Consider the following 57,671-nt stretch of genomic DNA (forward strand, 5'->3'; position numbering starts at 1 on the left):
GCAACTGCGCCGGGACCTCGACACTGACCTGCAACGGCGCCAGCACCGCACGCAGGCGATTGAGCGAACTGCCGACGATGTCGGCCGGCGACACCCAGTCCCGCGCCAGCTTCAAGGCGCCGTGACCGAGGCGCGTCATGTCCAGGAGGTTTTGAATATAGCGGTCAAGGCGTTCGGCTTCATCGCGGGTGCCTTCGAGCAATTCGCGGCGATCCTCCAGCGGGATCGCCTCACCGAGAGCCAACAAGCTGTCGATGCTGCCGCGCATGGAGGTCAGCGGCGTGCGCAAATCGTGGGACACCGAGGCCAGCAAGGCGCTGCGCAGTTGCTCGGTCTCGCCGTGCAGACGTGCGGCTTCCAGATCATCGGCCAGTTGCGCGCGAGCCAGGGCCTGGGCCAACGGTTGACTCAGCGCGGTCAACAAGCGCCGGCGCTGGCCGCTCAAGGTCTGGCCTTCCTTGGCGCAGACACCGAGCAGCGCCAGCGGACCATCCTCCACCGACAGCGGCCACCACCACCAGCGCCCGAATGGCAGCGTCCCGGTGCCGGCGCCGGCCGGTTGATCGTGTTGCCAGGCCCAATCGGCGGCAGCGCGCTCGGCTTCAGTAAACGCCAGCGGCCCACCGGTTTCGACTTTCCAGCCGCTTTGACCGTCCCGATTGAGCAGGCACAGTTGCAAGTCGCTCCAGCCATTGAGGTGCTGGGCGGCGGCGCTGATCACCGCCTGACGGTCCGTGGCGGCGGTGAGTTTGCGCGACAGGTCGAGCAGTTCGGTGGTTTCTTCCTGGGTATCGCGCAAGGCCTCCAGTTGCCGGCGCTGGCGTGCCGCGAGGTTGCCGGTGAGGGCCGCCATCAGCAGGAAGAACAACAAGGTGAGCACGTCTTCTTCGCGCTGGATGCTGAAGGAAAAATTCGGCGGAATGAACAGGAAGTCATACGTCAGAAACGACAACGCGGCACAGGCCAGCGCCGGCCCGAGACTGCTGCGCACCGCCACCAGTAACACTGCGGCGAGGAACACCAGCGAGATGTTCGGCAACGGCAAAATACTGGCCACTCCCCAGGCCAGGGCGCTGGCCAGAATCGTCGCCACCACCGCCAGCGCATAATCGAACCAGACCAGCGAGTGCGCCGGTCGTTGGCGGGGCGGATATTGTTCTTCGTCACTGGCAAGGACGTTGATTTCCAACCCGTGCGCATCGCGCAACAAGCGTGAGGCCAGCCCTCCCCCGAACAACCGTCGACGCCATCGCGCCCGGGACTGGCCGACCAGTACCAGGCTGGCACGGCGCTCGGCAGCGTGCTGGATCAAGGTCTTCGCCACCTCGCCGGCGCGCAGGTGCACCACCTCGCCCCCCAGGCGTTCAGCCAGTTGCTGGGCGCTTTGCAGACGCAGGCGCGACTGCTCGTCTCGCACACTGCCGTTTTCCACATGCACCAGGCTCCAGGGCAAGTGCCGGCGCTGGGCGACACGGCTGGCATGTCGCACCAGACGCTCTGCCTGGGCATCGCCGTCGACCCCGACCAACAAGCGTCCCCTCACGGCCGGCGCGGCTTGACCCAGTTGGCGATACCCCTGGGCCAGATCGTTATCGACCTGGGCCGCTGCGGTTTGCATCGCCAGTTCGCGCAGGGCGGTGAGGTTGGTCTGGGTGAAAAATGCATCGATGGCGGCTCGCGCCTGCTCCGGCACGTAGACCTTGCCGTCGCGCAGACGCTCGAGCAGTTCGCGCGGCGGCAGGTCAATCAGCAGCAGTTCGTAGGCCTCTTGCAGCACCCAGTCCGGTAATGTCTCGCGGACCTGCACGCCGGTAATGCCACGGACCTGATCGTTGAGGCTTTCCAGGTGCTGGACGTTGACGGTGGTGAACACGTCGATGCCGGCAGCGAGCAATTCCTGAATGTCTTGCCAGCGTTTGGCGTGGCGACTGCCAGGGGCGTTGCTGTGGGCGAGTTCGTCTACCAGCACCAGTTTCGGTTTGGCCGCGAGCAGGCCGTCAAGGTCCATCTCTTCGAGCATCACGCCACGGTATTCCGAGCGCACCAAGGGTTGCTGTGGCAAGCCGCCGAGCAACGCTTCGGTTTCAGCGCGACCGTGGGTTTCCACCACACCGGCGATGACTTTCACCCCCTGGCGCAGTTGCGTGTGCGCCGCCTGCAGCATGGCGTAGGTCTTGCCGACACCGGGTGCCGCACCGAGGAAAACCTTGAGTCGGCCCCGGCCGTCCCGGGGCAGGTCTGCTAACAGCGCGTCGGCGCGGCCGGAGTCGCTCATGCTTGAAGCTCACTTTTTCAGATGTTGATGGGGCGATTGTTCTATCGCCATCGCGGGCAAGCCCGCTCCCACAAGGTTCTCAAAAATCTGAAATCCCTGTGGGAGCGGGCTTGCCCGCGATTGGCGGCGCCATTCACTTACAGTTTTTCGAGGGCCAGATTCAACTCCAGCACGTTCACCACCGGCGGCCCCACCAACGGTTGCTCGACGTGCGCGTCCAGCAAGTTCTGCAGGGTCGCCACCGGCAGATTGCGCGCCGCCGCGACACGTGCCAGTTGATAGGCAATCGCCGCCGGTGGCAAGTGTGGATCGAGGCCGCTGCCGGAGGTGGTAATCAGCGCCAACGGCACCGGGCCCTGACCGGGCACCAGCAGTTTATTGGCATCGTCGATCACCCGGGTCGCCAGCGCCGGATTGCTCGGCGACAGGTTGCTGGCACTGCTGGACACGGTGGCAAATGCACCGGCCGATGGCCGTGGATGGAACCAGGCGTCACCCACGAAATCCTGGGCAATCAGCGAGGAGCCACGAACCTTGCCCTCGGCATCGCGCACCAGGCTGCCATTGGCTTGATCCGGGAACGCAACCTGGGCCACGCCAGTGACCACCAGGGGATAAGCGACGCCGGTGATCAGGGTCATCAAGACCAAGAGGCTCAAGGCCGGACGTATCATTGTGGACATTTCAAAATCCTCGAATTCGGTGAAAACAAACTCATTACCTGTGGCGAGGGAGCTTGCTCCCGCTCGACTGCGCAGCAGTCGTAAACCTGGTAAATGTGATGCGCCTGAACAAATGCGGTGTCTGGGTTGGGGCTGCTTCGCAGCCCGGCGGGAGCAATCTCCCTCGCCACAAAAAGCCCCTCTCCAGCCACCCGCTACCAGCTAAACCAGATGCAATGCCGTCAACAGCATGTCGATCGCCTTGATGCCCACGAACGGCACCAGGATCCCGCCCAGCCCGTAGATCAGCAGATTGCGTCGCAGCAAGGCCGCGGCACTGGCCGCCTGGACTCGTACACCGCGCAACGCCAGCGGAATCAGCACCACGATGATCAAGGCGTTGAACACGATCGCCGAGAGAATCGCGCTCTGCGGACTGCTCAAGTGCATCACGTTCAACACGCCCAGTTGCGGGTAGATCGCGGCAAACAGCGCCGGCAGAATCGCGAAGTACTTGGCCACGTCGTTGGCGATGGAGAACGTCGTCAGCGCGCCACGGGTCACCAACAGCTCTTTACCGATCTGCACCACGTCCAGCAGTTTGGTCGGGTCGCTGTCGAGGTCGACCATGTTCGCCGCCTCACGCGCGGCTTGCGTGCCGTCGTTCATCGCCATGCCGACGTCTGCCTGGGCCAGGGCCGGGGCGTCGTTGGCGCCGTCGCCGCACATGGCAACCAGGCGACCGTCGTTCTGCTCGTGACGGATGCGCGCCAGTTTTTTCTCCGGCGTGGCTTCGGCGAGGACGTCATCCACACCCGCTTCGGCCGCGATCGCCGCAGCGGTCAGCGGGTTGTCGCCGGTCACCATGACCGTGCGAATCCCCAGTTTGCGCAGCTCGGCGAAACGCTCGCGGATGCCGGGCTTGACCACGTCCTTGAGGTGGATCGCACCGAGCAGTTTGCCGTCGGCACAGACCAGCAACGGAGTGCCGCCACTCTGGGCGATCTTGTCGATTTCCCGCGACAGGGCCGGGGCCAGATCAGCGCGCTTGAGACCGACGAAGGTCAGCAACGAATCCACCGCACCTTTGCGGTACACGCGACCTTGATAATCGACACCCGACAGCCGCGTTTCAGCGCTGAACGGCACGCCGGTCAACAACTCAGGCTCCGGTTCCGGTTGCGGGTACAGGGCACGCAGGTACTCGACGATGGACTTGCCTTCAGCCGTGTCATCGGCCAGCGAGGCGAACAACGCGCCTTCGGCCAGCTCTTTGGAGGTGACGCCCGGGGCCGCGTAAACCGCACTGCAACGACGGTTACCGAAAGTGATGGTGCCGGTCTTGTCCAGCAACAGGACGTGCACGTCCCCCGCCGCTTCCACGGCGCGACCGGACTTGGCGATCACGTTCAGACGCACCAGGCGATCCATCCCGGCAATACCGATGGCCGACAGCAAGCCGCCGATGGTGGTCGGAATCAGCGTGACCAACAACGCCACCAGGAACACCAACGGCAAGCTGCCATTGGCGAAGTGGGCGAACGGTTGCAGGGTGACGACCACCAGCAGGAAGATCAGGGTCAGGCCGATCAGCAAGATGTCGAGGGCCACTTCGTTCGGGGTTTTCTGGCGTTTGGCGCCTTCGACCAGAGCGATCATGCGGTCCAGGGTCGACTCACCGGGGTTGGCGGTGATCTTCACCAACAGCCAGTCGGACACCAGCCGCGTGTTGCCGGTGACGGCCGAGCGGTCGCCGCCGGACTCGCGGATCACTGGTGCGGACTCGCCGGTAATCGCCGCTTCGTTAACCGCAGCGATACCCTCGATCACCTCGCCGTCACCGGGAATCATCTCCCCCGCTTCAACACGCACCACATCGCCCTTGCGCAGGCTGGCGGCCGGCACCACTTGAAAGGTGCCGTTGCTGGTTTTGCGGCGAGCGCTGAGGCCTTCACTGCCGGCCTTGAGGCTGTCGGCGCGCGCCTTGCCACGACCTTCGGCCAGGGCTTCGGCAAAGTTGGCGAACAGTACGGTGAACCACAGCCACACGGCGATTTGCGCGGCGACGAAGGTCGGCACCGCCGTGTCTGGAATGAAGCACAGCACGGTGGTCAGGATCGCGGTCAGTTCGACCACCAGCATCACTGGCGCACGCTGTAACTGGCGTGGGTCGAGCTTGACGAAGGCTTGCACCAGCGCCGGACGCCAGAGGGCCGAGATCGCGGTTTTCGGTTGCTCCGGCGCTTTCGCGGCGACGGTCTTGGTGACGGGCATATTCATCAAATAGTCCTCAGAAACCCATGCTCAAGTGTTCAGCGATTGGACCCAGCGCCAGGGTCGGCAGGAAGGTCAAACCACCCACCAGCAAAATGGTCACGGTCAGCAGGGTCACGAACAGCGGGCCGTGGGTAGGGAAGCTGTTCTGGCCGATCGGTGCGGTTTTCTTCATCGCCAGGCTGCCGGCCAGGGCCAGTACCGGGAGGATGTAGCCGAAGCGACCGATCAACATGCCCAGGCCCAGCATCAGGTTGTGAAATGGCGTGTTGGCGCTAAAGCCACCGAACGCGGAACCGTTGTTGGCGCTGGCCGAGGTGTAGGCATAAAGCAACTGACTGAAACCGTGGGCACCCGGGTTGCTCACCGCCGCCACCGGACCTGGCAGGCTGGCAGCAATCGCGCCGAGCACCAACACGCCGATCGGCATGACCATCAAAGTCACCACCAACAGCTGGACTTCCCTGGCCTGCAGTTTCTTGCCGAGGTATTCCGGGGTGCGGCCGATCATCAGGCCCGCCAGGAACACGGCGATCAACACGTTGAGCAACATGCCATAGAGCCCGGCACCGACGCCGCCGAAGATCACTTCGCCGACCATCATGTTGACCAGCGCGACCATGCCACTCAGCGGGTTAAGGCTGTCGTGCATACCGTTGACCGAGCCGTTGGAGGCGGCAGTGGTGGTCACCGACCACAGCACAGTGGCGGTGGTGCCGAAGCGCGCTTCCTTGCCTTCCAGCGGTGCGGTCTGTTCGACAGCAGCGTTGTTCAGGGTCGGGTTCGGTTGGTATTCAGCCCACAGCGAGGTGGCACCGCCGATCAGGAACAGCGCCAACATGCAGGCGATGATCGCGCGGCTCTGACGCAGGTCTTTCACGTAGTGGCCGAAGGTGAACACCAGGGCTACCGGGATCAGAATGATCGACGCCAGTTCGAACAGGTTGCTCCACGCCGTCGGGTTCTCGAACGGATGCGCCGAGTTGACGCCGAAGAAGCCACCACCGTTGGTGCCCAATTGCTTGATCGCAATCTGGCTGGCAGCAGGACCGAGCGGGATCACCTGATCGACGCCTTGCATCGTCACGGCGTTCACATACTGCGCGAAGGTTTGCGGCACACCCTGCCAGACCAGGTACAGCGCCAGCAACAGGCACATCGGCAACAAGCCGTAGAGGGTGGCGCGGGTCATGTCGACCCAGAAGTTACCAAGGCTTTTGGTCGATTTGCGGCCAATGCCACGGCATAGCGCCACCAGCACGGCCAGGCCGGTGGCGGCGCTGACGAAGTTCTGCACGGTGAGACCGACCATCTGGCTCAGGTAGCTCAACGACGCTTCGCCGCTGTAGGACTGCCAGTTGGTGTTGGTCATGAAGCTGACGGCGGTGTTGAACGCCAGCGTCCACTCCTGCCCCGGCAGGTTCTGCGGGTTGAGCGGCAGATGGTCCTGGAACAGCAGGATCGAGAACAGCAGCAAGAAGCCCGCGAGGTTGAAGGCGAGCAAGGCCAGCGCGTACTTCTGCCAGCTCTGTTCGGCGTGCGGATCGACCCCGGACAGTCGATAACAGCCACGCTCGACCGGGCCGAGGATCGGCGTCAACCAGGTGCGCTGCCCTTCCATGACCTTGTAGTAGAAACGCCCGAGAAACGGTGCCGGGACCAATACCAACGCAAAAAACGCCAGGATCAGCCAATAGTCATAACTGTGCATAGCCGCTCCTAGTTCCGGTCCGCGCGCAACAGCGCAACCAACAGATAAATGAACAGCCCCACTGCCAGTAGCAGTGACACCCCGTCCAGAACGCTCATGGAAATTCTCCGTGTTACGGCGCATTGCCGCGTGTGGAGTCATTGTCGGCAGGGAGGCTGTAAAGGAACGAGATCGAGGGGTGTGGCAGGGCATAAAGAAAGTGTAAAGAGTGGGTTTATGCGGGCGTTACAGCGGGATCTGGACGGGCAAGCCCGTGTGTCATGGCTCGCTGAACTCACATCGCCGATAAACTGCTCGTCATCGCCCCTCGCGCCTCAGCGTGCTTTGAGCAAGAATGTCGACCATTACGTCTATTGCCGGAGAAACAACATGAATGTAATCACCACCGATCTACCCGGTGTTCTGATAATCGAACCGAAGGTATTTGGTGATGAGAGAGGCTTCTTTTATGAGAGCTTCAATGCCAAGGCTTTCGAAGAAGCGACGGGGCTCGACACACAATTCGTTCAGGACAATCATTCGCGCTCTCAAAAAGGCGTATTGCGTGGCTTGCATTACCAGCTGGAAAACACCCAAGGTAAATTGGTTCGCGTGACCGTCGGTGAAGTACTCGACGTTGCCGTGGACATTCGTCGCAGCTCGTCGCATTTTGGTAAATGGGTTGCTGTGCGCCTGTCCGCCGAGAACCATCGCCAGCTCTGGGTTCCGGAAGGTTTCGCCCACGGGTTCGTGGTACTGAGTGAGTTCGCTGAATTTCTCTACAAAACCACCGACTACTACACCCCATCTGCTGAACGCAGCATCCGTTGGGATGACCCGGACCTGGCCATCGACTGGCAACTCGATGAAGTACCGCAGCTGTCGGCAAAGGATCAGGCGGCGGCGTTGTTCAAGGATGCTGACGTCTTTTCATAACCCAGACACTCGATAGTCTCGCCTCATTACCACCTTCGTCCTGGTCAGACCGCTGGTCCCCTTGAGTTTTAGGAGGGATCTGACCAGGTTTCCTTGCACTGCTTGCCCCTTCTCAAAAGCGGCCTCGTAGACCGCAGTGATCTGCGATCTGCCAAATCGTGAAGCGACTTGCCCACGAAGACGGCAAGCTAAAAAGCAATGCTCTCAAGTAGCGCACCAAAAATCACCCATCCAGGCGCCTGATATCCCCGATACGACAGCTTTCCATGCTTTACGACCCAAATTCGCCAAATGGCACGCCCACTGCACACGCCCTCCCCGAGCTGTCCAAACCGTTCAGGGAGCAAACGCATGAACACACAACTCAAACCCACGCTGGGCACCCTGCACCTGTGGGGCATTGCGGTCGGGCTGGTGATTTCCGGTGAGTATTTCGGCTGGAGTTATGGCTGGGGCGTGGCCGGGACGTTGGGTTTTCTGGTGACCTCATTCATGGTCGCCACCATGTACACCTGCTTCATTTTCAGTTTCACCGAGTTGACCACGGCGATTCCCCATGCCGGTGGCCCGTTTGCCTACAGTCGCCGAGCCTTTGGCGAAAAAGGCGGATTGATCGCCGGGCTGGCGACGCTGATCGAGTTCGTCTTCGCCCCGCCGGCCATCGCACTGGCCATTGGCGCCTACCTCAACGTGCAATTTCCCGCCCTCGACCCGAAACACGCGGCCGTCGGCGCGTACATCGTGTTCATGGGCCTGAACATCCTCGGGGTGAAACTCGCGGCGACCTTCGAACTGGTGGTCTGTGTATTGGCGGTCGTCGAGTTACTGGTGTTCATGGGTGTGGTCGCGCCGGCGTTCAGCTTCAGCAACTTCGCCCTCAATGGCTGGGCCGGTTCCGATCTGTTCGGCACACCGGCGATTGCCGGGATGTTCGCAGCGATTCCATTCGCAATCTGGTTCTTCCTGGCCATCGAAGGGGCGGCCATGGCTGCCGAAGAAGCCAAAGATCCGAAACGGACGATCCCCAAGGCTTATATCAGCGGCATCCTGACCCTGGTGCTGCTGGCAATGGGCGTGATGTTCTTTGCTGGTGGCGTCGGCGACTGGCGCACCCTGTCAAACATCAATGACCCGTTGCCACAGGCGATGAAAACCGTAGTGGGCGAAAGCTCGGGCTGGTTGCACATGCTGGTCTGGATTGGCCTGTTCGGGCTGGTGGCGAGTTTCCACGGGATTATCCTTGGCTACTCGCGGCAATTTTTCGCATTGGCCCGCGCCGGTTACCTGCCGGCCTCGCTGGCTAAACTGTCGCGCTTTCAGACGCCACACCGGGCGATCATTGCCGGCGGCGTGATCGGCATTGCGGCGATCTACAGCGATGGTTTGATCAACCTTGGCGGCATGACCCTGACTGCTGCGATGATCACCATGGCCGTGTTCGGCGCCATCGTGATGTACATCATGAGCATGCTCAGCCTGTTCAAACTGCGCAAAACCGAGCCGAACCTGGAGCGCAGTTTCCGCGCGCCCTGCTATCCACTGGTGCCCTTCATTGCATTAGTGCTCGCCGTGGTTTGCCTGGTGGCGATGGCCTGGTTCAACACACTGATCGGCCTGATTTTCCTGGCCTTCATGGTGGCCGGTTTCGTGTACTTCATGCTCACCGCGCAATCGCGTGCCGATGCGCCGGCAGATGCCATGCTGACCGGGCTTTAAACAGTAGGCGTGCTGATGTCATATCAGGCATAGAATGGAACCAGTGCGAAAACAAATCGCTCAAAGTGGTATGCACGATCGATTGACGAAACCCGCCGATCGGCGTGCCCTTAAGGAGAGCCTTATGCCCTGGTATGCCTGGTTGATTCTGATCGTAGCCATCGGCTCCATCGTTGGCGGTTTGATGATGTTGCGTGACACCGCCACCAAGGTTGATCTGACCGAAGAGCAACGTCGACGCGTAGCCGAACGTAACGCGGAAGCGGACGCCAAGGATGCGCAGGACCGCTGAGCAAAAAAACGCCTTTATCAGCGTAATGCTGTTCATTTAGGAGATAGTCCGGGTAATCAGTAAGCTGTGGCGAGCGAGCTTGCTCGCGCTGGACTGCGCAGCAGTCCTATTTGGGGGCCGCTTCGCGCCCCAGCGGGAGCAAGCTCCCTCGCCACAGGTACAATGTTCGTCCTTAACTGAACAGTATTACGCCCTTATCAGCGAGGTTTGTTTTTCGCTCCTACAGGGACCCCGGGCTACTTTTCCCACTCCGCCTTGGCGATGTGCAAGCCGTGCATGCCTTTGTACGCGGCACGTTCCGGCTGGCTCCATCCCTCCAGCAACGAATCCTCCAGCCGATAAATCTCCACTCCCAACGGGCGGCACACGCTCAACGGGTCTTGTGCATCCGGCCCCCACATGGCCAGCGACAGATCGCCGCCCGGGCAAGTCGAGAGTGCGCACAGCAGGTCGATCTCGGCGAAAAATTCCAGGTAATCGCCCTTCTTGGCCGGACACGCTTTCATGAAGTACATGTCGTCGTGGTTCAGCCCCGTGCACTGGAAAATATTCAACACATCGTGCACGTCGAACTCGGTCAGGCCATGGGGCAGCACGGCGCGAGTCAGGTTGGAGTGACAGTGATGGTGGAAATCTTCGCCGGTGAGCATTTTGTTCACATAAGGATCGCAACGGGTGCCGAGCAAATCGTGCAGGCGACCGCCATGCTCATCGATCCCATAGCCCGCCAGGCTGTCGTCGGTGATGGTCACCAATGGCCGCAAAAATGGCAGGTTCGACCAGAGCCGGTCATGGGTGCTGACGTGTGCGCCTTGTAGCTGCCGGGTGCGCGATGCCCACAACCGTTCACGCGGGTCGTTGGCATTCCAGACGTTGAAGTCACCCACTTGCGGCCCGACCGGTGTCGTCACGCGAAACACATGGCCGGCCGGGACTTTCCAGGCGCGACCGGTGCGAATCGGCACTTCGAACGACTCGATGAGCGTGCGCCCGTCCTTCGCATCGCGAACCCGCTCATAAAAGGCTTTATCCACCTGCAAGGCCGAGCCTTTGCTGACTTGATAGGCCGCCGGATAGTCTTTGTACATGGCACGAATCCTCGATCAGTGATGGGAAGATGGGGTAAGCATTTGCAGCAACAGGTGTTCAGAGTCATCGAGATACAGGCTCATGGCCTCCTCGGCCGCGCGCTTGTCGCCTTCGGCCAGAAGTTCATGGATCTGACGGTCACGGGCCAGCCACGGCGCCTGAAAGCGCGACTGATCAGGCGCCGTACAAAACACCAGGCGCAATTGCGCGACGACATTGGTAAAGAATTCATCGAACAGTGGGCTGCGCAGCAACCCGACTACGTGCTGATGAAAGTGCAGGCTATGAGTGCCGACGGCGCGCCAGTCCTCGCGCTCCCGCGCCAGCTCCGTGGCTTCCAGGGCTTCGAGCATCCGGTCGGACTGATAATCGCGCAGGGGGCGACTGGCGCTGATGGCCTGCAGTTCCAGCGTGCGCCGGACCTTGAACAGGTCCCGTACATCATCACAGCCCAACTTTCGCACCATCACGCCTTTGTTGCGCACGTATCGCGTCAAGCCTTCCTGGCCGAGGCGGTGCAAGGCTTCTCGGATCGTGTTGCGCGAGGCGTTGTAGGCAGACACCAGGTCGTTTTCCACCAGCGCCATGCCAGGCAGCAAGCGTCCACCGATGATGTCGGCGCGTAACTCCAGGGTGATGTGATCGGCCAGTGACAGTCCGCTGTTCATACTCATTGCCTCGTGATTGTTCAACAATCGTCAGCCATTGAGTAATCACTATTCGTGCCAGTAATTACTTATTTGCACCAGGCACAACGCAACTGCATGCTTTTTAGAAATAGAAGTACAGTCACCATCCAATTTTCATTGGTTAATATGGCGCATTGATGTGGAGATATCAGATGCGTTACTCGCAGGACCATAAAGCCCAGACTCACCAACGCATCATCAAGGAAGCTTCCGTGCGCTTTCGCCGTGACGGAATCGGCGCGACCGGCCTGCAACCTTTGATGAAAGCGCTGGGCTTGACTCACGGTGGCTTCTACTCGCACTTCAAGTCCAAGGATGAATTGGTGGAAAAGGCATTGCGGGCGGCAGGCGACGAGGTTGATGTCGTGTGCGCCGAGTTGTTCGCGCAGGATCGACCGCTAGAGGCCTTCATCGATGCCTACCTCTCGCAATGGCACCAGACTTCGCCCCATGAAGGCTGCCCATTGCCCACGATGTCATCGGAACTCGGTATGCGCGGGCAGCCGAGTCCGACTTCAGATGCGGTGCTCAATGCACGACTTCGACAAATCCAGGACACCCTTGATGGCGAAGAAACTGCAGAACGCAGCATCGTCATCATGTCCACGCTGGTGGGGGCATTGCTGCTTTCGCGTAACGTCGAGAACGCCGAGCTGGCCCGGCAGATTCTCGAGGTCACCCGCAAGTCGCTGAAGCGAGCGCAAGGCTAGCCGGCCCAGCGCTTGAACAGCACGCTGGCATTGACGCCGCCGAAGCCGAAACCATTGGACAGCGCATACTCGATGGCCATTGGGCGAGCCTGGCCGTGGACGATGTCCACGCCTTCGGCGGCCGGGTCGGGATTTTCGAGGTTCAGGGTTGCCGGTACGATTTGGTCCCTGATCGCCAGCAGCGTAAATATGGCTTCGACCCCGCCAGCGGCGCCGAGCAAATGCCCGATCGCCGATTTGGTCGATGTCACGGCGATCTTGTTATCCGTGCCAAACAACGCCTTGATCGCCGCCAGTTCCCCCAAATCGCCAACCGGCGTCGAGGTCGCGTGGGCATTCAAGTGTTGAACCTGTTCTGGCGCTACCCCGGCTTGCGCCAATGCCAGCGCCATGGCCCGGCGTGCACCACTGCCATCCTCAGGCCCAGCGGTGAGGTGATAGGCGTCTGCACTGGTGCCATAACCAACCAACTCGGCCAATGGTTGAGCACCCCGTGCCAAGGCATGCTGGAGTGACTCAATGACCAGCAGACCGGCGCCTTCACCCATGACAAAGCCGTCGCGCCCGCTGTCGAACGGCCGTGAAGCGCGCTGCGGGGTGTCGTTGTAACCGCTGGACAAGGCGCGAGCCGCGGCAAACCCGGCCAGACTGACGCGATCGATCGCCGCCTCCGCGCCGCCACATACCGCGATGTCCGCCTCGCCGGTTCGAATCAGCCGCGCCGCATCCCCAATTGCCTGAACCCCAGCCGCACAGGCTGTCACCGGCGCACCTAAAGGCCCCTTGAAACAATGCTGGATAGATACATGTCCGGCCGCCAGATTGACCAGAAACGACGGGATAGTGAACGGAGACAAACGTCGCGGACCACGGCTGTCCGTAGTACGCACCGCATCGGCAATCGCACCGAAACCACCGATGCCGGACCCGATGATGGTTGCCGTGCGCTCTTGGGCAGTATCGGTTAGCGCCTGCCAACCGGCCTGCTCAATCGCCTGCCGAGCCGCCTCCATGGCGAAAAGAATGAAACGATCCATCTTTTTCTGCTCTTTGGGGGACGTCGCCCGGTCTGGATCAAACCCAGCCTCAGGATCGTCGGCCAGCGTCGGCACCACGCCGCCGACTTTGGCTGGCAGATCAGCAACGACTTCATCCGGCAAATTTCGCAAGCCGGACTGCCCCGCCAACAAACGCGCCCAGACAGCTTCGACTCCACTACCCAGCGGAGACACCAGGCCCATGCCCGTTACAACCACTCGACGATTACTCATTCTGCAAACACCTCATGCCGATGCCTGACACGTCATTTATAACGCGTGGCGGCCTGGCTTCTGGACAAATTCGGCGCCATCGCATGACGCGCCGCTACATAGGACTCCCACTCGGAGAGGTTCGGCAAGGAAGGAATGGTGATCAATTCACCCTGATCCAGACCCGACAACGCCGCATCGACCATTTCTCCAGCTTCCATGACCATGTCAGCAGGAATCTGGGTTGCATCGATACCGGAGCGCTCCCAGATTTCGGTACGCGTGACACCCGGCAACACGGCCTGGACCTTGACCCCGGCGCCATCGAGCTCGGCATTCAGTGACTGGGTCAGGCTCAAAACGTACGCCTTGCTGGCGCTGTAGGTCGCATTGAAACGCTCGGGAAACAATGCAACGACCGAGGCGATGTTGATGATCGTGCCTCGCCCCGCCTTGGCAAAACTGGCGGCCGCCGCCGATGCCAAACGCGTGACGGTCGTAACGTTCAACTGGATCAATCGCTCCAACTCATCGGTATCGGCATTGGCCAGCGAGCCGTCCGTCGCCACACCGGCGTTATTGAGCAACAGACTGATACTCGAATCGCTGCGCAGACGCTGTTCAAGTTTCAGCACATCATCCCGTTGCGTCAGATCTGCCTTGAGCACCTCGACTTGCACACCATACTCGGCGCGCAGCTTGCTCGCCGCTTCGTCCAGCCGCTGCTGGTCGCGAGCCACCAGCAATAAATCGAAACCGCGGGATGCGAGGCGTTGTGCATAAACAGCGCCGATACCGGAGGAGGCACCGGTGACAAGGGCCGTACCTTGGGACTGGACAGAATTCATGACAGAGCTCCTGGGAATGCGGAGGAAGGGTGAGCGCTTGAATTGTCAAAGCGTCTCGACTGGTACAGGTTTTATTATACTCATAATCCTCAGAATAAATGATAGGTGTAATTTTAAATGCATCGACGAAAGGCACCACCTCCCAGTACGCGCCAGAATGAAAAAAGGCCGGTCAATGACCGGCCCCTTGGCGTTGAATATTCAGCTTAGTTCACTTCCAGCTTATCGCGGTTGCGATCCAGAATCGCCTTGCCGATCCCCTTCACTTCAAGCAACTCGTCCACGGAAGCGAACGGGCCATTGATATCACGATAAGCAACAATCGCCTGGGCTTTCGCCTCACCAACCCCCGACAGTTCCTTTTGCAATGTTGAAGCATCGGCAGCATTGAGATTGATCTTGCCGGACTGCGCGGCGGTAGACATCGTCGCAACTGCAGCGGGATTACTGGTATCCGGTTTCACAGTCGGCGCCGCAACTGCGGTGATAGAGGCGCTGGTGAGCAAGGCAAAAATGAGGGAGGAGAAATAGCCAGTACGCATAAATGAAGCTCCATGACATCGATTGAGGAAACAGCTTTTCCGAAGCTGTCTCCAAAATTTAGGTGATGTCAGGAGCCTGTCAAAAATGTGTCCGTTGCAGGATGTGAAACACGCATACCAATGAAGTATTCAACACATCTTCCGCGATGCTGTGCTCCACCATGGGCACATGCTTGTAAGCTGCGGCGTGGTAGACCGTACCCACACTCCAGGTCGCCATGGTATCCAGCAGCTTGTGTGGATGACGGATGGACCCAAGAATCGGGAACAACCGAGCAGAGACTGACTGCCGGCAGCCACGCAGCTACAACTCATCCCCCAACAGGATTAAACGCGGAATGGGCATCAACTCGATTCGATACAGGTCTGGCCTTGTTTTTTGGCTTGAATTTTAGAACCCTTTTTTCAATCAAATGCCAAGAGCCATACCCCAACACGAGAGTCATTACCACCGTAGTAACAAGATAGGTTGAATAGGCAATGTCAGGAAATTTAAGCAGAACAAACTGCTGAACCGGAAAAGCATAGATATAAACACCATACGAGCAATCACCGACCTTGTTAACCAAGCTCCCCAACCAACTGCTGGAAAGCCCGTATGCTAAAACGACATACGGCAACGTCAGCCATAGCAGGGATTTTGAAATCAATGAGTAGGGTGCCAAAAGAAGGGTTGCCATTACCATGACCGTTACGCCGGAGAGACTGAACCACCGTTCGAGCCCCCACTTCGCATAACAGGCACCTATCATGAAATAGATGCCTATCAACGGAATATTTCTTACATCAGTACCGTAAACCACCAGCAAAGGCGCATCTCTCCAGCACCAATAAACCACCATCAGCGCAAACAATGCCGTGGCAACTGTGTAAATCAGACGACCGCCTTTGAATAGAAGCCCTAGCGCCACAACGACCAAATACATGAAAAACTCGATAGGCAAACTCCATAGCGGACCATTGATCACATTGGCAATTCTGGCGTGCTCCAAAACGCCCGGCAAATAGAATACTGGACTTAAAATTACATTCTTTAAGTACATAATAAATGCCAGATCCGAGAAATACTGCTTGACTGTCAAAGTTGAAAAAATGGGACCAAGCAGAAACGAAGTTACCACGACAACCACAATCAAGGCTGGAAATATTCGCAGCGATCGTTTGACTAAAAAATTAATTACCGAAGGATCAAAACTCCAACTTTTTGCAATCAAATAGCCACTAACAATAAAAAATATCTCAATCCCAAGCCCACCATAGGAATCGAGACCAATAAAAATCTCCGGGACATTACCGTAGCAGTCGAACGAATGAGCGTACAGCACCATCAGCGCGGCAACTAACCGTAACAAGTTTAAGTTATTATCCTTGTGCAGCATGTATTTCCGCCCTGAATCTAATTAAAGTGATAAGAATTTTTTATTCTTCCAACAGCTCATTGCCTGAATAGGGCAATAGCCCGGCGCTTCATCGGTCTCTGCAGACCTGGATTACACGTATTCCCGTGCCGTCATTGGTGACGCTGTGACGATCATACAACGCCACTTAGTCCTCTTGCAGCTGAATCGCCCTACGTACCGTCCAATTTCGAGCTGGAGCGCGCTGCTGCTCTGCCAAGACGTCGTTGCGATAATGCCTGTTCAGGCGTTCAGGCGTTCAGGCGCGTAGGAGTTCCTGAGCCCTGGACCGCTCGTCGCCTGTCGTTTCGGATCCGGCAGGTCTCGGGATTGCGAGTTGCGAGGAGCTCACACTATCGTGGCGCAGGTCGCGCCGGGCGCTGCTGAGAGACGCCGTCGTTTATTCGTATACAATCCACTAAATACACTCACCGCCAGATGTGCTTCCCCTTTGGCTTGTAACTTTTGAGCATCGACGAACTTGCGTCGCACATGGAACATGCACGCCAGACGCCCCACACCCGGCTGCAGCGCTAAGGCGTTATAGCCCGGCGTAATCATCGGTCATGACATAGCCGCGATAACTTTCCAGTAGACACAGCCACACGTCCTGTGTGCGACTGGGGGTGTAGTCGAAGAACGCGACTTTTCGACCCGTTAGACCGCTAGTCTGTACCCAAACGGCGGTTGTCGGTGCTCGCCGCACTGGATGATCCAGCGAGTGAGGGCCTGACACGGGACTTCCATGCCATGTCGGTTCAGTACCGCTTCAAAACGATGCAGCGGCAAGCCATCGACCTACTTGGTGGTCAGCAGCATCGCCACCACGCTCGGACTGGCCATGCTCTGTTCGATTAACTGAACAGGTTTGCCAGCGGTGACCGGCGCCGACTCACAACCGCGGCAGCCGTAGACCTTGCGGATATGTTTGATGACCCGGATCAAAGCCGTCGATGGATTTTCGCAAGTCGACCGGCTTGGGTACAGATACACTTTTTTTGACTTTGGCATCGGGTCGCATCATGGTGGGCGGGCTCCGGAAAAAAATCGGGAGCACAGCCTCCGAGATCAGCCAAGCGCTTTGAATGTGGGGTTTGTGGAGCGGTTACGATGGTCTTGCCATTGATGCAGCGTTCGCTTGTGCAATGAGCGACTGCAGATTGAAAAATCATCAGGCGCAAAAGTGGGCAGACTTCCGCCAGGCTTGCCATGACGAAATAATTTGAACAATCGTTGTATTGAGAAAGCAGATGGTAATATCAACGCTCTAATCTACCGGTACCGGCCCAAAGGCACGGACTTGTCGGTTCGCAACCGGGAGACACTGAACGCCATTGCCTTGCAACCAACCAGGCGCCCGCCAAAACGCTTCGACTTCAAATGCCCGTTCAAAGTCATGGGCAAGGTGATGCAAGACGTTATTGCCATGCAGCATAATACCCCCTACACCCATCAATGACCGTGTTGCACTCAGTTCCTGCATTCGCCCTGTTTACCTGCGCTGAATTTTCTCCAAGGACGATAGCCATTTGACTGCCAAGAAAATAATTATTGTTCTGAGCATGCGCCGCGGCGGAACCATCACACTTGCGCATACACTCAGCACCATGGGCGTTGAGCTTGGTGACGCCCTCCATCCGATTGGTATGGATAATACGGCCAGTTTTTGGGAAGACAGAGACGTCATCGCTGTCAACAACAAGCTGTTAACCCGGCTAGGCTCTGCCAATGGCTGGGGCCGTGTGTTGGATGTCGATCTAAATGGCGACGCCGTGATCGATGAGATTTATCAGCAAGCCAAGGCTCTCATCACCGACAAAGCGCCTGACATACAGATGTGGGGCATGGAGGATCCGCTGCTGTTGCAGCTATTGCCTTTCTGGCAGAAACTGCTGAAAGCGCTTGAATTCGACATAAGTTATGTCATCGCATTACACAGCCCGTTGATCGCTGCCAATTCGGTAGTCTATCGCAATCAATTCGCCAGTCTGAAGCCATGTCTTCTTTGGCTGGAGCATATGCTGCAAGCGGTTGCTTACACCACTTCCGAGAGTCGATTGATCGTGGGTTACGATAACTTGCTGAAAAAACCTCCCCAGGAACTGCTTCGCATTTCATCGGCGCTTGATCTACCAGAGCCGACCGAAGATGAGATATCGAAATACATCAATGAGCTTCTAGACACTGGTTTGCGTCACGCTCAGCTCCTCGAAAACGAACGGTTCAACGGCCAGATCGAACCCAAAATACTTGCCGATACCTATGCGCTGCTCAATGAGTGCGCACTGGACAAAATATCTATCAATAGTGAAGTTTTTAAAGAACGCCTTCAGCCCATGCTATCAGAGCTAAAAAGCCTGCTGCCGACCCTAGAGCTGCACGCAATTTTCGAGAGTACTGCCAAAGTAGTAACCCAGAACGACTTGGAGCTCAAAGTGGCATTGCATTCAAACAATGAACATCCCCAGATAGCGTTGAAAGCCCTGACCAATACCAACCAGAAATACACTTCTTTAAAAGAGCCGTTCGAAGCGCTAATTACCGAAACTGAAGCGATAAATGGCGCCACAACATCCAATAGTAATTTACCGTCGAAGACGACCATGAAAAACGACGAACAACCAGCTCAAGAACAATCCGTCATCGTTAAACTTTCCGATGAAAATGCCCGTCTCAAATCTAAACTGGCGGATCTCAGCTCCCAGCACAAAAAACTGGAAACGAATCTGGAAGAATGGAAAACCTCTGAAGCCCGTTTCGTGAGTTATCTCGAGAAACTGGAAGACTCCTTAACAGAGTACGAAGTAGCTGCCGAAGCCGACTTGCAAAAATATCGTTCTCTTGAAGAGTGGGCACAACGTGAAATCGGGCTGAAACAAGAGCATATTCAAACACTGTCCGACTCGTGGGAGCGCTTCTTTAACTCACGACTCTGGCGCCTGATCAGTTTACCCGACATAAAAAAAAGGCTCCCGTCGATTATTCTTCCAAATGGAGAAGCTTTTGACGAAAACTACTACCTCGAAACTTATCCCGACGTTAAAGCGACCGGCACCCCTGCAGTCGTACACTATCTGTGCCATGGCATCCAAGAAGGCCGCCTAGGTTCTTCAAAATCGATATCGCAGACACCTCGCACCTTCACAGACGAAAAGCCGGTTCTCGCTGGCGGACTGCTCCATGAACCGACGGAGCCTTTCAATGCCGATTTCTACCGGGCCATGTATCCGGTTCTCGCATCGCTTGCTGATCCGGAACGACACTTTTTGGAGCACGGGCAGGCCGAAGGCCTATTTGGCCGTATTCCGTCTATTGCTTTGAGTCGACCAATTGAGTCACTGCCTATTGATAAGCCCACCATTCTGCTAATCAGTCATGAGGCTTCGAGAACCGGCGCGCCTATTCTTAGCCTGAATATTGTCCAGCACCTCACTTCACAATTCAATGTAGTGACACTGCTGCTTGGTGGCGGCCCACTGGAAGAGTCTTTTATCGAGGCTGGAGCGATAGTTGCCGGCCCCGTGGACCTTTACCATAAAGAAACATACGCCGACTGGGTAATAGGAAAGTTTCTCGATACATACTCATTTCAATTTGCGATTGTGAATAGCCTGGGATCCTATGTAGCGCTCAAACCCTTGGCTGATCGCTACATCCCTACAATCAGTTTAATCCACGAATTCGCTGTATATATTCGACCGCGCACGGCCATCCAAAACGCATTATTGTGGGCAAGTCAAACCGTTTTTTCTGCCGACATTACACTCGACAGCGCAATGCAAGTACTGCCAGAACTAACTTCATATCAACTCCCTGTGTTGGCGCAAGGCAAAAGCATTGTCCCTGGCGAGGCACATGATCCAGCTCATATCGAAGCAGAGAAGGCGATATTGCAAAAGATTATGCGCCCAGATGGACCTGAAGATGACACGATCGTTATATTAGGGGCCGGCTGGGTACAAATCCGCAAGGGTGTAGATCTCTTTATTGAGTGCGCGACCCGCGTAATCAATTCACCTATAGGTCATAAGTGCCGTTTTGTCTGGATCGGCAATAACTACAATCCGGAGCAAGATACTCATTACTCTATTTACCTTCAGGATCAGATTCAGCGCGCCGGAATCACGGAGCGATTCAAGATCATTTCCGAAACGGCCGCCATTGAGCATGTCTACGCTCTGAGCGATATGATGCTGTTGACCGCCCGCCTGGATCCATTGCCCAATGTTGCCATTGACGCCATGGTACTGGGCTTGCCAGTTCTATGTTTCGACAAGACAACGGGTATTGCAGACATTCTTAAGCGCAATGGCCTCCAGGAAGAGTGCGTCGCGCCTTATCTAGATACCCATAAAATGGCCGACAAACTAATTCGACTGGCCTCGTCGCAAGAAGCGAGGAATAAGATCGGAGAGCAGGTCCGAGACCTGGCTGCACGCGAATTCAATATGTCCCGTTACGTCCAACAACTACTCGCCCTTACAGAGGCTAATGCAGCCCTCTCCCATCAGGAGCATGTTGACGCAGCCACGATACAACAGGCCGGGGTAGTTGATTTAGACTACTACCCACCGGCAAGCGTAAGGCTTTCAGGGGCTACTGAAGCCATTCGTCGATACGTACGCTCGTGGACGCGCGGCGTGTTGCGACGCAAGCTGTTCCCTGGCTTTGATCCCCGCGTTTACCTGGATATGAATGCCTCGGCGATCGGCGCTCAGGATCCGCTGGCGCACTTTCTGAGTTCCGGCCGCCCCGAGGGACCATGGAACTGGAAGAACCTTTCGTGGAAAGGTCATTCCACCCTCTCCGCCGATAGTAAGTCGCTGGTATTTATCAGCCTGCGTTCTGTCGACTCTATCGGGCAAATCATCAAGCTTCTCGTGAGAAAGTCAGCCCAGATTGACGTAATCATTCTTGCTCCGGACGAGCTGGCCGCTCTTACGATGAAGGAATGTCTTCAGAAAGAGCGATACTCTGTACTGAGTATACTGGTGAATGAAGATCAGCCATTACTTGCGATCCTCAAACACCTGGCGAGCGTTCCTTATCTGGATTACACAGCGATCGCGCATATCAATCTGAGCACCGACCCGATAGACATCGATTTCAGCGACCGGGAAACCTATCAGCAGTACCTGATCGAAAACATGATAGGCGGCAAGTACGATGCATTGGGAGTCATCGCGGGTCGCCTGAGCGGCGATTCATCCGATATGTCTCCGGGGCTGGTTTTCCCTGAAGACCCTAACATTCATGACGCTACCGCCGACGCGGTCATCATTTCAAGCCTTTGTCAGTCTCTTGGATTCGAAGCCCCCACTTCACACCATCTTCCGTACCCGGTGAATGGATCATTCTGGGGGGCACCAACAATTTTGAACTCGTTGCTCGCCAATGCCGACTGTTGGAAGTCGACGTTAACGAGCCTGAAGCTTACCGCAATTGAGCAGGAACGGATCCTCGCCCGCCTGTTGGTTCAAGCCTGCCACAACCATGGCAAGCACATCGTCACAACCGTGGTTCCGGGCATTACCTATTAATACAAGTGCAGGGCGCCGCTAAAAAATTACCGTGCCATAAACCCCACCGTCTCAAAAGTAGGGTTTATGGAGCGGCTACGCTCCGAGGAGCGGGCACTGGGGAAGTACTGAATCGCCCCGGACTTTCTTGCCCCCAAGCTCATTGCGTAATACTTTTCAAATTCTACAAGTGACACCTGATTGTTGTGCGCTTACTGACAATGTCGAACTTGCTTATGGCGGCATCCAGGACAGGAACAAAAAACGCCGGAAACTGGCCCACCGCCCAGGAGGATCTGCGGCAACGTATCCGATCCATGAACTACACCTACCGCCAGAAGCGCTTCGTGTTTACTGTGGCATTTCAAGCGAGCAGTTCCAAGGCATTAACGCTTCGTAGCCTTCAATCGACTGCGCATGCGGCAAGCGCTCCAGTACGTGGCGCAGCCACGTATTGGGTTCCTGGCCGTTGGCTTTGGCGGTTTCGACCAGGCTGTATATCTGCGCACTGGCGGTGGCGCCCTTGGGCGTGTCGCTGAACAGCCAGGCCTTGCGCCCGATCACAAACGGTTTAATTGCACGCTCCGCCGTGTTGTTGTCGATCGGGAAAAACCAGTCTCTACATAATGCTCCAGCCGGTTCCAGTTGCTGGCCAGATAATTAACAGCCTTGCCCAGCACGCTTTGTGGCGTCACCTGTGATCGCGTTTTATCCAGCCAGCTTTTCAACTGGGCTAGGATCGGCAGGCTCTTTTCCTGACGGACGATAAATCGCTGCTCATCGCTGACGTCCTTGAGTTCACGCTCGAAACCATACAGCTTGTTGATCAGCGTCAGCGCGATATCGGCACGCCCGGTCTTACCCTTGGGCTACACTTTCTGAGCGTCCACGAACTTGCGTCGCGCATGGGCCATACACGCCAGGCGCTCTACGCCCGGTTGCAGCGCCAATGCGTTATAGCCGGCGTAATCATCGGTCATGACGTAGCCACGATAATTTTCCAGCAGACGCAGCGGCACGTCCTGCGCACGGCTGGATGTGTAGTCGAATAGCACGACTTTGCGATCCGGCGGCCCGCTGGCCTGCACCCACATCCACGATTGGCTGGTCGGGTCTCGATCAGGCTCTTTGAGTACCTGGACGCGGGTTTCATCACAGTGGATGACCGGGCTTTCCAGCAACCGATCACGCATCAGATTAAGCAGCGGTTGGAAATGCTCACCGCATTGGATGACCCAGCGGGCGAGGGTTTGGCGCGGAATATCGATACACGTAGAGATTACACAGATCTCAGCTTGCGAATTACCTTGCCTGCAAAACCACGCAATCCGCCTAACGTTTCAGGTTGGACAGTAACAGGTACAGGTACAGGTACAGGTACAGGTACAGATACAGGTGCGACTGCGGCAGGGTTGAAAAAATCCTCCTTACCGGTGAGCGCGATGAAATCAAGATAATTGAAGCCGTGGATCGATTCTATATGCTCCTGCTCTTTGGGGCAGGTCATTAGCTGGTACAGCAACTCAATACCAAACAGTCGAGTACCAGGGCAATTGCCTGTATTGATGGCAACCATTGCAAGCAAGTACTTACCGTTAGCCCCCTGAGGCGTCACCCATTGCTCAGACTCCGGAAAGATCTCCAGAATGTCGGCGAGTGGCAAGTCGACATAATGCTGCTTCTGCAGGTGCCACTCCAGCTTCAACCGGGCCCGCCTGTCCGGCCGATCACCACTGGCATTGGACTGATCGGAGAAAATCCGGTGCAAGGTCAACTTTTCCTGAACCACATGAATGTCGCTTACCCTCAATAGGCGCGTCCAAAGTTCCGCGTCATCGATCTGGGCATGCGCACACTTATACAAACCGCTCTGCTCGTAAGCGCTTCGCCTGACCAATGCACTGGGATGGCACAGACGATTCTCATTGAAAAAGAGCCCCCGAAGCCAGGCTGCTCGGGATTTATTTGACTGATCGAACCAATCGATCGTTAACGAACGGTTGTTTTCATCAATACATTGCACATGAGAAAATACTGCGCCTATTTGCGGACTCGCCTCAAGTACAGCGACCTGCTTCTCCAGCTTATCCAACACCCAGGCATCGTCCGAATGATGGATGGCAATGTAGTCGCCAGTTGACTGGGTTTCGATCGCGCGGTTGATGTTATAAATATAACGACGCGTCCGATCATTCCGGACCTTAATGATTCTCGGGTCATTGTAGGACTGGATCAGCTCCCAAGAAGCATCTGTCGATACATCATCAACGATGATCAGCTCCCAATCACTGAAGGACTGATTGACAACAGTATCGATCGCCTGCCTGATGAATTTATCATGATTGAAAGATGTAAGTACAATCGACACTTTTGCCACGTTACTCTCCTTTGCGCCACTTCAAAAACCGCACAATTCTGCGCAATCGATTACTAATTCCAGCTTAAATAAGCTATACACTGCCCCGCCACCCGATTTTCCCAGATATTCCCCAGGCTCATCACGTGATGCTTTTCGAACTCTACCGGTGACAACTGATTATTGGAATCATGAAGGCGTTGCTGGTTATAGGTCATCTTGATGCGATCGAACACATGACCGCATGCATCCTGTCTTGTGATGTAGATGCTCTACCTAATTCGCTCCCGTTTCAATAGCGGGAAGAAACTCTAAGCTACAGCATAGTCATGGCAGCCGCTCCGCGACTTACGCCGTCAATTAAGTTGAGTGCTGTTGGCGGATGGCGATCTGCTGCGCGGGAGCGATTCGAGGCACCCACCCCCACCTGCCCAACCCGCCCGAACATTCCACCTGATTGCCGTACCACGTAGAGATGTTCCATCGATTAGAATATGGGCCAGCGGAACCGGCGAGAGTAACGGGTCAAGGCAGTGAAAGCGCAACTCAGTGGCGCGACAAGGAGTGAGGTGAGCGCAGTGCAATGATAGAGTGCTGGTCGATCTCGAGAATAAAAGGAAAAGACAGACCCATGTCGAAGAATGATCATTTGCCTGACACCCGGACTGAACGGGTATTCGGGTTGGATGTCCTGCGCGCGATCGCTGTACTGTCCGTGCTTGTCGGACACTCGCTCACCCATGGCACGCCGCCGAGCTGGCTGCTCAGTTACATCGCCCCCCAAGCGGTCACCGGCGTCGAGATCTTCTATGTATTGAGCGGCTTCCTGATTGGCCACATCTTGTTACGTTCGGTGTCGTCCGGCCTTCTGCATTCGGCGGCGGACGTCGTCGATTTCTGGAAACGCCGCTGGGCACGCACACTCCCGCTCTATATATTCTTTCTTGTCCTGTACATGAGATTCGACTACCACGGGATCACCGATCTCAAGCAAATCTGGTCGTTTTTCCTTTTCATGCAGAATTTTGCATGGCCAACGCTCCCATTTTTCACCCACTCGTGGAGCCTCGCGGTCGAGGAATGGTTTTATCTCCTGCTGCCCGTCACGTTCGTGGTGCTGCGCACGCCGCTGAAGACCGACTTTCGCGCGATAGTCGGCACCGCGACTGTGTTCGTCTGCGTGCCGCTTGCCTGCCGGATCGCGTTCGGACTCCAACTCTCCGACTGGGCAGGGTTCGATACATATGTGCGGTCCATCGTCGTGTGCCGCCTCGACTCGCTGTTCATCGGCGTGTTGTGCGCTTATGCGCGACTGAATTATCAATCGGCATTCGCGCAAACGGCTCGATATTGGCCCGTCGCGCTTGTGGCCTTCCTGATCCTCAGCGGCCTGCTGTCGATCAATTCCTCAGTTATAACCGGATATTTAGTCGCGCGCGTTGCGTATTTCCCGCTACTGTCGCTCAGTATTGCGTGCCTCATGCCAGCTGCACTGCAGCTAAAGTCGACTGGCATCGCCGCGCTGGACACGTTCGTGTCGCATACTAGTAAGGTGTCGTATTCGCTGTACCTCGGCCACATTGCGATGCTAACGACTATGCTCGGCCTGATGGACCTGTGCGACTGGAAAGCCGATGATCTCGCCAGCACAGTATGGATGTACGTCGGGCTCGCTATTCTCTACTACGTGTTCGCGAACCTGACCTACGTGTTCGTCGAGCGACCTTACATCCGGTTGCGCGACGTAAAGTTTGGGGACACTGACGTACGTAGCGGCAATGTCGCGATGGCAGTGGAGACGGCGGAGTTGCAGGACGACAAAAGTCGCCAAGCGTCGACCGGTGTGAGGCAGCTGGGCTAAGTTCGGCCCTCAAGCCTGTCCCGATTCCTGTCCAGAATAGCCTTGCTGCTGCATGCCCCCTCCCCCCAAATAAACCCGGGTCCCGGGACAATTCTGTCAAAAAATGTCTGTTAGAGATTGTGCAACAATTAAGGTTCGAGGCGACGCTGCTGATAAATCAAGTCGACGATTTCACCATCCGGCGCGTAACCACTGACAGTGTCACGCAGAAGTTGGCGAACCCGCAAATAATCATCCAGCTCAACGGCAGACAGCAACTCCATCAACTTGCCCTTGAGCACTTCCCAAGGCAAATGATCTTCTTTGGCGCTCATGATCATCGGATGCCGGGTAGCAGACACGTTGTCGCCGATCAGCAACTCTTCGTAAAGTTTTTCCCCGGGACGCAGCCCAGTGAACTCAATGGAAATGTCGCCGTGCGGGTTTTTCTCCGAGCGAATGCTCAGGCCAGACAGGTGAATCATCTTCTCCGCCAGTTCGACTATCTTGACCGGCTCGCCCATGTCCAGCACAAACACATCACCACCCTGCCCCATTGATCCGGCCTGTATTACCAGCTGTGCCGCCTCGGGAATGGTCATGAAGTATCGGGTAATCTTCGGATGGGTAACCGTCAAAGGCCCACCCGACTTGATCTGGCGGTGGAAAAGCGGAATAACCGATCCCGATGAGCCCAACACATTACCGAACCGCACCATGGTGAAACGGGTCTTGTTGACCCGGGACACATTGGACTTGTCCCCGAATAACACCGGCGCCAGCTCACGACTGAGGGCCTGTAAGGTCAACTCGGCCAACCGCTTGGTGCTGCCCATGACATTGGTCGGGCGTACGGCCTTATCGGTCGAGATCAACACAAAGTTTGCAACACCTGCCTCCAATGCAGCCTGAGCGGTATTGAGCGTCCCGATCACATTGTTCAGCACACCTTCGGCAATGTTGTGCTCAACCATCGGCACATGCTTATAGGCCGCCGCGTGATAAACGGTGTCCACATTCCAGGTATTCATCACATCCAGAAGTTTATGGGGATGACGAATCGACCCCAGTATCGGCAACAACCGGACAGACATCGACTCACGAACAATGCGATGCTCAAGCTCGGATAAAATGCTGTAGAGATTGAATTCGCTATGATCGAACAACAACAGCGTGGTTGGCTCCAGGGAGAAAATCTGACGACAGAGTTCGGAACCGATCGAACCGCCCGCCCCCGTCACCAAAACCGTCTTGCCCTTGACGCATCGAGCCAACAAATCAGGCTGCGCCGGCACCGAATCCCGCCCCAACAGGTCAGCAATGTCGACTTCCTGGATGTCGTCCACCTTGACCCGACCACTGGCCAGATCAGTGAAATTCGGAACACTACGCACATGGAGCGGGAAGTCCTCCAGAAAATTGAGAATCTCCCTACGCCGCGCACGAGTCGAAGACGGCAACGCCAGGAGGATTTCCTGAGCACCAGTCACGTCGATCATCTGCTGAATATGCTTGGGCTTAAAGACCTGCAACCCGGCAATCGAACGATCCGCGATAGAGGAATCGTCATCGATAAACGCCACAGGACGCATCACGCGCCCCATGCGCAACGCTGCAACCAACTGGTTTCCTGCGACGCCAGCACCGTAAATGGCGACCTTGGTCAAACCATCCTCTCGATTGACAAACGGTACATGCTGCGCGGCTGTGAACCAATCGCCCATGAAATACTGACGCATGCACAGACGCAGGCCGCCAATGATCACCAGGCTTAGCCACCAATAATTGAAGATGATGGAGCGCGGCACCACGACTTCGTGATTGCTGTACCAGTAGACCACCACGGCGAGGATGAGCGAGGACAGACTGACGGCCTTGACGATGGCAATCAGTGCATCATTACCGAAGTAGCGCATGACAGCGCGATACATGCCAAAGCGTACGAAAAGGGGAATGGCGATAATCGAGGCACTGACGAAGAGCCAGAAATGCGACTTTAGCGGATTGTATACGTCGTCGATACCGAGGCGAACAATAAAGGCCAGCCACAAAGCGACCCACACCAAAACCACATCGGTGGCGACCTGTATCAGTCTTTTTTGCCTGCGTGGCAAACCAAGCAATACTCTGCGTATTTTATCCATTCAAGCGTTCGAGCCCGTAGCCCCCTCCTTTTGCGCGGTCGTCGATCGGCATTGTAACCTCATGAGGACGAGATCGCCCAATACTTGCACATGGCAGGGTCCAGGAAGGAGCGTTTTACTGAAAGCGCCGCTATAATGCGCCCGGCTAACCGGCCTGCCGGACAGGCAACGCACGGACGCAAAACTCGCTTGAAAACCACAAAACGTTGCTGTCGCGATACTGCTCGGCGGCAACCATTAGCTAATCGCTCCGCCCGCTTCCGAGCCGGCGATTTATGGGAGCGCTGAAGATCAGACGCCGTGACTTAACCCAAAATGCGCTTTTGGAGTGAGGGAAATTTCTTGGGAGTTCACGTCTGACCGTGGGATGATAGAGAAAGTGCGAATCATCTGACATGATATTTTATTTATGCGCCATAGCACATCTGGACCGCTCGACACAAGCACATCTTTTTTGAACGAATCGCTCAAGCTTGTGATGATAGCGAGGACGCGCCATACGAAATAGCTGCAGACTTTATGCCTCCTCCTTGCAACAGAGAGGCATTCTACGTGGAGTACATCCCACGATCGCAAAAAACTGGAAACTAGACGGGATAGAAAAGTGACACTCTCTCCTCCTACAAGATTACAATCATTGACTGTTTTGACAACCCGGTGTTTCGAATGCTAAACAACTCAATTACCGCTGCCATGGCAGACATAGCGACGGCTGTAAAGCGCTATTCTCTGGTAGGCATGCTCGGATGGCAGGATGTACGTCAACGGTATAGACGCTCTGCTGTCGGACCGTTTTGGCTCACCATCAGCATGGGCGTTATGATTGGTACTATTGGCCTCGTATTTGGCCAAATATTTAATTCCCCCATGAAAGAATTCCTGCCCTTTCTAGCAGCAGGTATGATTCTCTGGAGTTTTATTTCTACCTGCGTGTTAGAGGGCTGCACCAGCCTCATCGCCGCAGAAAGCATCATCAAACAACTCCCAATCCCATTATTCGTGCATATTTTACGCACAATATGGCGCAACACTTTGATCCTCGCGCACAACATCGTCATTTTCCCGCTTGTGCTGTTGGCTGTTCAGAAACCATTGGGTCTTGGCGCACTGTTGAGCATCCCGGGCTTTGCACTGCTTGTTCTCAATCTGGCATGGATCTGCTTGATACTGAGCCTCTTATGCGCTCGATATCGCGACCTCCCGCAGATCATTGCGAGCGTCTTGCAAATTGCCTTTTACTTGACGCCAATCATGTGGCTTCCAAGTCTGCTACCTGGCCGAGCCGGCACCTATTTACTGGATATGAACCCCATCTATCACCTCATACAAATCGTCAGGGCACCCTTGCTCGGACAGGATGTGAGCACTGTTAGCTGGTGCGTGGCCGGGGGTATGGCTCTTTTTGGCTGGTGCATAGCGATCATCATCTATGGCCTCTATAAACGTCGCATTGCTTACTGGCTCTAAGAAGAAAACTATTATGGCTTTTATTGAATTTCATAACGCATGCGTTGATTTCCCTATCTATAACGCAAGTGCTCGCTCTCTGAAAAAGCGACTGATTCAAGTCGCTACAGGCGGCAAACTCAGTGCCAACGAGCAAGGCCGAGTAATCGTCAGAGCGCTGGAAGACCTTACTTTTTCCCTCAATGACGGAGACCGGGTTGGATTACTCGGTCATAACGGCGCTGGCAAAAGTACATTACTTAGACTGCTGAGCGGCGTATACGCCCCCTCCGCAGGCACCGCCAGCATCAGCGGCGAAGTCGCGTCCCTCATTGATATTTCATTAGGGATAGACCCGGAAGCATCCGGCAGGGAAAACATCTTCATGCGTGGCATCCTGCTCGGGATGACAAAAAGTGATATTGCAGAAAAACTCGACGAAATTATTGAGTTTTCAGAACTGGGTGACTTCATTGACATGCCGGTACGCACGTACTCTTCCGGCATGCACTTGCGCCTGGCCTTTGCGGTTTCGACGACCATCAGACCTGAAATATTGATCATGGACGAATGGCTGTCGGTAGGGGACGAAGGCTTCAAGCACAAAGCAGAAGCCCGAATGAACGAACTGGTCCAAGCCACCAGCATTTTGGTGATAGCCAGCCACTCCCGTGACCTGGTACTGCATACATGCAATCGGGTCATTTGGCTGGAGCACGGTAAAATAAAAATGGACTCGGACCCAGAAACAGTTACCCGAGCTTATTTTGGTCACTAATATTTTTGTTCACGCCTGCAACCCCCATTAAGCTACAAACCGGTGAACTCATAAAAAACCACTTTATCAAGTTAAGATATACGTCGGTTTTATATGAAAGTAGCCGCATCGGCGTTGCAGCGTAGAAACCAAAGCAACAAAGCCTCTTGCCAGCTACATCTGATAATGCAACTCGACGCAAAAGCCGAAAATGTTTATCTGTATCCCCCCTCCCCCCCCAAAAAAACATCGATAGCCTCGCAAGCCCGTTGAACGGGTCATTATGGTGAGGTTATTCAACTACCCGCACCTGATGTGATCGTCAGCAAATCCGGCGACCGCGTGGAAATGTCCGCATAGCAGAAAGAGACGCCACTGCTGGACACCCCCCCACAGCCAGGGGCCAAGGCTAGCCAAAACAAATAAATATGCCTATTATCCGGCACTCATAGATCAAACGATAAATATTCAAGGTCTGACATGTCAGCAAAATTGGAAACTGGAAGCAATAGACTATTCCCCCTTGAAGCCTATAGAGGAATAGCCGCATTTATTGTGCTTGTTCACCATTTTTTTTTAGCATTCTCCCCATACACAACAGGATTATCTGAGCAAACACGAGACAAAGACAGTTTAATAGGGCAGCCATTTTTCGCTCTTTTAAACGGAACAGCGGCTGTCGGTTTTTTCTTCACCCTTTCCGGGTTTGTTTTGTGCTGGTCCTATTTCAATCATGAAAACCCACAAAAACTGCTTCTGGCATTTCTTAAAAGATTTCCGAGACTGGCCGCGACTGTAACGATTACCACTGTCGCAAGTTACTGCTTATTCAAGCTTGGTTTTTACTATTTCCATGATGCCTCGCAACTTAGCTTGAGCCCATGGCTTGCGACATTTGCTCATGGATGGACGCCAGGGTTTGAGCCGAGCTTTTGGGATGCTCTAACGCAAGGCATTACAACTTTTTTCACAGGAGAATACAATTACAATACAAACCTTTGGACAATGAAAGCCGAGTTTTTCGGCAGCATGATTGTCTTTATGCTTGCATGCTTTATTTCTGTAATACTCGAATACCGCCACCTTACTTACGCCTGCATAATTGTTTCAATATCAGCACTATTCTATAACGACCTTATATTCCCCTTTGTTGCAGGTACATTTCTTTCTGCCTACCTAGCCAAAAACAAAAAAGAAATACCTCTCCTTGCATCATTAGCGCTAATTATTTTCGGGATGTACATGCTCGGATATCTGATCCCGGAAAAGTCATATGCATGGGCGTCAACAATTCCAGATATTTTAAAAATACATACCCAATCCCTACTCCACACCCTTGGCTCTGCATGCATAATATTCGCAACCATGAGCAATCAAAGAGTATTTAAAAACCTGAACGGGAAATTTTTAAGAGGCATTGGAAAAATCAGCTTTCCACTCTATCTTGTCCACACCCTTGTGATCTGCTCGCTATCAAGCTACGCATATATCAAACTTGCAAATCACGGAATCAGCAACACACAAAGCTTAATTATCGTATTTATTGTCACTGCTACCACTTCAATAGCACTAGCAGTACCACTCTCTCGCTTTGATGACTGGTGGGTTAAGCAAGTTAATACCATCATACGAAAACTATTGAAAGAGAAACAATTAGTCCATTGAGCTCCATCCTATAAGACGCGCTTACCAATCACCGACAAATCAGGTACAGGCGCGAGCTTTCACGGATGACAGGGGATACAGAAACAAGAACGCCGATTTGATTGATGATGCTTGCGGGCACAAACATATTTAACAAATCGGCGTTCTTATACGTAATATTCTGGAAGGGCATTTCTTTCGTCACAACCCGGCCGGATGGTGACCCTCTACAGATCGATTTGACGCCTCATACCCCCCAAGTTTTTGAAGCCTTCCCAGAGACCGTAACCGCCCCATAAGCTCACCTTCCAAGAAGCGGGCTTATGGAGTGTCTACATCATTAAATCTATGTGCTCATTCCGGATTATCCAATAACCAAGCAGCAAAGCGCTCCAATCCATTATCGAAGCTCACGAAAGGGGACCACCCCAGACCCAAAGACTGTTTGGCGCGTTCGATATCCAGGACACTGACAGGCACATCAAAGCCGCGACCCGACAAGTATTCACGATTGGCATTTCGCCCCGTTACCCTCTCGATCGCGTCTAGAACCTCATTGAGGCTATGTCCGCGCCCTGAGCCGATATTGAACACGTGCTCTTCACCGGATTGCGCTGACGATGCCAACAACGCTCTCACCACATCAGAGACATGAATGTAGTCGCGTACAACCGAGCCATCGCCCCAAATCTCAACCGTCTCGCCACGCAGGACTTTGCCAAGGAATACGGCAACCGCGCCTTGGCTAGCATAGGTGCGCTGCCCCTCACCGAAAGGGTTTGCAAGACGTAGAACAGTATAATCAAGGCCGTATAAGCGATGGAAAAGCGCCAGATACTTCTCGATCGCTAACTTGGAAATTCCATAGGAACAGGCCGGGTCAGTAGCATGGTTTTCTGGAATAGGTACTTGCGTAGGGTCCCCATACACCGTGCCGCCAGAGGAAATAAAAACAATCTTCCTCAGGCCGGACTTCACCGCGAGGCTTAGCAGGCGGATGGTCGCAACGACATTGCTCTCCACATCGAAGACGGGATCGGCATTCGAAGACTTGGGGAGGGTCGTAGACACCAGGTGATAGCAAACATCGCAACCTTCCAATGCCTTGGCGACTTCGGCCTCACTGGTGAAGTCTCCTTCGCAAAGCTCGAAATTGGGATGACTGAAGTGGGATTCACCCAACGGCGCCACATTGGGCCGATCGAAACAGCGCACAAAATGCCCCTGTTCGAGCAATGCGTCTATCAAGTGGGTGCCTATGAAACCACGCCCCCCCAAAACCAGGGACCGCTTAACGGGATCAGGGGAAGTGTTCTCGGAATTATTCAACGTTGCCCTCCAGCGCTTGATATGGTTGAAACTGCCGCCTTGTGCAGCAGCAGACAAGGCGGGCTTGACCTGCCCCCTCCTTGGCAACCATTGCAACGACCTACACTTTATTATTTAACGGAACACACTGTGACGGCTAATGATACGTCAAGAGAGGCGGCTTACCAAATTGCCGGAGACCCCGTCTCGCTCTCAGTGCAGGCCTGGCAATCAGCCGGACCTGCCCTGTGAGCCCTCCCCTAAACGCTAGCTGTCCTGCTTACAGCAAGTCCGACTACAGCTCCTGGACAGTCATGCCAGCGCCTTCGGCCTTCGTCGACTGCGCCCTGCTCTGCTGAATGTCACGCTGGAACAAATGAAGATATTGAGACGCAACGGCATCAATTCGATATCGACTGGAAACGTCTTTCACCAGACCGACGGCTTCCTTGTATTTTCGTTCATCTGTCGCGAACGCTGCAATTGCGCGGCCCGCGCTCTCGATTGGGACGACCCAATCTTCCAACTCGATGATCTCCCCGGCAACGCCGGTCTCTATCGTCAGCATGTTTTTGATGTCGCCTACGTCTGTGGCAATGTATGGCTTGCCGGCAAACAGACAATCAACAATGGTCAGAGGGAAACTTTCGGACCTGAAGGTCGATAACATGATGCCCATGTCCGCGGCAGCATAATGGCCTACAGAGTTATCACTAAAACCAGCCAGGTAAACGAAGTCCGGCGCACCTGCTTGACAGTACTCGTCGTACACCAGGCCATTACCGACCAATATAATACGGATGTCCCGACCGGAAAGTGATCGCGCAAGTTCTACCGCCTGGATAGCTTCGCCCCAGCCTTTATCGGGAATTGCCCGACTGACACAACACAATACAAAAGCATCTTCTGGTATACCCATCTGCACGCGCGAGATTGGAACGATCTCCGGCGGCTGCAACCCGTTAGGAACCTTGACGAAACGGGGAGAAGACTTGTCGTACAGTGAGATGTCCGAGAAAGGAACAAGATTCTTCTCAGCGGTATAGACCCATGTACTGACACCTTTGTCAGCAATGCGCAACTGTTCATCAGTCACTCCATTGCCATGTTCAATCATCCCGTGCAGAGCAGCCACGTGGGCGCCAAGCTCGGAAAAAACATCCGGGACATCGACCGGATACTTCTGAACGTACCACTGGTGGCTATTAAGTGCTTCAATTCCGAAATCATGAATGATCTCTTTCACTGATTCGATATTCGACGTCTCGATCACCGGCACGTCGTTTCTCAGCATCTTGCGAACACCGTCTTCGCGTTTTGGTATCCCGGCGCTAAACAAGGAAACGGAAATACCCTGGCGCTTAAACTCGTTTGCCAGTCGAATCGGAAGAATTTCGGCACCGCCCGGATAGAAGCCGATGGTGGAAACCATCACGTTCGGCAATCGGTCAGCCCTTGCACGAACAATTGAATCATGGTCGTACCAGCGTAGAAACTCTTCTGCGGAGCCCCCGACATAGTGGTCATACAGCTTCTTGCTGGATTCCTCGCAAGCCTCAAGCACCGACATTGGAACATTGTAGAGGGACTGGACCGTTCTGTTCGCCACCCCGAGCTCGCGATAAAAGACCTCTTTGCGATAAGTGGTGTTGGCAGTACTTGCATAATGTCGACGGAAGAAGTTTGTACCCTCAGTGGAGTAAGCAATTTTTCCGCCGCGAAGGATATGCAAATAGAAGACCCAGTCACCGGCCACTTTCATTGACAACCACGACTGATCATCCAGCAGCGGCATATCAACGGGGCGCTTGAAAAGCACGCCACTGGCATTAGGTATTGTATTTTTAATACCCAACGCCGAGCGCACTTCGTTATGCGCCGTGCTTACATAGGAACCGGCCCATTTATTCGCACACTCCAGATCACTTACATAGTTAAGGAACTGGTCCGGCATAACAACTTCATCGGTGGTAACGAACTCACATTTCGAGTACGCGAGCATGACCGATTCATCATCAAAGCAACTAACAAGCGCCTCCAGAAAACGCTCATCACAGTAGTCATCGCTTTCAGCGATCCACACCAGGTCGCCTGTGGCCGCCTTGATCCCCTTGGCCCACTGATGAAAAACGCCACCCGAGTTCGTCTCGTTGAATATCAGCCGTGTTATATCAGGGTACTTTTCCGCATAGCTAGTCAATACCGAACGACTATCGTCAGTCGAACAGTCATCCATCAGGATGACTTCTATATTCTTGTGAGTCTGCCCATAAATGCTATCCAGTCGACGACGAAGATAGCTCTCATGATTGTAATTTGGAACAATGACCGAAACTTTTGGCATAACAATACTGGAATCAATATCCAGCAAAGCGCGTGTTGTTTCGTTCAATCGGCCAAAACCGGTGATACTGTCTGGCTCAAGGAAAAGCCCTTCCTGCCAATTGTTCCAGGCATTCACGAACAGTAGACGGCGATCCTCCGGGAGAGCCTTTCTCGCGCCCCTGATCGCTGCGTCAAGCCAACGCCCATAGTCACGAATGTGAAAGCGCGAATAAACCAGAGGAGAATATTGCTTGAGCGCAGTTTCATCACGCCCTAATGAAATAGCGTGGAAAACCGGAGTAGCACGAAGATGTGCTTTCTCTGCTCGCACGATCCCTTGCGACGCAACAAGGTTATACGGAACGGTATCTATTCCATTCTTGTTTTGCGGCGGAAAGACGCCCGTTTCGCCCGGCACAGGATCTGCAGAAAGATCAAGCACGGCGTCACACAAACCATCCAGGTCCTGCGCCAGCTCCTCCAGTCCCGCGAAACCAAACTGAGCTATCAAGTACACGCCGCCACACAGTTCATTCAATCGCTCACGGAGCTTGCGAATTGAATCAACGATGTTGTAGTCATACTCATTCAGTTTAAGCACTATGACGGGTTGCTCAGCAACCTGCACACATCGCTTGTCAGCTAGCACTGCAACAACAGGCGCAATCAAGTTGTTCGACAGACCGTCCTGATGCAGATCTATTTGAACGCAGAAATTAAAGTCGATTTCCGTGTGGGCAAGAAAGATGTCGAGGGGCTGTGGCGACGCTTGCGCAACCGAATCTGCGCTCAGCTTGAAGCAAAAGCCGAAAAAGCCATGACTCTTGGCACTGAGAGCCTGCTGGGCGAGCACGCGCCAGTCCAACGGATCATAGAACCCAAGCATTTTATCAGGGCGTGGTCGCTGCGGATTGCCCTTGGAAGCGAATCTGGCACTACGCAACGCCTCCCAGTCAGGCGATACATAGAACGCCAGCAACTTGATGTCGCTGTTGACTTCACCAAAACGGATGTCGTTTTCGTGGCTAATGAGTGCGTCCGGTACCGCTATTCTATGCTCCGCGGAGCCAGTGACAATGTAATGCCAAAGCGGGTTAAGACCGATGTGCTGAATGTCTTTGTACATTGCGAGGTAGGCGCGCGTATCAAAGTCCATGGACGGATTTTTACCTTCGCGCCACCCCTGTTCACAGTAGTGCCTGAGTGGATCTGCCGAGGCCTGCTGCACATCGCTGTACATCGCAAGGTAGTACTTCTCGTCGAACAATCCTGACTTTTTGACGGCTTCGATCTGCGCCTCGAGCACGGCCTTGAGTACCGGTATCGGTGTGTATTCACCATACGGCTTGAAAACCGCATTACGCCCGACGGGACGACGCTTGACCGTCGTCATTTCGCATATGCGAGCTGGCAATCTGATTGGGCGACCTTCGAGCTGGCCGCACTGAATGTAGTGAAGCAGCGGGTGTACCTGAGCCTCAGCCACATCAGGGTTGGCCAACAGATAATCCGAAGGACTGAAAGCGGCGCAAGGATTGCGATTTTCTGTCCAGCCCTTCAGCATGTAGTGCTTGAGTGGATCCGTGCCTTTTGCACGCACATCCGCATTATTGGCCAGGTAATAGTCCGGATCAAACAACCCGCTTTCGTGAATTTCACGAAGCGTGTTTTCGTTATAAAGCTCTCGACGACGCCTTAACGAGTCGACAAACTTACTCCATGTCAGCGTCCTGACGTTATGGACGGAATTTCGCACAAACCCTGAGACCGTGCGCACAGACGAGGTTAAACGCCAGGAATGCGAAGAGAGTAATGCATGGAGCTCTTGCTGCGCCTTGAGCAGATCAGCCTTCAGGCTGATACCCTCTTTTTCGTGATCAACCAAGACGGCTTTGAGGTCGACTATCTGCCTGTTGAGCACACCGACAGATTGCTCAAGACTGGCAATATGCCTGTCACGCTTAACCAAAGAACCCATGAGCTCTTTTAACTGCGATTCACGTTCAAACAGGGTCGGATTCAAAGACGCAATTCGCTGATTCAAGTCCGCGATCTGTTGAGTCAAGTCGTTGATTTGAAGGGCGCGCGCACCTATTTGTTGATTACTTTCCCGAATCAGCCTGATCGCGTCAAACGCGAGATCCAACTGCTCTGCCGAAAACGCTTCTGCAGCTTCTGGTACCTGCCTGTCATATTCGAAGACATCAAAATCTTCGGCATACAACTCTTTAATCAAATTCGCACTTCGTTCCGTAATAAAAGCAGGAAGGAAGGGGATGATATTTTCACTTGGCGAAGGCTCTGCAAATGGATCCATAGCCTGCTCACCCAAGTGCTCCGATAGTGCTTTATGGAGTCCAGAGGGTTTTTCAATTTTGACCAACAAGGAATAATTGATCACATCCGGACGCAATAGCATGGCTTGAGGAGCCCAGGAAGTTTGCTCAAATGACGATGCGCGATTGCTTGCGAGATACTCCACAAACGCCTCAAAAGCCGAAGCAACATCCGCTACGCTTTTTACCGGCTGCTGGAACAACTCAAACTCTGGGTACGGTGCGACCTGCTGCGAATCTTGCAACAGTATTTTCGACTGCCATGCAGAGAAAATACGCTTGTAAGGGTTTCGTACGACGGCAAATCGAAAATATGAGTCGGAGAGAACGGATTCCATAAGGTCATCCATTTCCAGCCCACTGACATGGGGCGCAACCTTGTGAAACTCGTGAACAATTTGATCAGAATTAGTTCCCGCAGCCTCACCGACTCCACGCAAGGCCTGCGCACAGCCTTCCAGTGACGCAAACCACCACTTCAGGGAAGTGCTCGCAACCTTGGGGGTACTAACGTATAAAACCTTGTACTTCTCGGAACGGCAACTGTTCCACTTGAGATAGTCGAAGACTTTTTTTTTGTCCACTGGTGACAAATAACTAATATTTAGCATATGCGTCAAAAAATCCTATGGGCATGCTGACTCACAGCAACGCACTTCCAAACGAGTAAATTATCTGCACCAATCCGAACACCCTGTAAGACGACCACAACCATAGGCCTACATAAAAGGGTAACACTTGCAAATGACCACTCCCTGGTTCCAGCGACGACTCTACGTCGACGACGTTAGCCCCTTGGGCCGACCGAACCACAAACGTGGTCACTGCCCCGGAGCAAACAAGCGCGAAACCAACCACAACTGATTTATAACATTTTTTGGTCTTAACATTCAAAATAGCTCGGAAATACCGGGTTTCTTGCCTATGACCTGGCCGCAGCGCCCAACAAAAAAAGGCTCAAGCCCCTACCCCAAGCGCGAAAAAAAACCCAAACCCAGGCACGTACACGGTGGCCTGAATCGTTGACGGGACACAGGACGGGGCACCCGCCCCAAACGATCCTGGCCCAGGCCTGCGCCCCTCCCGAAACAGCCTGATTTGCTTATTTAAAGGGCTGCCCCCATCCATCCGGACAAAAAACCGGGATATTGAAGATCAAAAAGCCAACAAATAGCCCACAAACCGTATACAAAACCAACCGCTTCGACTAACGAGCCAGCGCTTCATCAGTAGATGAAATACAAAAAAAGAGCCATTCACACGGAATGACTCAACTCACGAAATTCAATGCCAAAAAGTGCTAAAGCACGAGCTCAGGTATAACTCCTACACGTTTTCACTGCGTGATTCTTGGCAATATAATAAGCTTCATGCAACTGCATATGCCGCTCCACCCGTACAGTGGGGTCCCCAGGTGTTCTAAACAAAGACGTTGTTTTTGGCACATAAACGAACTTATTGCCATAACCATAGCGCAACCAAAGGTTCCAGTCTTCGAGACTACTCATATCGGTTTGAAATCCACCCCGTTGCAAGTAGAGATCCTTTTGAAAAAGGAGAGACTGGATCGCTATAAAGTTGTGATCCAACAGCACATCATAGTCATATTCCTGCTTGAGAATCGGAGGTACAGCATGGCTGACCTCAAAATATTGCTCTTCCACGCCACTGGCAACAGTACCGACTTCCAGTGCCAGTGAGTAGGCCGCTACCGCATCAGAATTTTTCGCCAACGCACCAACAAGCACCTCGACATGATCCGCAAAAAGCAGATCGTCATCATCGAGAAACATGCAATATTTTCCGGCTGCCTTTTCCAGACCATAATTACCGGTAACCGAACGACCAACCTTATCGAGGGCGTAGTAACTGACTTTCATTCCCTCCGGAAATTCAAAATCAGCCACAACCGAGCTCATCGTGGAACCGCCATCCTCAACGACTATCAACTCGATATTCGGATACGTCTGATTAAGCACTGACATCATGGACTGCCTGAGAAACTCTCCTCGATTCTTGTACGTTCGAGTAACCACAGTAACAAGAGGGTAATCGGCCAATGGCTCACCCACCTCCCAGAACGCCCCGTCCCTGATCATTTCATAATCAAAGCCCCTGAAAGGGAAATAGCAGTTTTCACTCGGCCCCTTGCCCCGCATAAAATACCGAGCCTTCTTGAATATCACACCGAAGTTTCTGAACACATCACGACGGGCGCCAGCATAGGGTTCTGGGCGAAGCAAAAGCAGGCACTGCAAGATAAAGCCACCCACTCTATCGCTCAAATTTCCATAGCGTAACCTGATATAAGCATTGGCCAGCGTGCTGCCGGTATACTGAATCGGCTTTACATGATGCTCATGCTCATACGTATAATGATAGATGACGGCATTCGGGCAATACTTGAGTTGGTATCCATAGGACCTGAAGCGATAGGAAAGCTCGACGTCTTCGCCATACATGAAGATCTCGCGCTCGTATCCCCCGACTTCAACGTAAGCCGACCTTCTTACGAGTACGCAAGCATGGGACGACCAGTTGGTTTCCAAGGTTACCGGATCGTAATACTTAGGATGCTCATAAGGTGCCTGCCTCAACTCCCAGGATGCCACCTCAGCCTTGGCATCAGCCAAAGCAGCGGCCACCACTCTGCTTATTGCGTCTTTGGCAAAAACGATATCCACATTACTGACAAGAAAATACTCAGCGCTTCCTTTATGGATTGCTTTTTCATGCCCGGCACCAAACCCGACATTGTCGCCTTCCAGAATGTCGAAACCAGCCACGTCCTGACCCAGCAATGCCTGCCAACGCTGCAATGCCTCGAGGGTGCTGTCCGAAGACCCGTTATCAACAAAGAACATATTCAATTTGCTGAGCGGGTAGCTTTGCGCCCTTAACGATTCAAAAAAACCATCAATCCACTTGCCGCTATTGAACGTCACCACCGACACATCAATAACGGGTTGCGCTTGGGCGACCGACAAGCTCTGGAACCGTGAGAAACGACGATTCAATATAGCCTGTATCGCCTTGGTGTTATTTCGCGAATAAATCACCAACATTATGTTTTCGCGCAAACGCTTGAAAAACAAATGTATGCGAACACGAACCCACACAAGGAAAGGAAACTTTTGATAAAAGGGTCGAATGAACGCTTTGGACCTGGCCAAAAAAGAGCGCAGCCCTCGGAAAAAAAGCGTTACGACTTGCCAGATTTTTGAAGTAACCATACTGAATAAACCACTCATTAAATCGAAACCCCTAACCAATGCAACTTAGCGACCTGCAAATGTCACCACATCAGCGGCAGGTACATCCCAAGACGCTCTACAAGAAAGGCGACCATGCAAACCTGTGTTGACATGTGTTTCTGACACTTTTTAATTACACGACTTGCTCCGACTCTCCAGCTTTGTAGGTGCGTGCGATAAACAGCAGTGGAGCATAAGCTACGACCATACCAAAAAATCCGGAAATCCACCCACTTGCCACAGCGATCGATAACGGCATGAGCCACACCAAATTAATAATGATAGATGCCAACACTACTGCTTTATGGCTACGGTGCTTGCGAGAGGCATATTGATAACCATGACTGCGGTGAGCTTCATATACTTTTTCACCTCGCAAAAGCCTGCGCATCAGGGTCCACGTCGCATCAACAATGAAAACGCCAAGCATGATCAACCAGCACCAGAGCAACTCGGGCGACCTGGAGGCGGCCTCAATGGACATCCCTGCCAATACAACCCCCAAAAAACCACTGCCTGCGTCTCCCATGAAAATTTTCGCCGGCGGATAGTTCCAACAGAGAAAACCCGCGACTGCTGCCACCAGAGCCAGAGGCCCCCACGCCAGTTCGAGGTTTGCGCCAAACCAATAGACCAGCAACATTCCGAGGCAGACACTGATCGCTTCAGCACTGGCCAAGCCGTCAATGCCATCCATGAAGTTGTACAGATTCAGCATCCAGACCAAATACAGCACAAACAAAATATTCCCAATCCACCCTGGATCGAGGGTAGCGCCAAAGAGCGTGACGGAAGGAGAGCCTCCCAGCCAATATAATGCCCATATCGCGGCAGCAAAATGGCCTAACAGGCGCCACCTTGCAGCAATATGCCCATGATCATCGGAAAAACCGATAAGCGCGACCAACAAGCCGCTTCCCAGCAAACCAAAGAGCGTCGCCTGGCTCATCAGGTCAAGACCGCGAAGGATCAGAAGCGCCAACAGAAAGGAGACAACAATAGCTACACCACCACCCCGAGGAGTAGGCACGGAGTGAGAACTGCGCTCATTTGGTATATCCATCAAGCTCCTGGCCAACGCATAACGACGTAAAATAAGCGTCAGCCCCCAGGAAACAACGAATACTGCAAGTAGCAGCCACAAAAAAGTCATTTCGTCTGTGCGTCCAGATAGTGACCTGCGGTTTGGCGCATGGCTTCATCCATGTTGATGGGTGGCGTCCACCCCAATAATTCACGATTTTTGCTGATGTCGACCTGCAAAGACCCGCAGATCCGTTGAGCAACGGATTGCTTTCTCAAAAGCGAAGCCCCTACTACCAGCAACCACCCTGGCAATGGCAGGAGCCAGGCCTTCTTCCCAAGCGCATTGCCCAGCCGACGTAGCATTTGAGTTGTGGACAAGTCCTGGCCATCACTGACCAGAAAGGTCTGGTTCGCTGCGCCAGGATGATCGATGCAGGTGATTATAAGGTCCACCAGGTTTCCGATCGCTACAAGGCTACGCTGATTCCGGACTGCTCCCAACGGTAACGGAATACCTTTGTTGAGCCAGCGCAGCATACTCAGAAAATTGGCTTTAACCCCCGGCCCATAGATCAATGGTGGGCGAATAATCACCACTTCCATTCCGGTTTCGCGAGCAAGTTGCCTCAGGGCTTGTTCAGCCTCGTGCTTGGACACGCCATAAGGGTCCACCGGGGCTGGAGTATCGTCAGCCTTGAAAGGCTTGCCTGGCAGGGTGCTTTCGCCATTGACCTTGATCGAACTGATGAAGATGAAGCGTTTGACTCCCGACTCAGCCGCGTGTTTTGCCAACCGAAGAGTGCCCTGCACATTGACCTTGCGAAACTCGGCCAAGGCGTCGGCAGCGGTTTCGTTCATCACATGAACTCTGGCCGCCGCGTGGACGACCACACTTACATCCTTCAACTCAGACAAGGCTTCAGGATCATTCAGATCAAAGGGTACAACCTGGCATAAACCCTGCCACCGCGCGGGACTGCGAGCGGCTGCGATCGGGGCGAACTGCTTGTCCACCAACATCCTGAAAACCAGCGCCTCACCCACAAAACCGCCTGCCCCCGTGACCAATACCTTTGGGGCTGTCATTGAGCTTTGTTTCCTATCAACGCGGTAGCCCAACAGATAAAAAAGAAAAAAACCTTGTCCCGTACCCGGCGCCTGCATTGCCAGGCACTGAAGGACAGCTTCATCAGTTCCGTTCGCCGTAATCGCAGCAAGACGCCTTCGAAGGGCTTCGCCCCCTGCCCTACCAGATCTGCAATCAGGCGCACCTGACCGAACCACCAACCGTCATGAATGGTTTTGTAACGTGCGATCAACGGACTCAGGCCTGTGTTGGCACCGACCTGATTACGCTCGTGCTGCCGGTAATCCATGCTGGGTACAGGGTCGATATACCAACGGTAACCGTGACTACGCGCAAAGGCGTAGCAATACCAGTCATGCAAAGTTACACCTTGCAGTTGCTGCCAGTTGGCGAGCATCGAGCCTTTCAAGGCTTCTACCAGGCTTTTTCTAAAGACATAGGTGCAGCCAGGCCCCGCTGCCTCGAACAAAAAATCCCAGGCGACCTGAGGCTGCGCCTTGTCCAGCAGCAGGGTCCTACCGCTTGGCCAGAACGCCGTCACGTTACTGGAGTAGGCATCTACTCCACGTGCCTGCAGCGCCTGGGTTGCTCTGTGCAGCTTGTCGGGATACCAGATGTCGTCCTGGTCGGCAAAGGCGACGAAGTCGTAGCCATCGAACTCAACGTCCCGGATCAACCGAAAAAAATTGCGCGATGCTCCGCCGAAGCGATTGGCATCTGGCAGCACTACAACTGCTGGATGCTCAGCCGCGTAAGCTCTACACCACGCCTCGGTGCCATCAGTGGAGGGGTCGATGCTAATGTGCAGGGTAACGTCGACCGATAACTGGCCGAGGATCGAGACCAGTTGCTCCTCAATCCACTGCATTCCGTTGTACGCAGCCAGCAAAACTGCAACCTTGGGATGTTTTACTGGCATGCTATTCCTGCTTGCACGGATTAAACGCTAGGTTTGAAAGTAAACCCCTCGACTCAGAGGGAATCCAAATCCAGCAGTTTTTGCAGGTACTGACCATAGCCAGTCTTCTTCAGCTTATCGGCCTGAGCGCCCAACTGTTCAGCGGTGATCCAACCGTTGTTGTAGGCGATCTCCTCCAGGCAGGCCACTTTCAAGCCTTGACGCTGCTCGATGGTGTGCACGAAGTGACTGGCCTCGAGCAACGAGTCGTGAGTCCCCGTGTCCAGCCAGGCAAAACCGCGTCCGAGCATTTCTACATTGAGGGTGTTCTGCTCGAGGTAGGCGCGGTTAACGTCGGTGATTTCCAGCTCGCCTCGCTCCGATGGCTTGATGTTCTTGGCGATCTGGACAACCTGGTTGTCGTAGAAGTACAAGCCGGTGACCGCATAGCTGGATTTGGGTTTCAGCGGCTTTTCTTCGATGCTCAGGGCGCGACCGGAGGCATCGAACTCAACCACACCGAAACGCTCGGGGTCAGACACGTGATAACCGAACACCGTAGCGCCATGCTGTTGGGAGCTGGCGGAGCGCAGGTTGTCCGAGAAGTGCTGGCCGTAGAAAATGTTGTCGCCCAGGATCAGACAGCAAGGATCCTTGCCAATGAACTCTTCACCGATGATGAACGCTTGCGCCAGGCCGTCAGGGCTAGGCTGTTCGGCGTAAGTCAGCTTGATGCCGTACAGGCTTCCGTCACCGAGCAGCTTACGGAAGCAAGGCAAATCTTCCGGGGTAGAGATGATCAGAATTTCACGCATGCCCGCGAGCATCAACACCGATAGCGGATAGAAGATCATCGGTTTGTCGTAGATCGGCAGCATCTGTTTTGACACGCCAAGGGTCAACGGATGCAGGCGTGTACCTGAGCCGCCGGCGAGAATGATGCCTTTACGATTTGTCGTGGTCATTTATTGAGAACTTCCCTAAGCATTCGGGTTACGCCACTTTGCCAATCCGGCAAGTGTAGAGAAAAATTGTCACGCAGCTTCTGAGTATTCAAACGCGAATTCAAAGGCCGGCGCGCCGGTGTTGGATAAGCCGTCGTTTCAATCGGATTGACCGCCGTTACGGCGAGCTGCTCGCCATTGGCTTGGGCGAAACCGATCACGTGGCTAGCATAGCCGTGCCAGGACACTTCACCACTGGCCGCCAAGTGATACAAGCCAGAAAGCTGGGGACGTTGCAGAACTTGCTGAACGACCAACGCGGTCACGTCGGCAATCAGGTCTGCGCCGGTCGGGGCTCCGATCTGGTCGGCTATAACGCTCAATGTTTCGCGTTCCTTGGCCAAACGCAACATGGTTTTGGCGAAGTTGTTGCCTCGAGCGCCATAGACCCAGCTGGTGCGGAAGATCAGATGCTTGCATCCCGACGCGGTAATTGCCTGTTCGCCGGCCAGCTTACTGGCGCCGTATTGATTCACCGGGGCGACTGCATCTGACTCTTGCCACGGGGCAGAACCCTGGCCACTGAAGACGTAATCAGTGGAGTAATGAATCAGCCAGGCACCCAGATCCAAGGCCTCTTCGGCGATCAGTTGGCTTGCCTGACGGTTTACACGGTCGGCCAGTTCGGTCTCGGATTCAGCTTTATCAACAGCCGTGTAGGCCGCAGCATTGACGATGACATCGGGTTTGATCAGGCGGATCGTGGCGCGCAACGCGTCGAGATCCGACAGGTCACCACACAAACCATCGACCGTATGACGATCCAGGGCAATCAACTCGCCAAGCGGTGCCAAGGAGCGTTGCAACTCCCAGCCCACCTGGCCGTTTTTTCCCAGCAAGAGGATTTTCATGCTTTGTTCGAGCGATCCGTGTAGTTCTTGTCGATCCACTGTTGGTAGCTGCCGCTCTTCACGTGGGCTACCCAATCAGTGTTGTTCAGGTACCACTCGACAGTCTTGCGAATACCGGTTTCGAAAGTTTCTTCAGGCACCCAACCCAATTCGCGCTGAATTTTGCTCGCATCGATTGCGTAGCGCTGATCGTGGCCCGGGCGATCCTGGACGTAGGTGATCAAGCTGGCATGTGGACGGTGAGCAGAATCGGGACGCAGTTCGTCGAGCAGTGCGCACAAGGTGTGCACTACTTCGATGTTTTGCTTTTCGTTGTGGCCACCGATGTTGTACGTCTCACCGACAACGCCTTCAGTCACGACTTTGTACAGTGCGCGGGCATGGTCTTCGACGTAGAGCCAGTCACGAACCTGATTGCCTTTGCCGTATACCGGTAATGGCTTGCCTTCCAATGCATTGAGAATGATCAGTGGTATCAATTTCTCAGGGAAGTGGCATGGACCGTAGTTGTTCGAGCAGTTTGTGACCAGCGTCGGCAGGCCGTACGTACGGGCCCAGGCGCGAACCAGGTGATCTGAACTAGCCTTGCTGGCCGAGTAAGGTGAGCTTGGCTGATACGGGGTTGTTTCGGTGAAAAGGTCTTCCGGACCTTCAAGGTCTCCGTAAACCTCGTCAGTCGAAATATGATGGAAGCGGAAATTGGCCTTGCGCACTTCATCCAGCGAGGCCCAGTACTGGCGCGCCGCCTCCAACAGGGTGTAGGTGCCGATGATGTTGGTCTGGATAAATTCAGACGGCCCGGATATCGAGCGATCCACATGGGACTCTGCTGCCAGATGCATGATGGCATCCGGTTGATGCTCACGCAGCACGCGATCGATCTGATCACGGTCACAGATGTCGACACGCTCGAAAACGTAGCGTGAGTTCAGGCTGACATCAGCCAATGACTCAAGATTACCGGCATAAGTCAACTTATCAACGTTGACGACTGAGTCAGTGGTATTGGAAATAATATGACGGATAACTGCCGAGCCGATAAACCCGGCACCGCCGGTTACTAGAATTTTCACGCGAGACCACACCCTTAAGTTACTGACAGGGCCGGCCTACCGAGCACTGTCTAATCCATGAATGCAAAAATCTGCCAGAGCTATTTCGATCGATATGGAATTTTGCCACTATCGAGCAAGAGCAGCATTTTACAGCTTAATGACCGGTTTACTAATGGATATAGACAAGCAGTGGCGCAAAATCGACAAATATCACCTGCCCGTTGTGATCACACAAGCCGCTTGCGCGAAGCTCTGAACGATCGTCCCAGAAACCAGCTTAGCAGCGGCCCGATTACCATGCCGACCAATAGCGCCAAAACCATCATCAGAGAAACCGGCAACTCTGGCCCAGCCCAACCGAGAAACAGCAGTGATACCGACTGCTGGTTTTCGAGCACAAATGCCAGGACCACCAGCACCAGCAAAAGAATGAAGACACCAAGAAGTAGCCGCTTGAAGTTACGCATGAGTAGCTCCTTGATGAACGCCGGCCATCAAAGCCCTTCCTCCTCATCCTCATTCACCCGATCTCGCAGCTCCTTGCCCGGCTTGAAATGCGGAACGAACTTGCCGTCAAGGCTGACGGACTGACCGGTTTTTGGATTGCGACCTACGCGCGGTGCGCGGTAGTGCAGGGAGAAGCTGCCAAACCCACGGATCTCGATACGATCGCCTGTGGCCAGACATTGGGACATTTGCTCAAGCATGGTCTTGATGGCCAGCTCCACATCCTTTGATGAGAGTAGCCCTTGATGGGTGACAATTCGTTCGATCAACTCCGACTTCGTCATATTTTTCCCTTCTTTTTCAAGCAGCTAGGAAAATCGCTCAAAAGGTTTTAGCACGCCCGGAAGAATTTGAACAGCCCGAGTTTGACATCCCCTGACCCCACATGATCATCTGCAAATAACCAGCATCGTTCGCGTCCAATAGCCTGCTGGATTGAAGCCAAAGGGAAACTCATCCTCTTCCTTTACATCATCGGACCTGACCACGACCTTGTAACCAGCCCCCTTACACTCCTTGGCCGCTCGCTTCTGACACTTCTCCCATCCAGAGCCCAATCCCGAACAGTCAATCTCAATACCACTGACTCCGCGCACCGCGTGAGTCTTGGCATTGGTGGTACAGCCCGCCAATGTCAGAACTGCTATTGCGACAATGAGCTTGTTCATTCACGTCCTTACGCCAGGCATTCGCCTGACCATCGTTCGACTCAGGCTAAGACTAGCTGCAAATAAACGATTGATCCTGTTAAAGAAAGAGACAACTGTTAGCGATATTGGTTTCCCCACACCAATGCCGCCATGCCCCCTGGTAAATTCCGGACACAAAAAAAGGGCGACCGAAGTCGCCCTTTTTTTTACAGAAAGTCAGAACTTAGTTCTGTTTTTCCGCTTGTGCAGCACGCAGCAGGTCACCCAGAGTGGTGGCTACCGGAGCATCCGTAGCTACTGGCTTGTCGCGCAGGCTCTGGATTGCTTCTTTCTCGTCTTCAACGTCTTTCGACTTGATCGAGAGCTGGATTACGCGGCTCTTACGATCAACGCTGATGATCTTGGCTTCTACTTCTTCGCCTTCTTTCAGAACGTTGCGCGCGTCTTCAACGCGGTCACGGCTGATTTCGGAGGCTTTCAGAGTCGCTTCGATATCGTCGGCCAGAGTGATGATGGCGCCTTTAGCGTCAACTTCTTTCACGATGCCCTTAACGATTGCGCCCTTGTCGTTCTCTTGAACGTACTCGGAGAACGGATCGCTTTCCAGCTGCTTGATACCCAGGGAGATGCGCTCGCGCTCTGGGTCAACCGACAGGATAACGGTGTCCAGCTCGTCGCCCTTCTTGAAGCGGCGTACGGCTTCTTCGCCCACTTCGTTCCAGGAGATGTCGGACAGGTGAACCAGACCGTCGATGCCGCCGTCCAGACCAATGAAGATACCGAAATCGGTGATCGACTTGATGGTGCCGGAGATTTTATCGCCCTTGTTGAACTGGCCAGAGAAATCTTCCCATGGGTTGGATTTGCACTGCTTGATGCCCAGGGAGATACGACGACGCTCTTCGTCGATATCCAGAACCATAACTTCCACTTCGTCGCCAACTTGTACGACTTTCGAAGGGTGGATGTTCTTGTTGGTCCAGTCCATTTCCGAAACGTGTACCAGACCTTCAACGCCTTCTTCCAGCTCAGCGAAGCAGCCGTAGTCAGTCAGGTTGGTTACACGAGCGGTAACGCGAGTGCTTTCTGGGTAACGGGCTTTGATAGCAACCCATGGATCTTCACCCAGTTGCTTGAGGCCCAGGGAAACACGATTGCGCTCGCGATCGTACTTCAGAACCTTGACATCGATCTCGTCGCCAACGTTGACGATTTCGGAAGGATGCTTGATACGCTTCCAAGCCATGTCGGTGATGTGCAGCAGGCCATCGACGCCACCCAGATCGACGAATGCGCCGTAATCGGTGAGGTTCTTGACGATACCTTTGACTTGCTGGCCTTCCTGCAGGGATTCCAGCAGAGCTTCACGCTCGGCGGAGTTCTCGGCTTCCAGGACGCTACGACGGGAAACGACAACGTTGTTGCGCTTCTGGTCCAGCTTGATGACCTTGAATTCCAGCTCTTTGCCTTCCAGGTGCGTGGTGTCGCGCACTGGACGGACGTCAACCAGAGAACCTGGCAGGAACGCACGGATGCCGTTAACGTCGACAGTGAAGCCGCCTTTAACCTTACCGTTGATAACGCCCTTGACCACTTCTTCGGCTGCGAAGGCAGCTTCCAGAACAATCCAGCATTCAGCGCGCTTGGCTTTTTCACGGGACAGCTTGGTTTCACCAAAGCCGTCTTCAACCGAGTCCAGAGCAACGTGAACTTCGTCACCGACGTTGATGTTCAGCTCGCCAGCGTCGTTGTAGAACTGCTCAAGCGGGATGAGTGCTTCAGACTTCAGGCCAGCGTGAACGGTTACCCAGCGAGCCTGGTAATCGATATCAACGATAACACCGGTGATGATGGAGCCTGCCTGAAGGTTCAGGGTTTTTAGGCTTTCTTCAAAGAGTTCCGCAAAGCTTTCGCTCATTTTAATTCCTGTTGATGAGGGCGAAGAATACGCCCATCTCCACACCCCAGACGATGTGGGTTAGTTTCATTTAAAAGAAGCGCCGCAGGACTATGACTGGTCCCCCGCAGCCTTCTTGGTCACCCGGCGATATCGCGAATGGCGATCTCGCTCATGATGCGTTCCAGCACCTGGTCGATGGATAATTCCGTGGAATCCAGCTGTATGGCGTCAGCCGCCGGCTTGAGCGGGGCTACCGCTCGCTGGGTGTCACGCTCATCGCGTGCACGTATCTCATCTAGCAGACTCGACAGACTAACACCATCGACTTTGCCCTTCAACTGCAAGTATCGACGGCGCGCACGCTCCTCGGCACTGGCAGTGAGAAAAATTTTCAGCGGCGCATCGGGAAAAACCACCGTGCCCATGTCGCGACCATCGGCCACCAGACCCGGCGCCTCCTGGAATGCACGCTGGCGCTGCAGCAGCGCCTCGCGTACCGCAGGCAATGCAGCCACTTGGGAAGCACCGGAGCCGACGCTTTCCGTACGGATCACATCGCTGACTTCATCACCTTCCAGGATGATGCGCTGCAGCTGACCGTCGGTCGCCGCAATGAATTGCACATCCAGATGAGCGGCAAGTTTTTTCAGCAGCTCTTCATTGGTCAGGTCGACGCCGTGGTTGTGCGCAGCAAAAGCGAGCAGACGGTACAGCGCACCGGAATCCAGCAGATTCCAGCCCAGGCGCTTGGCCAGAATCCCGGCGACGGTGCCTTTGCCGGAACCGCTTGGCCCATCAATGGTGATGACCGGTGCAATGCTCTTCACGACTGAGCCTCTTGGGCAACGCGGATGCCGACCTGCGCACACAGCGCGAGGAAGTTGGGGAACGACGTCGCGACGTTGGCGCAATCATGGATGCGGATTGGCGCACTGGCACGCAGCGAGGCAACGCTGAACGCCATGGCAATCCGGTGATCGCCATGACCGTGCACTTCGCCGCCGCCGATCTGGCCGCCATCGATGATGATGCCGTCCGGGGTCGGTTCGCACTTGACGCCCAGCGCCAGCAAGCCATCGGCCATCACCTGGATGCGATCCGATTCCTTGACCCGCAACTCTTCGGCGCCACGCAGCACAGTGCGCCCTTCGGCACAGGCCGCGGCCACGAACAACACCGGGAATTCGTCGATCGCCAATGGAACCAGCGCTTCCGGAATCTCGATACCTTTGAGTTTAGCTGCACGTACGCGCAGGTCAGCTACCGGCTCGCCGCCCACTTCACGCTGGTTTTCCAGGGTGATGTCCGCACCCATCAGGCGCAGGATGTCGATCACGCCGGTACGGGTCGGGTTGATGCCGACATGCTCGAGCACCAGCTCGGAGCCTTCGGCGATCGACGCCGCCACCAGGAAAAACGCCGACGACGAGATATCACCCGGTACTTCGATATGGGTGGCGGTCAGCTTGTTGCCGGACTCTACCGAAGCAGTCGCGCCGTTAACGGTAACCGGATAGCCGAAACCACGCAGCATGCGCTCGGTATGGTCACGGGTCGGCGCGGGCTCGGTCACGGTGGTCTTGCCTTCGGCGTACAGACCCGCCAGCAGCAGGCAAGACTTAACCTGGGCACTGGCCATCGGCATGGTGTAAGTCAGGCCCTTGAGCTTGTGACCACCGCGAATGGTCATCGGAGGGCGACCGTCAGCCGCCGTCTCGATCACGGCGCCCATTTCACGCAGCGGGTTGGCCACGCGATTCATCGGACGCTTGGACAGCGATGCGTCGCCGGTCAGGGTACTGTCGAAGTCCTGCGCGGCCAGCAGGCCGGACAGCAGGCGCATCGAAGTACCGGAGTTGCCCAGATAGATCGGGCCCGGCGCCGGCTTCAGACCATGCAGGCCGACGCCGTGAATGGTCACGCGACCGTGGTGCGGGCCTTCAATCACGACACCCATGTCACGGAATGCCTGAAGGGTCGCCAGGGCGTCTTCGCCCTCGAGGAAACCTTCCACTTCGGTCACGCCTTCGGCCAGGGAGCCCAGCATGATCGAACGGTGGGAAATCGATTTGTCGCCTGGTACGCGAATCCGACCGGACAGGCGGCCACCAGGTTGAGCCAGGAAAATCAGATCGTTGGAATTCATAGCGTCCACATAGGCCCGACGGGCCAGGATTTTACTGAAATGCTCGCGGGCAACCCGGGCGCGAGTGAAAACGCCCAACAATTGGTGCCCATCCCCTGCATCGACCGCGTCGCGCAAGGCGTCGAGGTCGCTGCGAAATGTATCGAGTGTGCGCAGGACAGCTTCGCGGTTGGCGAGGAAGATGTCGTGCCACATGACCGGGTCGCTTCCGGCGATTCTTGTGAAATCGCGGAAACCGCCCGCAGCGTAACGGAAGATCTCAAGGTTTTCATTGCGCTTGGCCAACGAGTCGACCAAACCGAACGCCAGCAAGTGCGGCAGATGACTGGTCGCCGCCAACACTTCGTCGTGACGCTCGACCTGCATGTGCTCGACATCGGCACCCAATTCCCGCCACAAACGGTCGACCACCGCCAATGCGGCCGGATCGGTCTGATCCAGCGGCGTCAGAATGACCTTATGGCGTCGAAACAGCTCGGCATTGGAGGCTTCCACTCCGCTCTGCTCGGAACCGGCAATCGGATGCCCCGGGACGAAGCGCGGCGGCATGCCACCAAAAGCTTCAGTAGCAGCACGCACCACATTACCCTTGGCACTGCCGACGTCGGTCAGGATCGCCGCGCCCAGATCCATGCCCGCCATTCGAGCGAGCAGTTTTTCCATGGCGAGGATCGGCACCGCCAACTGGATAACGTCCGCCCCCTGGCAAGCCAGCGCGAGGTCGTCTTCGCAACGATCCACCACACCCAGTTCAACCGCGAGTTTGCGCGACTGCGGATCGAGATCAACCCCGACCACTTCGCGGCACAGACCACTCTCGCGCAAACCCTTGGCAAACGAACCGCCGATCAGGCCCAGACCGACCACCACCAGGCGCCCGATCATAGGTTCAGCAGATTGCAGTGCAGTGACATCACCCACGGGCCAGAACCTTGGCCAGCGCCTCGAGGAAGCGGCTGTTTTCCGCCGGTAAACCGATGGTGATACGGAGGTGATTCGGCATGCCGTAGTTGGCTACCGGACGCACGATCACACCCTCACGCAGCAAACCCTGGAAAACCGGAGCCGCCACCTGACCGAGATCGACACAAATGAAGTTGCCCTTGGAGGGAATCCAGCTCAGCCCCAGGTCGCGGAAACCCGCTTCCAGTTGCTGCATGCCGGTTTCATTCAGGCGACGACTTTCGGCCAGGTACTCGGCGTCTTGCAGGGCGGCGCAAGCGGCAGCCAGGGCCAGGCTATTGACGTTGAACGGCTGGCGCACGCGGTTCAGCACGTCGGCGACCACGGCAGTGGACAAGCCATAGCCAACCCGTAGCGCCGCCAGGCCATAGGCCTTGGAGAACGTACGAGAAACCAGCAGGTTCGGGTAAGCCGCGAGGAAATCCAGGCCGTCCGGCAGATCGCTGCCTTCGGCGTACTCGATGTAGGCCTCGTCCAGCACCACCAGCACATGTTCCGGCACGTCCTGCAGGAATTCGTCCAGTGCCTCGGTATCGAACCAGGTCCCGGTCGGGTTGTTCGGGTTGGCGATGAACACCACGCGGGTGTTGGCGTCGATCGCGGCCAACATGGCCGGCAGGTCATGCCCCCAGTCTTTGGCCGGAATCACTTTTGCCTGCGCACCCACCGCCTGGGTCACGATCGGATAGACCGCAAACGCGTGCTCGCTGAATACGGCGTTCAGACCCGGCGCCAGGTAAGCGCGCGCCACCAGCTCCAGAATGTCGTTGGAACCGTTGCCCAGCGTCACTTGATTCAGCTCGACGCGGCACTGCTCGGCCAGCAGGGTTTTGAGCGCAAAACCGTTGCCGTCCGGGTAGCGGGTCAGTTCCGCCAGCGCATCGCGGATGGCCGCCAGCGCCTTGGGGCTGGCGCCCAGGGGATTTTCATTGCTTGCCAGCTTGACGATGCTGGCCGGATCGAGATCCAGCTCGCGAGCCAATTCGTCCACAGGCTTGCCCGGAACATAAGGCGAAAGTTGTTGCACGCCCGGCTGCGCCAGAGCTAGGAAATTGCCACTCATTTGCTACCGCCCTTAGAGAACTGCTTTCGGGTAGGAACCCAGCACTTTGAGTGCCACTGCTTCCTGACTGATCTTTTCCAGCACACCCTTGACCAGCGGGTCGCGATGGTGGCCGACGAAGTCGATGAAGAACACGTAGGTCCATTTACCGCTGCGCGACGGACGCGTCTCGATTCGCGTCAGGTCGATGCCGTTTTCATGGAAAGGCACCAGCAACTCGTGAAGCGCGCCCGGCTTGTTGCTCATGGAGACGATGATTGAGGTCTTGTCGTCGCCGGTCGGTGGCACTTCCTGGCTGCCGATCATCAGGAAACGCGTGGAGTTATCCGGGCGATCCTCGATTTTCTCCGCCAGTCGGGTCAGCCCGTACAGGCCGGCCGCCATATCGCCGGCAATCGCCGCCGAATTCCACTCACCCTTGACCCGCTTGGCCGCTTCGGCGTTGCTGGACACCGCCACGCGCTCGACATTCGGGTAATGGGCGTCCAGCCACTTGCGGCACTGGGCCAGGGACTGGGCGTGGGAATAGATGCGACTGATGCTGTCGGTCTTGGTGTTTTCACCGACCAACAGGTGATGGTGGATGCGCAGCTCGACTTCGCCGCAGATCACCATGTCGTGTTCCAGGAAGCTGTCCAGCGTGTGGTTGACCGCGCCTTCGGTGGAATTCTCCACCGGGACCACACCAAAGTTCACCGCACCGGCCGCCACTTCACGGAACACCTCGTCGATCGCCGCCATCGGCTTGCTGATCACGGCATGGCCGAAGTGCTTCATGGCAGCGGCTTGGGTGAAGGTACCTTCAGGGCCGAGGTAAGCCACTTTCAGCGGCTGCTCGAGCGCCAGGCACGACGACATGATTTCGCGGAACAAACGCGCCATCTCTTCGTTGCCCAGCGGCCCCTGGTTACGCTCCATGACACGCTTGAGCACCTGAGCTTCGCGCTCAGGACGATAGAACACCGGCACTTCGCCTTCGGCCAGCGAGGCCATCTTTACTCGCGCGACTTCCTGGGCGCAGCGCGCACGCTCACTGATCAACTCCAGGACTTTTTCGTCCAGGGCATCAATGCGCAGGCGCAGTGCCTTGAGTTCTTGCTCAGACATTAGCCGTGTTCCTTCTCGAACTCTGCCATGTACGAAACCAGCGCATGGATGGCGTTGATATCGACGGCGTTATAGATGGAGGCGCGCATGCCGCCCACGGAACGGTGCCCCTTGAGGTTCAACAGACCACGTTCGTCGGCACCGGCCAGGAACGGTTTGTCCAGACGGTCGTCCGCCAGACGGAAAGGCACGTTCATCCAGGAACGGTCCGACTTGTTGATCGGGTTGCTGTACAGGCCGCTGGCGTCGATGAAGTCGTACAGCGTGCGCTGCTTCACTTCGTTGAGCTTGCCGATGGCTTCGACACCACCCTGCTCTTTGAGCCACTCGAACACCAGGCCGGAGAGGTACCAGGCCAGGGTCGGCGGGGTGTTGTACATAGAGCCGTTATCGGCCGCAACCTTGTAGTTGAGCATGGTCGGGCAGATGGAACGGGCGTGACCCAGCAGGTCTTCGCGAACGATGTTGACCACGATGCCGCTCGGGCCGATGTTTTTCTGGGCACCGGCGTAGATCATGCCGAAGCGCGAGACATCCACCGGACGCGAAAGAATGTCCGAGGACATGTCGGCCACCAGCGGAACATCACCGGTTTCCGGAATCCACTGGAATTCCAGGCCACCGATGGTTTCGTTCGGCGCGTAGTGAACGTAGGCCGCGTCCTTGGACAGCTTCCACTCGTTCTGACCGGGAATAGCGAAATAGTCGTAAGGCTTGGCGGTAGCGGCAACATTGACATGGCCGTAGCGCGAAGCTTCTTCGATGGCTTTCTGCGACCAGATACCGGTATCGATATAGTCGGCAGTACCGCTTTCCGGCAACAGGTTCAGAGGAATCTGAGCAAATTGCTGGCTGGCGCCACCTTGCAGAAACAGCACTTTATAGTTCGAGGGGATATTCAGCAGATCACGCAGATCCTGCTCGGCCTTGGTGGCAATGGACACGAACTCATCACTGCGATGGCTCATCTCCATGACCGACAGACCCTTGCCGTGCCAGTCGAGCAACTCGGACTGGGCACGCAACAGGACAGCTTCAGGAAGCGCAGCAGGACCTGCGCAGAAGTTATAGGCTCGTTTGCTCACATCCACTCTCGCTATGCAATCACGGTAGCGGACAGAGCAAACACTCTGCCCTGCTACGATTTGGTTAGTCTTGCGACTCTTCTTCGTCTGCGGCGTCAGCCTGCAGGTTGTCGACCGTATCGTCCGGTTCGGCGCCGATCACGCCCGCTTCCAGCTCGACACCCTCTTCATCCTCGAACTCTTCACCTTCGACTTCCGACGGCTCCTGAACCCGCTCCAGGCCGACCAGGGTTTCATCCTTGGCCAGTTTGATCAGGGTCACGCCCTGGGTGTTACGACCCAGGCTGGACACTTCGTCGACACGGGTACGTACCAGGGTGCCCTGGTCGGAAATCAGCATGATCTCCTCGCCATCGAGCACCTGAACCGCACCGACCAGACGGCCGTTACGCTCGTTGCTGACCATGGCAATAACGCCCTGACCGCCACGCTTGTACTCAGGGAACTCGGTGATTGCCGTACGCTTGCCGAAGCCACGCTCGGAAGCGGTGAGGATCTGGCTGCCTTCTTCAGGGATCAGCATGGAAATCAGTTTCTGGCCTTCCGGCAGGCGCATGCCGCGCACACCGCGGGCGGTACGGCCCATGGCACGAACGTCGGATTCCTTGAAGCGAGTCACCTTGCCGCCATCGGAGAACAGCATGACTTCGCGCTCGCCATCAGTAATGGCGGCGGAAATCAGTACGTCGCCTTCATCCAGCTCCAGCGCGATCAAACCAACGCTGCGTTGACGGCTGAAGGATTCCAGCGGGGTCTTCTTCACGGTGCCATTGGCGGTCGCCATGAAGATGTAGTGACCTTCGGTGTATTCCTCGACCGGCAGCATGGTGGTGATGTATTCACCGTCATCCAGCGGCAGCAGGTTGACCAGCGGACGACCACGGGCCGCACGGGACGCCTCGGGGATTTCGTAGGTCTTGAGCCAGTACACCTTGCCCTTGCTGGAGAACAGCAACAGCGTGGTGTGACTGTTGGCAACCAGCAAATGAGCGATGTAGTCCTCATCCTTGACGCCGGTCGCCGACTTGCC

41 protein-coding genes and 5 pseudogenes (2 of these 46 cut by a window edge) are annotated in these 57,671 nt (G+C 55.1%); 10 read left to right on the forward strand and 36 right to left on the reverse strand.

The features are described from left to right. The 5 genes from ACVWYU_RS14715 to kdpF form a co-directional block, all read right to left on the reverse strand. Positions 1 to 2,275: the 5' portion of a DUF4118 domain-containing protein gene (locus tag ACVWYU_RS14715; RefSeq protein WP_457372976.1), read on the reverse strand. 377 nt of this gene lie to the left of the window's left edge; 2,275 of the gene's 2,652 nt are visible here — the first part of the coding sequence; it begins with the start codon at positions 2,273 to 2,275; its stop codon lies off the left edge, out of view. A 137-nt stretch (positions 2,276 to 2,412) separates the two neighbouring features. After that, complete coding sequence (gene kdpC / locus ACVWYU_RS14720; RefSeq protein WP_247255415.1) at positions 2,413 to 2,958, reverse strand: potassium-transporting ATPase subunit KdpC; 546 nt, start codon at positions 2,956 to 2,958, stop codon at positions 2,413 to 2,415. 201 nt (positions 2,959 to 3,159) lie between these two features. Continuing rightward, positions 3,160 to 5,217, reverse strand: coding sequence for a potassium-transporting ATPase subunit KdpB (gene kdpB, locus ACVWYU_RS14725; protein ID WP_247255414.1), 2,058 nt, complete (start codon positions 5,215 to 5,217; stop codon positions 3,160 to 3,162). A gap of 10 nt (positions 5,218 to 5,227) precedes the next feature. Beyond that, complete coding sequence (gene kdpA, locus ACVWYU_RS14730) at positions 5,228 to 6,922, reverse strand: potassium-transporting ATPase subunit KdpA (protein WP_457372977.1); 1,695 nt, start codon at positions 6,920 to 6,922, stop codon at positions 5,228 to 5,230. An 8-nt stretch (positions 6,923 to 6,930) separates the two neighbouring features. Continuing rightward, positions 6,931 to 7,020 carry a K(+)-transporting ATPase subunit F gene (kdpF, locus tag ACVWYU_RS14735; RefSeq protein ID WP_007899818.1) on the reverse strand — a complete coding sequence of 30 codons (90 nt, stop codon included), beginning with the start codon at positions 7,018 to 7,020 and terminating at the stop codon, positions 6,931 to 6,933. A gap of 271 nt (positions 7,021 to 7,291) precedes the next feature. On the opposite strand from kdpF, the gene rfbC reads away from it, so the two are divergent. From rfbC to ACVWYU_RS14750, 3 genes are all read left to right on the forward strand, one after another. Then, a complete protein-coding gene (gene rfbC, locus ACVWYU_RS14740) occupies positions 7,292 to 7,837 on the forward strand; it encodes a dTDP-4-dehydrorhamnose 3,5-epimerase (protein WP_457372978.1) in 546 nt (181 codons plus the stop codon). Positions 7,838 to 8,188: 351 nt separating this feature from the next. Beyond that, complete coding sequence (gene eat / locus ACVWYU_RS14745) at positions 8,189 to 9,553, forward strand: ethanolamine permease (protein WP_457372979.1); 1,365 nt, start codon at positions 8,189 to 8,191, stop codon at positions 9,551 to 9,553. A gap of 124 nt (positions 9,554 to 9,677) precedes the next feature. After that, a complete protein-coding gene (locus ACVWYU_RS14750) occupies positions 9,678 to 9,845 on the forward strand; it encodes a DUF2897 family protein (RefSeq protein WP_080758146.1) in 168 nt (55 codons plus the stop codon). 236 nt (positions 9,846 to 10,081) lie between these two features. On the opposite strand, the gene ACVWYU_RS14755 is transcribed toward ACVWYU_RS14750, so the two are convergent. Beyond that, the gene (locus ACVWYU_RS14755) at positions 10,082 to 10,933 is read right to left on the reverse strand and encodes an urea carboxylase-associated family protein (protein ID WP_457372980.1); all 852 of its coding nucleotides are present in this window, start codon (positions 10,931 to 10,933) and stop codon (positions 10,082 to 10,084) included. A 15-nt stretch (positions 10,934 to 10,948) separates the two neighbouring features. Further along, a complete protein-coding gene (locus tag ACVWYU_RS14760) occupies positions 10,949 to 11,602 on the reverse strand; it encodes a GntR family transcriptional regulator (protein ID WP_457372981.1) in 654 nt (217 codons plus the stop codon). Between the two features lie 173 nt (positions 11,603 to 11,775). On the opposite strand from ACVWYU_RS14760, the gene ACVWYU_RS14765 reads away from it, so the two are divergent. Then, complete coding sequence (locus ACVWYU_RS14765) at positions 11,776 to 12,333, forward strand: TetR/AcrR family transcriptional regulator (protein WP_457372982.1); 558 nt, start codon at positions 11,776 to 11,778, stop codon at positions 12,331 to 12,333. Here ACVWYU_RS14765 and fabF read toward each other — a convergent pair. The 6 genes and pseudogenes from fabF to ACVWYU_RS14795 form a co-directional block, all read right to left on the reverse strand. Continuing rightward, positions 12,330 to 13,604 (reverse strand): beta-ketoacyl-ACP synthase II, encoded by a 1,275-nt coding sequence (fabF, locus tag ACVWYU_RS14770; protein WP_457372983.1) that lies wholly within the window; start codon positions 13,602 to 13,604, stop codon positions 12,330 to 12,332. The two genes, ACVWYU_RS14765 and fabF, sit on opposite strands and share 4 nt — an antisense overlap. Positions 13,605 to 13,636: 32 nt before the next feature. After that, positions 13,637 to 14,431 carry an SDR family NAD(P)-dependent oxidoreductase gene (locus ACVWYU_RS14775; protein ID WP_457372984.1) on the reverse strand — a complete coding sequence of 265 codons (795 nt, stop codon included), beginning with the start codon at positions 14,429 to 14,431 and terminating at the stop codon, positions 13,637 to 13,639. 206 nt (positions 14,432 to 14,637) lie between these two features. Continuing rightward, positions 14,638 to 14,973: a ComEA family DNA-binding protein gene (locus ACVWYU_RS14780; protein ID WP_457372985.1), complete on the reverse strand. Its 336-nt coding sequence runs from the start codon at positions 14,971 to 14,973 to the stop codon at positions 14,638 to 14,640. A 127-nt stretch (positions 14,974 to 15,100) separates the two neighbouring features. Continuing rightward, a pseudogene (locus tag ACVWYU_RS14785) lies at positions 15,101 to 15,274 on the reverse strand (polysaccharide biosynthesis protein); the annotation flags it as partial. A gap of 10 nt (positions 15,275 to 15,284) precedes the next feature. Further along, positions 15,285 to 16,352 (reverse strand): acyltransferase family protein, encoded by a 1,068-nt coding sequence (locus tag ACVWYU_RS14790; RefSeq protein WP_457372986.1) that lies wholly within the window; start codon positions 16,350 to 16,352, stop codon positions 15,285 to 15,287. 414 nt (positions 16,353 to 16,766) lie between these two features. Beyond that, positions 16,767 to 17,312: pseudogene (locus tag ACVWYU_RS14795) on the reverse strand (IS66 family transposase); the annotation flags it as partial. A gap of 313 nt (positions 17,313 to 17,625) precedes the next feature. Here ACVWYU_RS14795 and ACVWYU_RS14800 point away from each other — a divergent pair. Then, positions 17,626 to 17,829 (forward strand): annotated as a pseudogene (locus ACVWYU_RS14800) (IS30 family transposase); the annotation flags it as partial. A gap of 70 nt (positions 17,830 to 17,899) precedes the next feature. Then, positions 17,900 to 21,910, forward strand: a complete 4,011-nt coding sequence (locus ACVWYU_RS14805; RefSeq protein WP_457372987.1) for a glycosyltransferase — start codon at positions 17,900 to 17,902, stop codon at positions 21,908 to 21,910. Between the two features lie 330 nt (positions 21,911 to 22,240). Here ACVWYU_RS14805 and tnpC read toward each other — a convergent pair. From tnpC to ACVWYU_RS14820, 3 genes and pseudogenes are all read right to left on the reverse strand, one after another. Beyond that, positions 22,241 to 23,157: pseudogene (gene tnpC, locus ACVWYU_RS14810) on the reverse strand (IS66 family transposase); the annotation flags it as partial. An 11-nt stretch (positions 23,158 to 23,168) separates the two neighbouring features. Then, the gene (locus tag ACVWYU_RS14815) at positions 23,169 to 24,266 is read right to left on the reverse strand and encodes a glycosyltransferase family 2 protein (RefSeq protein WP_457372988.1); all 1,098 of its coding nucleotides are present in this window, start codon (positions 24,264 to 24,266) and stop codon (positions 23,169 to 23,171) included. A gap of 53 nt (positions 24,267 to 24,319) precedes the next feature. Then, positions 24,320 to 24,589: pseudogene (locus ACVWYU_RS14820) on the reverse strand (IS3 family transposase); the annotation flags it as partial. 287 nt (positions 24,590 to 24,876) lie between these two features. On the opposite strand from ACVWYU_RS14820, the gene ACVWYU_RS14825 reads away from it, so the two are divergent. Beyond that, complete coding sequence (locus tag ACVWYU_RS14825) at positions 24,877 to 26,106, forward strand: acyltransferase family protein (RefSeq protein WP_457372989.1); 1,230 nt, start codon at positions 24,877 to 24,879, stop codon at positions 26,104 to 26,106. Between the two features lie 128 nt (positions 26,107 to 26,234). Here ACVWYU_RS14825 and ACVWYU_RS14830 read toward each other — a convergent pair whose 3' ends face one another. Further along, positions 26,235 to 28,229 (reverse strand): polysaccharide biosynthesis protein, encoded by a 1,995-nt coding sequence (locus ACVWYU_RS14830; RefSeq protein WP_457372990.1) that lies wholly within the window; start codon positions 28,227 to 28,229, stop codon positions 26,235 to 26,237. Positions 28,230 to 28,895: 666 nt separating this feature from the next. Here ACVWYU_RS14830 and ACVWYU_RS14835 point away from each other — a divergent pair. The 3 genes from ACVWYU_RS14835 to ACVWYU_RS14845 all read left to right on the forward strand — a co-directional run bounded on the left by ACVWYU_RS14835 (position 28,896) and on the right by ACVWYU_RS14845 (position 32,097). Beyond that, the gene (locus ACVWYU_RS14835; protein ID WP_259152546.1) at positions 28,896 to 29,696 is read left to right on the forward strand and encodes an ABC transporter permease; all 801 of its coding nucleotides are present in this window, start codon (positions 28,896 to 28,898) and stop codon (positions 29,694 to 29,696) included. A gap of 13 nt (positions 29,697 to 29,709) precedes the next feature. Continuing rightward, complete coding sequence (locus tag ACVWYU_RS14840; RefSeq protein ID WP_095130189.1) at positions 29,710 to 30,453, forward strand: ABC transporter ATP-binding protein; 744 nt, start codon at positions 29,710 to 29,712, stop codon at positions 30,451 to 30,453. A 459-nt stretch (positions 30,454 to 30,912) separates the two neighbouring features. Continuing rightward, positions 30,913 to 32,097, forward strand: coding sequence for an acyltransferase family protein (locus tag ACVWYU_RS14845; protein WP_457372991.1), 1,185 nt, complete (start codon positions 30,913 to 30,915; stop codon positions 32,095 to 32,097). 333 nt (positions 32,098 to 32,430) lie between these two features. Here the strand turns inward: ACVWYU_RS14845 and ACVWYU_RS14850 are convergent, their stop codons facing one another. The 19 genes from ACVWYU_RS14850 to gyrA form a co-directional block, all read right to left on the reverse strand. Then, positions 32,431 to 33,501, reverse strand: a complete 1,071-nt coding sequence (locus ACVWYU_RS14850; protein WP_457372992.1) for an NAD-dependent epimerase/dehydratase family protein — start codon at positions 33,499 to 33,501, stop codon at positions 32,431 to 32,433. A 178-nt stretch (positions 33,502 to 33,679) separates the two neighbouring features. Then, a complete protein-coding gene (locus tag ACVWYU_RS14855; protein WP_457372993.1) occupies positions 33,680 to 38,656 on the reverse strand; it encodes a glycosyltransferase in 4,977 nt (1,658 codons plus the stop codon). A 702-nt stretch (positions 38,657 to 39,358) separates the two neighbouring features. Next, positions 39,359 to 41,296 carry a glycosyltransferase family 2 protein gene (locus tag ACVWYU_RS14860; RefSeq protein ID WP_457372994.1) on the reverse strand — a complete coding sequence of 646 codons (1,938 nt, stop codon included), beginning with the start codon at positions 41,294 to 41,296 and terminating at the stop codon, positions 39,359 to 39,361. Positions 41,297 to 41,432: 136 nt separating this feature from the next. After that, positions 41,433 to 42,452, reverse strand: a complete 1,020-nt coding sequence (locus ACVWYU_RS14865; protein ID WP_457372995.1) for an MraY family glycosyltransferase — start codon at positions 42,450 to 42,452, stop codon at positions 41,433 to 41,435. Next, positions 42,449 to 43,411, reverse strand: a complete 963-nt coding sequence (locus ACVWYU_RS14870; protein WP_457372996.1) for a UDP-glucose 4-epimerase family protein — start codon at positions 43,409 to 43,411, stop codon at positions 42,449 to 42,451. Before ACVWYU_RS14870 ends, ACVWYU_RS14865 begins: the two co-directional genes overlap by 4 nt. Continuing rightward, positions 43,408 to 44,331, reverse strand: a complete 924-nt coding sequence (locus ACVWYU_RS14875; RefSeq protein WP_457372997.1) for a glycosyltransferase — start codon at positions 44,329 to 44,331, stop codon at positions 43,408 to 43,410. The genes ACVWYU_RS14870 and ACVWYU_RS14875 overlap by 4 nt, the downstream gene beginning before the upstream one ends. A gap of 53 nt (positions 44,332 to 44,384) precedes the next feature. Further along, a complete protein-coding gene (rfbA, locus tag ACVWYU_RS14880) occupies positions 44,385 to 45,275 on the reverse strand; it encodes a glucose-1-phosphate thymidylyltransferase RfbA (protein WP_457372998.1) in 891 nt (296 codons plus the stop codon). Then, positions 45,272 to 46,165: a dTDP-4-dehydrorhamnose reductase gene (gene rfbD, locus ACVWYU_RS14885; RefSeq protein ID WP_457372999.1), complete on the reverse strand. Its 894-nt coding sequence runs from the start codon at positions 46,163 to 46,165 to the stop codon at positions 45,272 to 45,274. The genes rfbA and rfbD overlap by 4 nt, the downstream gene beginning before the upstream one ends. Further along, the gene (gene rfbB / locus ACVWYU_RS14890) at positions 46,162 to 47,238 is read right to left on the reverse strand and encodes a dTDP-glucose 4,6-dehydratase (RefSeq protein WP_457373000.1); all 1,077 of its coding nucleotides are present in this window, start codon (positions 47,236 to 47,238) and stop codon (positions 46,162 to 46,164) included. Before rfbB ends, rfbD begins: the two co-directional genes overlap by 4 nt. A 209-nt stretch (positions 47,239 to 47,447) precedes the next feature. Further along, a complete protein-coding gene (locus tag ACVWYU_RS14895; protein ID WP_457373001.1) occupies positions 47,448 to 47,687 on the reverse strand; it encodes a LapA family protein in 240 nt (79 codons plus the stop codon). Positions 47,688 to 47,714: 27 nt separating this feature from the next. Then, positions 47,715 to 48,011 (reverse strand): integration host factor subunit beta, encoded by a 297-nt coding sequence (gene ihfB / locus ACVWYU_RS14900; protein WP_003369729.1) that lies wholly within the window; start codon positions 48,009 to 48,011, stop codon positions 47,715 to 47,717. A 105-nt stretch (positions 48,012 to 48,116) separates the two neighbouring features. Further along, a complete protein-coding gene (locus tag ACVWYU_RS14905; RefSeq protein WP_457373002.1) occupies positions 48,117 to 48,395 on the reverse strand; it encodes a hypothetical protein in 279 nt (92 codons plus the stop codon). A gap of 205 nt (positions 48,396 to 48,600) precedes the next feature. Further along, positions 48,601 to 50,295: a 30S ribosomal protein S1 gene (gene rpsA / locus ACVWYU_RS14910; RefSeq protein ID WP_047527094.1), complete on the reverse strand. Its 1,695-nt coding sequence runs from the start codon at positions 50,293 to 50,295 to the stop codon at positions 48,601 to 48,603. 119 nt (positions 50,296 to 50,414) lie between these two features. Then, positions 50,415 to 51,104, reverse strand: coding sequence for a (d)CMP kinase (cmk, locus tag ACVWYU_RS14915; RefSeq protein WP_090317912.1), 690 nt, complete (start codon positions 51,102 to 51,104; stop codon positions 50,415 to 50,417). Then, positions 51,101 to 53,308: a bifunctional prephenate dehydrogenase/3-phosphoshikimate 1-carboxyvinyltransferase gene (locus ACVWYU_RS14920; protein WP_245706673.1), complete on the reverse strand. Its 2,208-nt coding sequence runs from the start codon at positions 53,306 to 53,308 to the stop codon at positions 51,101 to 51,103. Before ACVWYU_RS14920 ends, cmk begins: the two co-directional genes overlap by 4 nt. Positions 53,309 to 53,336: 28 nt before the next feature. Next, positions 53,337 to 54,449 (reverse strand): histidinol-phosphate transaminase, encoded by a 1,113-nt coding sequence (gene hisC / locus ACVWYU_RS14925; protein ID WP_247255391.1) that lies wholly within the window; start codon positions 54,447 to 54,449, stop codon positions 53,337 to 53,339. Positions 54,450 to 54,461: 12 nt separating this feature from the next. Beyond that, positions 54,462 to 55,556 carry a prephenate dehydratase gene (pheA, locus tag ACVWYU_RS14930; RefSeq protein WP_090317904.1) on the reverse strand — a complete coding sequence of 365 codons (1,095 nt, stop codon included), beginning with the start codon at positions 55,554 to 55,556 and terminating at the stop codon, positions 54,462 to 54,464. After that, the gene (serC, locus tag ACVWYU_RS14935) at positions 55,556 to 56,641 is read right to left on the reverse strand and encodes a 3-phosphoserine/phosphohydroxythreonine transaminase (protein ID WP_090317902.1); all 1,086 of its coding nucleotides are present in this window, start codon (positions 56,639 to 56,641) and stop codon (positions 55,556 to 55,558) included. The genes pheA and serC overlap by 1 nt, the downstream gene beginning before the upstream one ends. Positions 56,642 to 56,705: 64 nt before the next feature. Continuing rightward, positions 56,706 to 57,671: the end of a DNA gyrase subunit A gene (gene gyrA, locus ACVWYU_RS14940; protein ID WP_090317899.1), read on the reverse strand. The gene runs 1,698 nt beyond the window's last position; the window shows 966 of its 2,664 coding nt (coding positions 1,699–2,664); its start codon lies off the right edge, out of view; it ends in the stop codon at positions 56,706 to 56,708.

The sequence above is a fragment of the Pseudomonas sp. TE12234 genome, from assembly GCF_054061835.1.

Coding starts and splice junctions, on each gene's coding strand:
- ACVWYU_RS14760 (WP_457372981.1), bottom strand. CDS start 11,602: ATGAACAGCGGACTGTCACTGGCCGATCACATCACCCTGGAGTTACGC.
- ACVWYU_RS14755 (WP_457372980.1), bottom strand. CDS start 10,933: ATGTACAAAGACTATCCGGCGGCCTATCAAGTCAGCAAAGGCTCGGCC.
- ACVWYU_RS14860 (WP_457372994.1), bottom strand. CDS start 41,296: ATGAGTGGTTTATTCAGTATGGTTACTTCAAAAATCTGGCAAGTCGTA.
- ihfB (WP_003369729.1), bottom strand. CDS start 48,011: ATGACGAAGTCGGAGTTGATCGAACGAATTGTCACCCATCAAGGGCTA.
- ACVWYU_RS14825 (WP_457372989.1), top strand. CDS start 24,877: ATGTCGAAGAATGATCATTTGCCTGACACCCGGACTGAACGGGTATTC.
- ACVWYU_RS14895 (WP_457373001.1), bottom strand. CDS start 47,687: ATGCGTAACTTCAAGCGGCTACTTCTTGGTGTCTTCATTCTTTTGCTG.
- rpsA (WP_047527094.1), bottom strand. CDS start 50,295: ATGAGCGAAAGCTTTGCGGAACTCTTTGAAGAAAGCCTAAAAACCCTG.
- ACVWYU_RS14855 (WP_457372993.1), bottom strand. CDS start 38,656: ATGCTAAATATTAGTTATTTGTCACCAGTGGACAAAAAAAAAGTCTTC.
- fabF (WP_457372983.1), bottom strand. CDS start 13,604: ATGAGTAATCGTCGAGTGGTTGTAACGGGCATGGGCCTGGTGTCTCCG.
- ACVWYU_RS14750 (WP_080758146.1), top strand. CDS start 9,678: ATGCCCTGGTATGCCTGGTTGATTCTGATCGTAGCCATCGGCTCCATC.
- ACVWYU_RS14830 (WP_457372990.1), bottom strand. CDS start 28,229: ATGGATAAAATACGCAGAGTATTGCTTGGTTTGCCACGCAGGCAAAAA.
- rfbA (WP_457372998.1), bottom strand. CDS start 45,275: ATGACCACGACAAATCGTAAAGGCATCATTCTCGCCGGCGGCTCAGGT.
- kdpF (WP_007899818.1), bottom strand. CDS start 7,020: ATGAGCGTTCTGGACGGGGTGTCACTGCTACTGGCAGTGGGGCTGTTC.
- ACVWYU_RS14790 (WP_457372986.1), bottom strand. CDS start 16,352: ATGCTGCACAAGGATAATAACTTAAACTTGTTACGGTTAGTTGCCGCG.
- ACVWYU_RS14780 (WP_457372985.1), bottom strand. CDS start 14,973: ATGCGTACTGGCTATTTCTCCTCCCTCATTTTTGCCTTGCTCACCAGC.
- hisC (WP_247255391.1), bottom strand. CDS start 54,449: ATGAGTGGCAATTTCCTAGCTCTGGCGCAGCCGGGCGTGCAACAACTT.
- pheA (WP_090317904.1), bottom strand. CDS start 55,556: ATGTCTGAGCAAGAACTCAAGGCACTGCGCCTGCGCATTGATGCCCTG.
- kdpC (WP_247255415.1), bottom strand. CDS start 2,958: ATGTCCACAATGATACGTCCGGCCTTGAGCCTCTTGGTCTTGATGACC.
- ACVWYU_RS14875 (WP_457372997.1), bottom strand. CDS start 44,331: ATGCCAGTAAAACATCCCAAGGTTGCAGTTTTGCTGGCTGCGTACAAC.
- kdpB (WP_247255414.1), bottom strand. CDS start 5,217: ATGAATATGCCCGTCACCAAGACCGTCGCCGCGAAAGCGCCGGAGCAA.
- ACVWYU_RS14765 (WP_457372982.1), top strand. CDS start 11,776: ATGCGTTACTCGCAGGACCATAAAGCCCAGACTCACCAACGCATCATC.
- ACVWYU_RS14870 (WP_457372996.1), bottom strand. CDS start 43,411: ATGACAGCCCCAAAGGTATTGGTCACGGGGGCAGGCGGTTTTGTGGGT.
- rfbC (WP_457372978.1), top strand. CDS start 7,292: ATGAATGTAATCACCACCGATCTACCCGGTGTTCTGATAATCGAACCG.
- ACVWYU_RS14775 (WP_457372984.1), bottom strand. CDS start 14,431: ATGAATTCTGTCCAGTCCCAAGGTACGGCCCTTGTCACCGGTGCCTCC.
- eat (WP_457372979.1), top strand. CDS start 8,189: ATGAACACACAACTCAAACCCACGCTGGGCACCCTGCACCTGTGGGGC.
- ACVWYU_RS14840 (WP_095130189.1), top strand. CDS start 29,710: ATGGCTTTTATTGAATTTCATAACGCATGCGTTGATTTCCCTATCTAT.
- rfbD (WP_457372999.1), bottom strand. CDS start 46,165: ATGAAAATCCTCTTGCTGGGAAAAAACGGCCAGGTGGGCTGGGAGTTG.
- ACVWYU_RS14920 (WP_245706673.1), bottom strand. CDS start 53,308: ATGATCGGGCGCCTGGTGGTGGTCGGTCTGGGCCTGATCGGCGGTTCG.
- ACVWYU_RS14835 (WP_259152546.1), top strand. CDS start 28,896: ATGCTAAACAACTCAATTACCGCTGCCATGGCAGACATAGCGACGGCT.
- ACVWYU_RS14845 (WP_457372991.1), top strand. CDS start 30,913: ATGTCAGCAAAATTGGAAACTGGAAGCAATAGACTATTCCCCCTTGAA.
- ACVWYU_RS14865 (WP_457372995.1), bottom strand. CDS start 42,452: ATGACTTTTTTGTGGCTGCTACTTGCAGTATTCGTTGTTTCCTGGGGG.
- kdpA (WP_457372977.1), bottom strand. CDS start 6,922: ATGCACAGTTATGACTATTGGCTGATCCTGGCGTTTTTTGCGTTGGTA.
- ACVWYU_RS14905 (WP_457373002.1), bottom strand. CDS start 48,395: ATGAACAAGCTCATTGTCGCAATAGCAGTTCTGACATTGGCGGGCTGT.